Annotated in this window: 64 protein-coding genes, 2 tRNA genes and 6 pseudogenes (1 of these 72 cut by a window edge); 29 read left to right on the top strand and 43 right to left on the bottom strand. The window is 40.0% G+C overall.

The genetic code is table 11. The features are described 5' to 3' along the window. The first annotated feature begins 28 nt into the window (after positions 1-28). From V3224_RS18725 to V3224_RS18775, 11 genes are all read left to right on the top strand, one after another. Positions 29-358, top strand: a complete 330-nt coding sequence (locus V3224_RS18725; RefSeq protein ID WP_334472226.1) for a single-stranded DNA-binding protein — start codon at positions 29-31, stop codon at positions 356-358. 125 nt (positions 359-483) lie between these two features. Beyond that, the gene (locus tag V3224_RS18730) at positions 484-660 is read left to right on the top strand and encodes a hypothetical protein (RefSeq protein WP_334472227.1); all 177 of its coding nucleotides are present in this window, start codon (positions 484-486) and stop codon (positions 658-660) included. Positions 661-683: 23 nt separating this feature from the next. Beyond that, positions 684-929: a hypothetical protein gene (locus tag V3224_RS18735; RefSeq protein ID WP_334472228.1), complete on the top strand. Its 246-nt coding sequence runs from the start codon at positions 684-686 to the stop codon at positions 927-929. Positions 930-1,020: 91 nt separating this feature from the next. After that, positions 1,021-1,248, top strand: a complete 228-nt coding sequence (locus V3224_RS18740; RefSeq protein WP_334472229.1) for an antA/AntB antirepressor family protein — start codon at positions 1,021-1,023, stop codon at positions 1,246-1,248. Between the two features lie 40 nt (positions 1,249-1,288). Then, positions 1,289-1,456 (top strand): hypothetical protein, encoded by a 168-nt coding sequence (locus V3224_RS18745; protein WP_334472230.1) that lies wholly within the window; start codon positions 1,289-1,291, stop codon positions 1,454-1,456. Positions 1,457-1,602: 146 nt separating this feature from the next. Beyond that, positions 1,603-1,965, top strand: coding sequence for a phage antirepressor KilAC domain-containing protein (locus V3224_RS18750; RefSeq protein ID WP_334472231.1), 363 nt, complete (start codon positions 1,603-1,605; stop codon positions 1,963-1,965). Between the two features lie 156 nt (positions 1,966-2,121). Further along, positions 2,122-2,364, top strand: coding sequence for a hypothetical protein (locus V3224_RS18755; protein ID WP_334472232.1), 243 nt, complete (start codon positions 2,122-2,124; stop codon positions 2,362-2,364). A 479-nt stretch (positions 2,365-2,843) separates the two neighbouring features. Then, positions 2,844-3,023 (top strand): excisionase, encoded by a 180-nt coding sequence (locus V3224_RS18760; RefSeq protein ID WP_334472289.1) that lies wholly within the window; start codon positions 2,844-2,846, stop codon positions 3,021-3,023. Further along, the gene (locus V3224_RS18765) at positions 2,980-3,312 is read left to right on the top strand and encodes a phage integrase Arm DNA-binding domain-containing protein (RefSeq protein WP_334472233.1); all 333 of its coding nucleotides are present in this window, start codon (positions 2,980-2,982) and stop codon (positions 3,310-3,312) included. Before V3224_RS18760 ends, V3224_RS18765 begins: the two co-directional genes overlap by 44 nt. A gap of 146 nt (positions 3,313-3,458) precedes the next feature. Continuing rightward, positions 3,459-4,220 (top strand): tyrosine-type recombinase/integrase, encoded by a 762-nt coding sequence (locus V3224_RS18770; RefSeq protein WP_334472234.1) that lies wholly within the window; start codon positions 3,459-3,461, stop codon positions 4,218-4,220. Positions 4,221-4,471: 251 nt separating this feature from the next. Then, positions 4,472-5,680: an IS256 family transposase gene (locus tag V3224_RS18775; RefSeq protein WP_334472235.1), complete on the top strand. Its 1,209-nt coding sequence runs from the start codon at positions 4,472-4,474 to the stop codon at positions 5,678-5,680. 33 nt (positions 5,681-5,713) lie between these two features. Here the strand turns inward: V3224_RS18775 and V3224_RS18780 are convergent, their stop codons facing one another. The 7 genes and pseudogenes from V3224_RS18780 to aspS form a co-directional block, all read right to left on the bottom strand. Continuing rightward, positions 5,714-5,953 (bottom strand): lytic polysaccharide monooxygenase, encoded by a 240-nt coding sequence (locus V3224_RS18780; RefSeq protein ID WP_334472236.1) that lies wholly within the window; start codon positions 5,951-5,953, stop codon positions 5,714-5,716. A gap of 493 nt (positions 5,954-6,446) precedes the next feature. Then, entirely contained in the window at positions 6,447-7,463 is a 1,017-nt protein-coding gene (gene ruvB, locus V3224_RS18785; RefSeq protein WP_334472237.1) for a Holliday junction branch migration DNA helicase RuvB, read from the bottom strand. A gap of 22 nt (positions 7,464-7,485) precedes the next feature. Beyond that, positions 7,486-8,100 carry a Holliday junction branch migration protein RuvA gene (gene ruvA / locus V3224_RS18790; RefSeq protein WP_334472238.1) on the bottom strand — a complete coding sequence of 205 codons (615 nt, stop codon included), beginning with the start codon at positions 8,098-8,100 and terminating at the stop codon, positions 7,486-7,488. A gap of 80 nt (positions 8,101-8,180) precedes the next feature. Continuing rightward, the gene (gene ruvC, locus V3224_RS18795) at positions 8,181-8,684 is read right to left on the bottom strand and encodes a crossover junction endodeoxyribonuclease RuvC (RefSeq protein WP_334472239.1); all 504 of its coding nucleotides are present in this window, start codon (positions 8,682-8,684) and stop codon (positions 8,181-8,183) included. An 89-nt stretch (positions 8,685-8,773) separates the two neighbouring features. After that, entirely contained in the window at positions 8,774-9,517 is a 744-nt protein-coding gene (locus V3224_RS18800) for a YebC/PmpR family DNA-binding transcriptional regulator (protein ID WP_334472240.1), read from the bottom strand. 239 nt (positions 9,518-9,756) lie between these two features. Next, positions 9,757-10,140: pseudogene (gene nudB, locus V3224_RS18805) on the bottom strand (dihydroneopterin triphosphate diphosphatase). A gap of 47 nt (positions 10,141-10,187) precedes the next feature. Continuing rightward, positions 10,188-11,951: an aspartate--tRNA ligase gene (gene aspS, locus V3224_RS18810; protein WP_334472241.1), complete on the bottom strand. Its 1,764-nt coding sequence runs from the start codon at positions 11,949-11,951 to the stop codon at positions 10,188-10,190. A 263-nt stretch (positions 11,952-12,214) separates the two neighbouring features. Between aspS and V3224_RS18815 the strand changes: the two genes are divergently transcribed. The 3 genes from V3224_RS18815 (at position 12,215) to cmoB (ending at position 14,467) form a co-directional block, all read left to right on the top strand. Beyond that, on the top strand, positions 12,215-12,613 hold the full coding sequence (locus V3224_RS18815; RefSeq protein WP_334472242.1) for an MAPEG family protein: 399 nt from the start codon (positions 12,215-12,217) through the stop codon (positions 12,611-12,613). 127 nt (positions 12,614-12,740) lie between these two features. Beyond that, positions 12,741-13,499 (top strand): carboxy-S-adenosyl-L-methionine synthase CmoA, encoded by a 759-nt coding sequence (cmoA, locus tag V3224_RS18820; protein ID WP_334472243.1) that lies wholly within the window; start codon positions 12,741-12,743, stop codon positions 13,497-13,499. Beyond that, entirely contained in the window at positions 13,496-14,467 is a 972-nt protein-coding gene (cmoB, locus tag V3224_RS18825) for a tRNA 5-methoxyuridine(34)/uridine 5-oxyacetic acid(34) synthase CmoB (protein WP_334472244.1), read from the top strand. The genes cmoA and cmoB overlap by 4 nt, the downstream gene beginning before the upstream one ends. A 41-nt stretch (positions 14,468-14,508) precedes the next feature. On the opposite strand, the gene cutC is transcribed toward cmoB, so the two are convergent. Then, on the bottom strand, positions 14,509-15,267 hold the full coding sequence (gene cutC, locus V3224_RS18830; protein ID WP_334472245.1) for a copper homeostasis protein CutC: 759 nt from the start codon (positions 15,265-15,267) through the stop codon (positions 14,509-14,511). A gap of 521 nt (positions 15,268-15,788) precedes the next feature. On the opposite strand from cutC, the gene argS reads away from it, so the two are divergent. After that, the gene (gene argS / locus V3224_RS18835) at positions 15,789-17,519 is read left to right on the top strand and encodes an arginine--tRNA ligase (RefSeq protein ID WP_334472246.1); all 1,731 of its coding nucleotides are present in this window, start codon (positions 15,789-15,791) and stop codon (positions 17,517-17,519) included. Between the two features lie 450 nt (positions 17,520-17,969). Continuing rightward, a complete protein-coding gene (gene purR / locus V3224_RS18840) occupies positions 17,970-18,995 on the top strand; it encodes an HTH-type transcriptional repressor PurR (protein ID WP_334472247.1) in 1,026 nt (341 codons plus the stop codon). Positions 18,996-19,014: 19 nt separating this feature from the next. Here purR and punR read toward each other — a convergent pair. After that, positions 19,015-19,920, bottom strand: a pseudogene (gene punR, locus V3224_RS18845) (DNA-binding transcriptional activator PunR). A gap of 67 nt (positions 19,921-19,987) precedes the next feature. After that, a pseudogene (locus V3224_RS18850) lies at positions 19,988-20,944 on the bottom strand (IS701 family transposase). A 183-nt stretch (positions 20,945-21,127) separates the two neighbouring features. Between V3224_RS18850 and punC the strand changes: the two are divergent. Beyond that, positions 21,128-22,301: pseudogene (punC, locus tag V3224_RS18860) on the top strand (purine nucleoside transporter PunC). Between the two features lie 190 nt (positions 22,302-22,491). On the opposite strand, the gene V3224_RS18865 reads toward punC, so the two are convergent. The 6 genes from V3224_RS18865 to V3224_RS18890 all read right to left on the bottom strand — a co-directional run bounded on the left by V3224_RS18865 (position 22,492) and on the right by V3224_RS18890 (position 26,760). Further along, positions 22,492-23,166 (bottom strand): 3-oxoacyl-[acyl-carrier-protein] synthase III C-terminal domain-containing protein, encoded by a 675-nt coding sequence (locus V3224_RS18865; protein WP_334472250.1) that lies wholly within the window; start codon positions 23,164-23,166, stop codon positions 22,492-22,494. A gap of 146 nt (positions 23,167-23,312) precedes the next feature. Next, a complete protein-coding gene (locus tag V3224_RS18870) occupies positions 23,313-23,657 on the bottom strand; it encodes a hypothetical protein (RefSeq protein WP_334472251.1) in 345 nt (114 codons plus the stop codon). Beyond that, the gene (locus tag V3224_RS18875; RefSeq protein ID WP_334472290.1) at positions 23,650-24,192 is read right to left on the bottom strand and encodes a thiamine pyrophosphate-dependent enzyme; all 543 of its coding nucleotides are present in this window, start codon (positions 24,190-24,192) and stop codon (positions 23,650-23,652) included. Before V3224_RS18875 ends, V3224_RS18870 begins: the two co-directional genes overlap by 8 nt. A gap of 3 nt (positions 24,193-24,195) precedes the next feature. Next, entirely contained in the window at positions 24,196-25,188 is a 993-nt protein-coding gene (locus V3224_RS18880; protein ID WP_334472252.1) for a thiamine pyrophosphate-binding protein, read from the bottom strand. A gap of 32 nt (positions 25,189-25,220) precedes the next feature. Continuing rightward, the gene (locus tag V3224_RS18885; RefSeq protein ID WP_334472253.1) at positions 25,221-25,415 is read right to left on the bottom strand and encodes a hypothetical protein; all 195 of its coding nucleotides are present in this window, start codon (positions 25,413-25,415) and stop codon (positions 25,221-25,223) included. Between the two features lie 733 nt (positions 25,416-26,148). Continuing rightward, a complete protein-coding gene (locus V3224_RS18890) occupies positions 26,149-26,760 on the bottom strand; it encodes a riboflavin synthase subunit alpha (protein WP_334472254.1) in 612 nt (203 codons plus the stop codon). A 197-nt stretch (positions 26,761-26,957) separates the two neighbouring features. On the opposite strand from V3224_RS18890, the gene V3224_RS18895 reads away from it, so the two are divergent. Then, a complete protein-coding gene (locus tag V3224_RS18895) occupies positions 26,958-28,331 on the top strand; it encodes an MATE family efflux transporter (RefSeq protein ID WP_334472255.1) in 1,374 nt (457 codons plus the stop codon). 166 nt (positions 28,332-28,497) lie between these two features. Next, positions 28,498-28,574 (top strand) — tRNA-Val (locus V3224_RS18900). Positions 28,575-28,698: 124 nt separating this feature from the next. On the opposite strand, the gene murJ is transcribed toward V3224_RS18900, so the two are convergent. The 4 genes from murJ to V3224_RS18920 form a co-directional block, all read right to left on the bottom strand. Then, a complete protein-coding gene (murJ, locus tag V3224_RS18905; RefSeq protein WP_334472256.1) occupies positions 28,699-30,234 on the bottom strand; it encodes a murein biosynthesis integral membrane protein MurJ in 1,536 nt (511 codons plus the stop codon). Between the two features lie 141 nt (positions 30,235-30,375). After that, positions 30,376-30,903: a hypothetical protein gene (locus tag V3224_RS18910; protein WP_334472257.1), complete on the bottom strand. Its 528-nt coding sequence runs from the start codon at positions 30,901-30,903 to the stop codon at positions 30,376-30,378. 236 nt (positions 30,904-31,139) lie between these two features. Beyond that, positions 31,140-31,718, bottom strand: coding sequence for a ribosomal protein S5-alanine N-acetyltransferase (rimJ, locus tag V3224_RS18915; protein WP_334472258.1), 579 nt, complete (start codon positions 31,716-31,718; stop codon positions 31,140-31,142). A 105-nt stretch (positions 31,719-31,823) separates the two neighbouring features. Continuing rightward, a complete protein-coding gene (locus tag V3224_RS18920; protein WP_334467716.1) occupies positions 31,824-32,696 on the bottom strand; it encodes an IS982 family transposase in 873 nt (290 codons plus the stop codon). 173 nt (positions 32,697-32,869) lie between these two features. On the opposite strand from V3224_RS18920, the gene mdtH reads away from it, so the two are divergent. After that, positions 32,870-34,069, top strand: coding sequence for a multidrug efflux MFS transporter MdtH (mdtH, locus tag V3224_RS18925; protein ID WP_334472259.1), 1,200 nt, complete (start codon positions 32,870-32,872; stop codon positions 34,067-34,069). Positions 34,070-34,113: 44 nt separating this feature from the next. After that, entirely contained in the window at positions 34,114-34,674 is a 561-nt protein-coding gene (locus V3224_RS18930; protein WP_334472291.1) for a lipoprotein, read from the top strand. Between the two features lie 161 nt (positions 34,675-34,835). On the opposite strand, the gene V3224_RS18935 is transcribed toward V3224_RS18930, so the two are convergent. Then, a complete protein-coding gene (locus V3224_RS18935) occupies positions 34,836-35,810 on the bottom strand; it encodes an IS701 family transposase (RefSeq protein WP_334472260.1) in 975 nt (324 codons plus the stop codon). 234 nt (positions 35,811-36,044) lie between these two features. Then, positions 36,045-36,572 (bottom strand): molecular chaperone, encoded by a 528-nt coding sequence (locus V3224_RS18940; protein WP_334472261.1) that lies wholly within the window; start codon positions 36,570-36,572, stop codon positions 36,045-36,047. 210 nt (positions 36,573-36,782) lie between these two features. Between V3224_RS18940 and V3224_RS18945 the strand changes: the two genes are divergently transcribed. Next, positions 36,783-36,872 (top strand) — tRNA-Ser (locus V3224_RS18945). A gap of 44 nt (positions 36,873-36,916) precedes the next feature. Here V3224_RS18945 and V3224_RS18950 read toward each other — a convergent pair. The 6 genes and pseudogenes from V3224_RS18950 to hemA form a co-directional block, all read right to left on the bottom strand. Next, positions 36,917-37,803: pseudogene (locus V3224_RS18950) on the bottom strand (TIGR01212 family radical SAM protein). Between the two features lie 10 nt (positions 37,804-37,813). Next, positions 37,814-38,668, bottom strand: coding sequence for a 3-deoxy-8-phosphooctulonate synthase (gene kdsA / locus V3224_RS18955; RefSeq protein ID WP_334472262.1), 855 nt, complete (start codon positions 38,666-38,668; stop codon positions 37,814-37,816). 46 nt (positions 38,669-38,714) lie between these two features. Next, positions 38,715-39,523, bottom strand: a pseudogene (gene sirB1, locus V3224_RS18960) (invasion regulator SirB1). Continuing rightward, positions 39,507-40,358 (bottom strand): peptide chain release factor N(5)-glutamine methyltransferase, encoded by an 852-nt coding sequence (gene prmC, locus V3224_RS18965; RefSeq protein WP_334472263.1) that lies wholly within the window; start codon positions 40,356-40,358, stop codon positions 39,507-39,509. Before prmC ends, sirB1 begins: the two are co-directional and overlap by 17 nt. Beyond that, on the bottom strand, positions 40,358-41,440 hold the full coding sequence (gene prfA / locus V3224_RS18970) for a peptide chain release factor 1 (RefSeq protein ID WP_334472264.1): 1,083 nt from the start codon (positions 41,438-41,440) through the stop codon (positions 40,358-40,360). Before prfA ends, prmC begins: the two co-directional genes overlap by 1 nt. Positions 41,441-41,469: 29 nt before the next feature. Further along, on the bottom strand, positions 41,470-42,732 hold the full coding sequence (gene hemA / locus V3224_RS18975) for a glutamyl-tRNA reductase (RefSeq protein WP_334472265.1): 1,263 nt from the start codon (positions 42,730-42,732) through the stop codon (positions 41,470-41,472). A 244-nt stretch (positions 42,733-42,976) separates the two neighbouring features. Between hemA and lolB the strand changes: the two genes are divergently transcribed. The 3 genes from lolB (at position 42,977) to prs (ending at position 45,506) form a co-directional block, all read left to right on the top strand. Further along, positions 42,977-43,630, top strand: coding sequence for a lipoprotein insertase outer membrane protein LolB (gene lolB, locus V3224_RS18980; protein WP_052044920.1), 654 nt, complete (start codon positions 42,977-42,979; stop codon positions 43,628-43,630). Continuing rightward, complete coding sequence (gene ispE, locus V3224_RS18985; RefSeq protein WP_334472266.1) at positions 43,627-44,487, top strand: 4-(cytidine 5'-diphospho)-2-C-methyl-D-erythritol kinase; 861 nt, start codon at positions 43,627-43,629, stop codon at positions 44,485-44,487. The genes lolB and ispE overlap by 4 nt, the downstream gene beginning before the upstream one ends. 71 nt (positions 44,488-44,558) lie before the next feature. After that, positions 44,559-45,506: a ribose-phosphate diphosphokinase gene (gene prs, locus V3224_RS18990; RefSeq protein ID WP_334472267.1), complete on the top strand. Its 948-nt coding sequence runs from the start codon at positions 44,559-44,561 to the stop codon at positions 45,504-45,506. A gap of 107 nt (positions 45,507-45,613) precedes the next feature. Here the strand turns inward: prs and V3224_RS18995 are convergent, their stop codons facing one another. After that, positions 45,614-45,763 carry a DUF2583 family protein gene (locus V3224_RS18995; RefSeq protein ID WP_442890711.1) on the bottom strand — a complete coding sequence of 50 codons (150 nt, stop codon included), beginning with the start codon at positions 45,761-45,763 and terminating at the stop codon, positions 45,614-45,616. Positions 45,764-45,818: 55 nt separating this feature from the next. Here V3224_RS18995 and V3224_RS19000 point away from each other — a divergent pair, with 55 nt between their 5' ends. Continuing rightward, entirely contained in the window at positions 45,819-46,793 is a 975-nt protein-coding gene (locus V3224_RS19000) for an IS701 family transposase (RefSeq protein WP_334472268.1), read from the top strand. Here the strand turns inward: V3224_RS19000 and V3224_RS19005 are convergent. Further along, positions 46,753-46,938: a DUF2583 family protein gene (locus tag V3224_RS19005; protein ID WP_334472269.1), complete on the bottom strand. Its 186-nt coding sequence runs from the start codon at positions 46,936-46,938 to the stop codon at positions 46,753-46,755. The two genes, V3224_RS19000 and V3224_RS19005, sit on opposite strands and share 41 nt — an antisense overlap. A 295-nt stretch (positions 46,939-47,233) precedes the next feature. On the opposite strand from V3224_RS19005, the gene pth reads away from it, so the two are divergent. Next, a complete protein-coding gene (gene pth / locus V3224_RS19010; protein WP_334472270.1) occupies positions 47,234-47,824 on the top strand; it encodes an aminoacyl-tRNA hydrolase in 591 nt (196 codons plus the stop codon). A 119-nt stretch (positions 47,825-47,943) separates the two neighbouring features. After that, positions 47,944-49,035 carry a redox-regulated ATPase YchF gene (gene ychF, locus V3224_RS19015; RefSeq protein WP_334472271.1) on the top strand — a complete coding sequence of 364 codons (1,092 nt, stop codon included), beginning with the start codon at positions 47,944-47,946 and terminating at the stop codon, positions 49,033-49,035. Positions 49,036-49,159: 124 nt separating this feature from the next. Here the strand turns inward: ychF and V3224_RS19020 are convergent, their stop codons facing one another. Next, positions 49,160-50,134 (bottom strand): IS701 family transposase, encoded by a 975-nt coding sequence (locus tag V3224_RS19020; protein ID WP_334472272.1) that lies wholly within the window; start codon positions 50,132-50,134, stop codon positions 49,160-49,162. A 617-nt stretch (positions 50,135-50,751) separates the two neighbouring features. Between V3224_RS19020 and V3224_RS19025 the strand changes: the two genes are divergently transcribed. Continuing rightward, positions 50,752-50,907 (top strand): hypothetical protein, encoded by a 156-nt coding sequence (locus tag V3224_RS19025; protein ID WP_334467759.1) that lies wholly within the window; start codon positions 50,752-50,754, stop codon positions 50,905-50,907. 7 nt (positions 50,908-50,914) lie between these two features. Here V3224_RS19025 and V3224_RS19030 read toward each other — a convergent pair whose 3' ends face one another. The 12 genes from V3224_RS19030 to V3224_RS19085 all read right to left on the bottom strand — a co-directional run. Further along, the gene (locus tag V3224_RS19030; protein ID WP_334467757.1) at positions 50,915-51,556 is read right to left on the bottom strand and encodes a hypothetical protein; all 642 of its coding nucleotides are present in this window, start codon (positions 51,554-51,556) and stop codon (positions 50,915-50,917) included. Positions 51,557-51,662: 106 nt separating this feature from the next. Continuing rightward, on the bottom strand, positions 51,663-52,037 hold the full coding sequence (locus V3224_RS19035) for a Mor transcription activator family protein (RefSeq protein ID WP_334467755.1): 375 nt from the start codon (positions 52,035-52,037) through the stop codon (positions 51,663-51,665). Beyond that, positions 52,031-52,453 carry a gp16 family protein gene (locus V3224_RS19040; protein WP_334467753.1) on the bottom strand — a complete coding sequence of 141 codons (423 nt, stop codon included), beginning with the start codon at positions 52,451-52,453 and terminating at the stop codon, positions 52,031-52,033. The genes V3224_RS19035 and V3224_RS19040 overlap by 7 nt, the downstream gene beginning before the upstream one ends. A gap of 137 nt (positions 52,454-52,590) precedes the next feature. Further along, positions 52,591-52,770, bottom strand: coding sequence for a hypothetical protein (locus tag V3224_RS19045; RefSeq protein ID WP_334467751.1), 180 nt, complete (start codon positions 52,768-52,770; stop codon positions 52,591-52,593). Positions 52,771-52,786: 16 nt separating this feature from the next. Continuing rightward, positions 52,787-53,416 (bottom strand): LysE family translocator, encoded by a 630-nt coding sequence (locus V3224_RS19050; protein ID WP_334467749.1) that lies wholly within the window; start codon positions 53,414-53,416, stop codon positions 52,787-52,789. After that, positions 53,413-53,655 (bottom strand): hypothetical protein, encoded by a 243-nt coding sequence (locus tag V3224_RS19055; RefSeq protein ID WP_334467747.1) that lies wholly within the window; start codon positions 53,653-53,655, stop codon positions 53,413-53,415. The genes V3224_RS19050 and V3224_RS19055 overlap by 4 nt, the downstream gene beginning before the upstream one ends. Beyond that, positions 53,652-53,822, bottom strand: coding sequence for a hypothetical protein (locus V3224_RS19060; RefSeq protein ID WP_334467745.1), 171 nt, complete (start codon positions 53,820-53,822; stop codon positions 53,652-53,654). Before V3224_RS19060 ends, V3224_RS19055 begins: the two co-directional genes overlap by 4 nt. Further along, on the bottom strand, positions 53,819-54,349 hold the full coding sequence (locus V3224_RS19065) for a host-nuclease inhibitor Gam family protein (RefSeq protein WP_334467744.1): 531 nt from the start codon (positions 54,347-54,349) through the stop codon (positions 53,819-53,821). Before V3224_RS19065 ends, V3224_RS19060 begins: the two co-directional genes overlap by 4 nt. A 32-nt stretch (positions 54,350-54,381) precedes the next feature. Then, positions 54,382-54,612, bottom strand: a complete 231-nt coding sequence (locus V3224_RS19070; RefSeq protein WP_334467742.1) for a hypothetical protein — start codon at positions 54,610-54,612, stop codon at positions 54,382-54,384. Between the two features lie 2 nt (positions 54,613-54,614). Then, positions 54,615-54,917 carry a hypothetical protein gene (locus V3224_RS19075; RefSeq protein WP_334467740.1) on the bottom strand — a complete coding sequence of 101 codons (303 nt, stop codon included), beginning with the start codon at positions 54,915-54,917 and terminating at the stop codon, positions 54,615-54,617. Between the two features lie 11 nt (positions 54,918-54,928). Further along, positions 54,929-56,083, bottom strand: coding sequence for an AAA family ATPase (locus tag V3224_RS19080; protein WP_334467739.1), 1,155 nt, complete (start codon positions 56,081-56,083; stop codon positions 54,929-54,931). A gap of 12 nt (positions 56,084-56,095) precedes the next feature. Further along, positions 56,096-57,671 carry the 3' portion of an integrase catalytic domain-containing protein gene (locus V3224_RS19085; protein ID WP_334467737.1) on the bottom strand. Its footprint extends 212 nt past the window's final position, so only the last 1,576 of its 1,788 coding nucleotides appear in the window; its start codon lies off the right edge, out of view; the stop codon is at positions 56,096-56,098.

Raw genomic sequence — 57,671 nt, forward strand, 5'->3', positions numbered from 1 at the left:
ACAAAATTAATCAATACGTGGAGGCTCCATGGCAAACCAGAACCAGTGTCACTTTACCGGACGCATCGGTAAATTAGAAATCCGCTACACCCAGGATAAAAATCCCATATCCGTATTTTCTCTCGCTATCAGCAAATCAAGAAAAGACAACAGCGGTCAATGGATTGATGACACAACATGGATAAACTGCAAGGCATTTAAGCAAACAGCCGAATATATCCATAATCATGCACAAAGAGGCACTTTTGTTCGTGTTACCACTGTCTATCAAGAGAATAAATGGACGGATAAATCCGGTCAGCACAGGATATCACCCGAATTTTTAGTCAACGACGTTGAAATATTGGGCAACCGGTAAGAGAAGAAACCGCAGGAAAGCCAAGGTAAAACGGGTATACCAACCACTAACCAGCCAAACAGTAACACAATTATCGAGCCCGATTTTGATGATTCTATCCCCTTTTAGACGCAGGAGAAATCACCATGTGGATTTTAATCTTAACCATGTACGCCAGCCCTTACTCATCAAATGACTTTGCAAGTGTTCATACTCAGGAATTTGACACTGAAAATATGTGCCAATTCGCCGCTAAACAGTTTCAGCGGGAATTTGAAACTTTCAAGGATATTAACGCCAAAGCGATTTGCGTTAAGAAATAAGCTAATTTTACCGAGGTTCAACCATGAAACTTAACATCATCAAATTACTAATCACGACATTATTGTTTATCAGTGCAGCGTTCGCCTTCGAACTGATAGTGGGACATCTTACGCACGCCGATACCGTCATTGACCCGCAAATCAGGTTTAAACGTGGTGAATTAGGCAATATCCATTTAGGTGGGCAAGAGCTACTGGTTATTGGCGTTATGATAGCGCCTGCACTCTTAATCTATTTGGGGATATTCCTCGACACATTCAAGAAATAGTTACAGAACAAGAAGTCATTACCCACCCTAACCTATTTCACTGAATCAACATCACTATTCATTTCATCAATTAACTTTGAGGTATTCTTATATGCAAAATTTAATCAATCTCGAAACAAAAAACATTAGCGGTGAATTAATCCAGACGGTAAATGCTCGTGATCTACATGCGTTTTTGGATATTGGGAAAGATTTCACTACATTGATTAAAAACAGAATTAAGCAATATGGATTTGTAGAGGGGGATGATTTTATTATCGTTGAAAATTTGAGCTCCCCCCATTTTGGGGAGCGCAAAATCTCGCCAACAAATGATTAAGGAATACTCAATATCTATCAATATGGCCAAAGAGCTATCAATGGTTGAGCGTAACGAAAAAGGGAAACAGGCGAGGCAGTACTTCATTGAATGCGAAAAGAAAGCATTAGAAACTGTTAGTCCGATTGAGATATTAAATGACCCATCAGCAATGCGCGGAATATTGCTAACTTATACACGAGTTTCGCACAGGCATATAAAATTCTAGAAATGGCTTAAAAGCAATGATCAATCTGCAAGTTACTAAAACACATGAATTTTCTTAAATTACAATAAGTTGTATTTGATTTATAAGGTTTTATCTATTTATATATTATGCTGAATTAAACTTAAAAATAGAGCGTTTTTTTATTGGTGCGAAACTCGTGTTATACAGAGAAAGTCATTGAACTTGAACATAAAGTCGATGAGATGAAGCCACAAGTAGATGCTTTAAAACGAATCAGCTATTCAGAGGGCTCGCTTTGTATTACTGATGCGGCTAAATCACTCCAAATGAAACCGAAAGCCCTTTTTTCATGGTTACAAGGACATGACTGGATTTATCGGCGGGTTGGCGGGAAAAATTGGGTCGGTTATCAGGATAAAATTAAGCAAGATTTGATTGAGCATAAAGTCACTGTCGTTGCCAGAAATGATGGCTCAGAAAAATTAACTGAGCAGGTAAGAATTACGCCAAAAGGACTTAGCAAATTATCTGCTCTTATTAGTGAATAATACCAATAAAAAAGACCAGCACAAGGCTGGCCAACACCAGGGAAAATGTTGCTGTTAACCAACACACAACGGCAATGATATTACCACAAATAATTCATAAATGATCACTTTTTGATCAAAACTTACATTTATTTAATCAATAACCGGAGAAATCCTATGAATAACACCCATGAATACAGAACAACGTTACATCATGTCAAAGCAGGGATGCAGGTTATTTATCATGGTGAAATGATGAAAATAATTAGATTGAGGGAGAAAAAATTAACAAACAAAGGATTGATATATCAATTTGATACCGATGGAGAAAACGGAACATTAACCGGAAATGGCGGTAATAAAATCACTGTGTTAGAAAAAATAGACGACTTGCATAAAAATAAAAGCGGGTATGTTTAGGAGATGAAGTGAAGTATGACCTGATACTCGCAGACCCACCCTGGCAATATCAAAACAAAGCATCAAACGACGCAGCAAATAAATCCTAATACGCTTCCCCACAAATCATATGCCATAACCTAACAAAGCACGAAGATAATCATTCGTGCTTAGGCTATCTGTTTTTGTCGGGCAATGAAGCGCCTGAGAATAGTGTGAGTTTTTGACACGAGTTTCGCACCAATAAATAAACGCTCTATCTTTAAGTTTAATCCAGCATAATATATAAATAGACAGAATCTTATAAATCAAAAGCAACTTATTGTAATTTAATAAAATTTATGTGTTTTAGTAACTTGAAGATTAATCATCGATTTTAAGCCATTTCTAGTATTTTATACGCCTGTGCGAAACTCGTGGAATGAGGATAAATAAACATTATTACTTTAGCGGAATGGAACGCTCGAAGGGATAGGCCACGCCGGATCGATACCGTCAGAATTTGGGCAAGAAACGGACTTATACAGCCCCCACCCATCAAGGATGGTAGAGAGTACCTTGTCGAAGAATATGCCGTCAAGGTCAACAGTCTTAACGAAATTAGCCATCAGAGTTTGTTGCTAAGAAGGATAGGTCATGACCAGAACCAGAAAGATAAAAAATCGGGATTTACCCCCTAACCTGTATAAAAGAAATGGCTACTATTCGTATAGAGACCCACGTACCCGTAAAGAATACGGTTTAGGGAGAAACAAAGCCTATGCAATTAGCGAGGCTATCAGTGCTAATCAGTTATTACTCAATGCAGACAAGGTAAAAACACTAACAGAAAGGATCGATGGACAGGGATCTGTCTATTTCCATGAGTTTTTAGATAGATATGAAGAAATATTGAAAACAAGGGGATTAAGAGAAAAAACATTAAACGATTATAAATCACGAGTTTCGCACAGGCGTATAAAATACTAGAAATGGCTTAAAATCGATGATTAATCTTCAAGTTACTAAAACACATAAATTTTATTAAATTACAATAAGTTGCTTTTGATTTATAAGATTCTGTCTATTTATATATTATGCTGGATTAAACTTAAAGATAGAGCGTTTATTTATTGGTGCGAAACTCGTGTAAATATAGGATATTGGCAATTAAAAACGAATTTTTAAATACACTCATCCAAGATATAAGCACAAAACATATCGCTGATTTTCTTCAAATATTTATTAATGAAAAAAAAATCACAACTGCGAAACTAATGCGCAGTTTATTAAATGATTGTTTTAAAGAGGCAATATCATTGGGGTTAATACAAATAAATCCAGTTATATCAACAAAGACACCAAAAATAAAAATACAAAGAGCAAGATTATCTTTAGATGATTTTAATGCTATTTTGGGTTTAATAAATAATGACCACCATTGGTTAACTCTCGCCATGAAATTAGCTTTAGTGACAGGGCAAAGAGTATCTGATGTTTCTAAAATAAAATATAAAGATATTCATGATGGGAAATTATGGATAGTTCAACAAAAAACAGGAGCAAAAGTAGCAATACCTCTTGATATTAAACTTTACGGAATAAAGTTATCAGAGACTGTTGAAGATTGTAAAAATAATTCAGAGTTTGTTATTAATAATAATGGAAATAAAATTACAGTAGAAAGGATATCAAAAGAATTTAGAAGGTTTAGAGATATTTCTCAATTAAAATGGAAAGGTGAGCCACCCTCTTTTCATGAAATTAGAAGTTTATCTGCTAGACTCTACACTGAAAAAATGGGTAGTGATTTTGCGCAGAAGTTGCTTGGACATAAGTCGGCCGCAATGACAGCTAAATATCAAGATGATAGAAGCAATGGTTGGATTGAGCTTTGATTTATAGTGAATAAATGGTGAAATATAGTGATAATATTGTTTTATTATATTGATTTTAAATAATAAATTATTGTGGCAACTAAGGCGCATTTTTAGGATCCCAATTTTGTTTAGTGATGAAATACTCTCAACCGGTAGTTCGATGAGGTGCGTTCAACGTCCAATGGAAGGTATTTTTAGAGCCTGTACATAAATTTGTGTAATTGCCTGATTTTGATATGTTCAATCCAGCATCAAATGAAGGTTAATTTATGGACGAAAAACAATTGCAGGCTCTGGCTAATGAATTGGCCAAAAATCTCAAAACCCCTGACGATCTCAGCCAGTTCGATCGTCTGCTGAAGAAAATCAGCGTTGAGGCGGCTCTCAACGCCGAAATGTCCCACCATCTGGGCTACGATAAAAATCAGCCCAAACCGGGTGCCAACTCCCGCAACGGCTATTCCACAAAGACCGTTACCACCGGCGATGGTCCTCTGGAACTATGCACTCCGCGCGATCGTGACGGTTCTTTCGAACCGCAACTGGTGAAGAAAAACCAGACCCGGATCTCCGGGATGGATAACCAGATTTTATCGTTGTACGCCAAAGGGATGACCACCCGCGAGATAGCGGCTGCGTTCAAAGAACTGTATGACGCGGATGTCTCACCGGCGCTGGTCTCGAAGGTCACCGATTCCGTGATGGAGCAGGTTACCGAATGGCAAAATCGCCCACTGGATGCAGTCTATCCTATTGTTTATCTTGACTGTATCGTCCTGAAGGTCCGGCAGGACAGTCGCGTCATCAATAAATCCGTGTTTCTGGCCCTGGGTATCAACATCGAAGGTCAGAAAGAACTGTTGGGTATGTGGCTGGCCGAAAACGAGGGCGCGAAGTTCTGGCTCAGTGTGCTGACAGAACTAAAAAACCGTGGTCTGAACGATATCCTCATCGCCTGTGTCGACGGTCTGAAAGGCTTTCCGGACGCCATCAACACCCTGTATCCGGAAGCCCGCATTCAGCTGTGCATCGTGCATATGGTGCGTAACAGCCTGCGGTTCGTCTCCTGGAAGGACTACAAAGCCGTCACTCGCGACCTGAAAGCCATCTATCAGGCTTCCACGGAAGAAGCAGGCCAGCAGGCGCTGGAAGCGTTCGCCAGCGCATGGGACAGCCGCTACCCGCAGATAAGCCGGAGCTGGCAGACAAACTGGGCCAACCTGGCGACGTTCTTCGCTTACCCGGCAGACATCCGCAAGGTGATCTACACAACGAATGCCATAGAGTCGCTGAACAGCGTGATCCGGCATGCCATCAAAAAGCGTAAGGTGTTCCCGACGGATGACGCAGTGAAAAAGGTGGTGTGGCTGGCAATCCAGGCGGCGTCACAGAAATGGACAATGCCGCTGAGGGACTCGCGTATGGCGATGAGCCGCTTTATTATCGAGTTCGGTGACCGCCTGGACGGTCACTACTGAGAAAAGGCATTTACACAGAATCGTGTACAGGGTCTATTTTTTTTTACCGGGTGAAACATCAACTTTAGTCCAACGAGTAGCAGTCTGTTCATCTAACTCACCAAACCAACGATGTCCAGCACTGGCAATTTTACCATCAGCTGGCCCACGCCGAGGAAAACCTTTACGACCTTCAACCGATTGTGGTTCAACCATAACCGCACCACAATTACCATTTTTACCTAACGAACACAGATAAGCTCGACTAGTAGGAAAATCGATATAACCATGCATAGGATTGAGGAGAGTATTTGCTCTGGCAAAACTTATAATACTAATCAATACTAATATTGCTAATGATAACATTGATAATAATAATTTTATTTTCATTCAGTTTATTCCGTAATTAGCTAATTTTATTTATTAAAAAATAGTTAGTAGACATAATGAAAACTACCGTAAAATTATTATTTAACCACGGCAAAAACATCAATAAAAATAATATAATTAATCAATAAAAAATAATTATTAATTATATTAATATTAAACTATTACTTATTTTTGAGAGTTAAATATCATCAATTTATATTAATAATGCATTAATTAAATAAGAAGTTCATTGATAATAAAAATGTTTAATAAAAATAACAAACAATAATCATAAATAAATTATTATTTATTCATATATTATAAATAGCAACCTAACCCAGTATTAAGCTGCATTGAAAATAATTAGCATGATTATATTAGCAAATTACAAGCAATAAATTTAACCCCATTAATAAACTTAATTAGCATCATCATGATCTTTATTAACCCCAAAATGGCGGTAGGCATGATCAGTCGCAATTCGACCACGGGGAGTACGCTGAATAAAGCCTTGTTGAATCAGGAAAGGTTCAAGAACATCCTCTATGGTTTCCCTTTCTTCACCAATTGCAGCAGCCACATTGTCTAATCCTACCGGTCCCCCCATAAATTTATCAATAATAGCGATCAATAACTTACGATCAAGATAGTCAAAACCGGCTGAATCAACATTAAGCATATCTAATGCCTGTGAAGCGATGTTGCCATCAATAATACCATCGCCTTTAACTTGGGCAAAATCTCTTACTCGCCGTAATAAACGATTAGTTATCCGCGGCGTTCCCCGTGAGCGCATCGCAATTTGTCTCGCACCGGCATCAGAAATTTCTAACCCCATAAAGTGAGCACTACGTAATACAATCGTCTGTAAATCATCGACATTATAAAATTCAAGACGCTGAACAATACCAAAACGATCTCTAAGCGGGGATGTCAGTGAGCCGGCTCTGGTTGTTGCACCAACTAGAGTAAAAGGAGGTAGATCAATTTTAATTGAACGCGCAGCAGGCCCTTCTCCTATTATTATATCCAGTTGGTAATCTTCCATTGCCGGATAAAGGATCTCTTCTACAACTGGCGATAAACGATGTATTTCATCAATAAAGAGTACATCATGCGATTCTAAATTAGTTAGCATTGCCGCTAAATCCCCTGCCTTTTCTAACACTGGGCCGGAGGTGGTACGTAAATTTGCGCCCAATTCATTCGCCACAATACCCGCTAATGTCGTTTTACCAAGCCCAGGTGGACCAAAAATCAGCAAGTGATCAAGTGCTTCAGCTCGTAATTTAGCTGCCTGAATAAAGATTTCCATCTGTTGGCAAACCTGAGGTTGCCCGACATATTCAGTAAGGAGTTTTGGTCGAATAGCGCGATCAATCACGTCTTCATCAGGTAAATTATCAGCAGAAACTAAACGATCAGCCTCAATCATAGGTTTGGTCCTTACTTATTATTTATAATGCAGCTCGCAATGCTTCGCGGATCAATGCTTCACAGTTAGTAGCTCCATTAGCAACTCTGCCGATCATACGGCTCGCATCTTGTGGTTTATAGCCTAAAGAAATTAATGCCGAAACTGCCTCTGCTTCAATATCATGACTATTTTGTTTTGCCGCTGATGAGCCAGGTAAATCTATCACACTATTATTAAATAGATCGCCATTAAGTCCTTTAAAGCGGTCTTTCATTTCAACCACCAGCCGTTCTGCGGTTTTTTTGCCAACACCCGGTAATTTTACCAAGCTAGAAATCGCTTCTTGTTCTATCGCAGAAACAAATTGATAAGCTGACATACCGGATAAAATGGCCAGCGCTAATTTAGGACCTACCCCATTAACCTTAATTAACTCACGAAATAATGCCCTTTCTTGCTTATCATTGAAGCCATATAGTAGCTGCGCATCTTCACGCACGATAAATTGAGTCCATAAGATCACTTCCTGACCAATTTCTGGTAATTCATAAAAACAGGTCATTGGCATATGAACTTCATAACCTACACCATTTAGTTCGAGTAAAACAATAGGCGGCTGTTTTTCCAAAATAGTGCCTCGCAAGCGACCAATCACATCGATTTCCTCTTTTAGGTTATTCTGCTAATGCTTATATTATAAAAAAATACTGGATTTATATCCAGTTATTAACGCAATCATCTTTTAGCCAATGATAGTTCTGGCTCACCTATTCGAGCCAAATTTTGATTAAAATGACAATGCGTGATCGCAATAGCTAAAGCATCAGCTTGAGGATGCGATAACAATTTCAATATTGAGCAGACCATATGCTGAACTTGTTTTTTTTCCGCCGCTCCCGTGCCAACAACGGATTGTTTTACTTGTCGCGCCGCATATTCAAAAACTGGTAATTGATTATTAACTGCAGCTAAAATCGCCACACCTCTCGCTTGACCTAATTTTAGAGCAGAATCGGCATTTTTTGCCATAAACACCTGTTCGATAGCAAAACTGTCCGGTCGATATTGGGTAATGATTTCAGTGACACCTGCATAAATACGTTGTAAGCGTGTTGGCAGATCGTCTGCCTGAGTACGTATACAGCCACTACCTATATAGATCAACTGTCGACCTTGTTGACGAATAACACCATAACCGGTAATACGCGAACCAGGATCAATCCCAAGAATAATTGCCATATTCTTGACTCACTGAGTAGGTTAAACATGCAAAGAAAAAGCATACTGATAATCAGCATGCTATCTCTTAATATAAAAAGTTGATTTAATTATAGCTGAGCCGCAACTTCATCTGAAATTTCGCCATTATGATACACTTCTTGTACATCATCAGAATCTTCCAGCATGTCGATTAAACGTAAAAGTTTAGGTGCAGTGTCAGCATCTAAATTTGCTTTGGTTGACGGGATCATTGTCACCTCGGCGGCTTCAGCCTTAAAACCGGCCGCATCTAAAGCATCTTTTACATCACCAAAGCTTTCCAGCGTAGTATAAACATCGATGGCACCATCATCATAAGATTCGACATCATCTGCACCCGCTTCTAATGCCGCTTCCATTAAATTATCTTCATCAATGCCTGGTGCATATGAGATCACGCCACGTTTAGTAAATAAATAAGCAACCGAACCATCGGTACCTAAATTACCACCGCACTTAGTAAAGGCGTGGGGGACATCAGAAAGTGTACGATTACGATTATCACTTAAGCATTCAACCATAACAGCCGTACCGCCTGGGCCATAGCCTTCATAAATGATCGTTTCTAGATTATCATTGTCATCACTACCTACACCACGTGCGATTGCTCGATTTAACGTATCTCGCGTCATATTATTAGATAATGCCTTATCAATCGCCGCACGCAATCGTGGGTTTGATGCAGCGTCACCGCCACCTAAACGAGCCGCTGTTACCAGTTCACGAATAATTTTAGTAAAAATTTTACCACGTTTAGCATCTTGCGCCGCTTTTCGATGTTTAGTATTGGCCCATTTACTATGACCTGCCATGAAATATCTCCCAAAATACGTCAATAAAAATCATTTTAGAACAAATTGTTCAATCGCCTGACGGTTACTCCATGACTTGCACGAGTTTCGCACCAATAAAAAAACGCTCTATTTTTAAGTTTAATTCAGCATAATATATAAATAGATAAAACCTTATAAATCAAATACAACTTATTGTAATTTAAGAAAATTCATGTATTTTAGTAACTTGCAGATTGATCATTGCTTTTAAGCCATTTCTAGAATTTTATATGCCTGTGCGAAACTCGTGACTTGGTCAATGCTGCTGCCTGAACAGCAGGTAACCAACGAAAAGCCAAATGTTCTTTCAATAAAAAATCCTGCTCTTGCGGTAAGGCCAAAGAAAACCAATGCTCTTTGCATTGAGTTATACCCGGAGCATAGCGGTGGCGAAATTTTAAAAAAATATCAAAATAGAAACTGTGTTGCAGATCAACTAACGTCAAATGCTGTTCGATAATATCAATGCCTATCTCTTCTTTAACTTCACGCAATGCCGTCTCTCTTGGTGTTTCGTTATCCTCAAGACTACCGGTAACTGATTGCCAAAAATCAGGAGCATCACGCCGCTGTAGCATCAATACTTAGCGACTCGATTGCACATAAACTACAACTAATACTTATTCCGGCCGTTTATATTGCATAGTATCTATTTAGGTTTTGGAGGAACAGTTATCGCCAATTCCGCTAATGCGGCCGGATTGGCCACACTGGGTGCATCGGTCATCAAACAAGCTGCTGCGGTTGTTTTTGGAAACGCAATCACATCGCGAATATTTTCTGTTCCCGTTAATAACATAACAAGTCTATCTAAACCAAATGCTAAACCGGCATGTGGAGGTGTTCCATATTGTAATGCCTCAAGCAAGAAGCCAAATTTATCTTGCTGATCTGATTGGCTAATATTAAGAATTTCAAAAACAGCTTGTTGCATCTTATTATGGTGGATACGCACTGAACCGCCACCAACTTCATAACCATTAATGACCATATCATAGGCATTAGCGACGGCCGCTAGAGGATTGGCTTGTAGTTGCTCCGGGGTAAAATCTTTCGGTGCAGTAAAAGGATGATGCATAGCATGAAGCTCACCATTTTCATCCTCTTCAAACATTGGAAAATCAACAATCCATAACGGTTTCCAGCTATTATTTTGTGTGATTGCTAAATCACGCCCTACTTTCAACCGTAACGCTCCCATTGCATCATTGATAACATTTTGTTTACCAGCACCAAATAGCAAAATATCACCCGCTTTAGCTTGGGTACGTGCTAACAAATTATCAATCACCGATGGTGGTAAAAACTTAGCTATCGGGCTTTGAATATCTACCTGGCCTTCAGTCAGCGAATTAACCTTCATCCAAGCTAATCCTTTGGCGCCGTAAATAGCAACAAATTCAGTATAACCGTCAAGTTGTTTACGCGTTAATGTGGCCCCGCCTGGAACACAAAGTGCAGCCACACGGCCTTTTCGATCATTGGCAGCTTCAGCAAAAACTTTAAATTCAACGGCATTGACCAAATCAGCAATATCAACCAATTCTAATGGATTCCGTAAGTCTGGTTTATCTGAACCATAACGTTGCATGGCCTCAGCAAAAGTCATTACCGGAAAAGTGCCTAACTCAATACCTTTATTTTCCTGCCACAATTGACGGATCAAACGCTCCATCACTTCACGAACTTGCTCAGCAGTCATAAAAGAGGTTTCTACGTCGATCTGAGTAAATTCAGGCTGGCGATCAGCTCGTAAATCTTCATCACGAAAACATTTTACTATCTGATAATAGCGATCAAAGCCCGACATCATCAATAATTGTTTAAAAAGTTGTGGTGATTGCGGCAGAGCATAAAACTCACCTTTATGAACGCGGCTTGGAACAAGATAATCACGCGCACCTTCTGGTGTTGCTTTGGTCAAAATGGGCGTTTCAATATCAACAAAACCTTCTGCATCCATAAAACGACGCACAAAACTAGTAATGTTGGCTCGCTCTCTTAAGCGCGTTGCCATTTCCGGCCGCCTTAAATCAAGATAACGATATTTTAATCTTATTTCTTCGGAATTTTGTTGATTGCTATCTATCGGTAATGGTTCAGAACGATTAATAATCGTCAATGCTTGTGCAACAATTTCAATCTCACCGGTCGGTATCTCTTTATTGATTTGTTCACGTTCTCGTACCATACCTGTGATCTGGATACAAAATTCGTTGCGTAACTGTGACGCTTGGGTAAAAAGTTCGGCATGATTTTCCTGCACAAAAACAACTTGAACTAAACCTTCGCGATCTCTCATATCGACAAAAATTAATTTACCTAAGTTACGCTGGCGGTTAACCCAGCCACAGAGAGTCACTTTTTGTCCGCCGTGAGCAACACCTAATTGCCCACAATAATTTGTCCGCATACGATATCCTTTTACTCATCATACAGAGTCGCTTGCACTAGCCGTTTTAGTGCTATTAATTTAAACATAATCAAAAAATATCGCTATTATACAGAAATTTCTACTGGGAAATAAGTACGCCTTATCATATTGGCCAGATAACTTTTAACGTATTCGCAATCTGAAAGCTTTTTATTGATTTAAATACTATATTTATGGTAACTGTTGAAGTTTTGAGATGTATCATTATTTCACTGTTTTGCCTAATAAAATTGGGGAAAAAAATGGTTAGTTCTCTGTACATTGTATTTAGTGCTTTAATATTGTTTAAGTTATCTTTGGAAGTCATTAAACTCAGAACTCAGTATCAAGTTACTTACGGTGATGCTGGTTTTTGTGAATTACAAACAGCATTACGCGTTCAGAGTAATGCGATTGAGTATATTCCTATCTCTATGCTGTTATTATTGATGATGGAGATGAATGGTGCACCCGTTTGGGCTATTCATCTTTGTGGGTTAATTTTTATCATCGCCAGAATTTTTCATTACTTTGGCCTAAAACATAGAGAACGAACTTGGCGCCATTTTGGCCAAATAACGACCTATAGTTCTATGATTTTGATGATCCTGGTTAACATTTATTATTTGCCTTGGATACAAATTTTTTCGTTTGATCTTTAATACAAGGTTTATTTCATTAACATGGTCATCATTATACGCTTTGCCATGTTAATGAGTTTTAATTTATGTCCTAACATAAAATCTGTTAGAATTAATCACCGTTTGCTATTTAATTAATTCACAGGTTATGTCCAGCCACATTTTAGATAAACAGAAAGACACCTTATTTGCCACTCCTATTGCCAATTTAGGTGATTGGCAATTTGATGAAAAAGTTGCCGAAGTCTTTCCTGATATGATCAAACGTTCTGTTCCTGGCTATTCAAATATTATTACTATGATTGGTATGCTCGCGACACGTTTCGTCACACACAATAGCACTATTTATGATCTGGGCTGTTCTTTAGGCGCAGCGACATTATCAATTCGTCGTAATATTGAGGCTAAAAATTGTAAAATAATTGCTATTGATAATTCAGCGGCCATGATTGAGCGTTGCCAACGAAATGTTGATGCTTACAAAGCGAATACGCCGGCTGAAATCATTAAAGGCGATATTCTCGATATCAACATACAAAATGCCTCAATGGTGGTATTAAATTTTACCTTACAATTTATTGCGCCAAACGTTCGACAACAATTAATTAACCGGATCTACCAAGGACTAAATCCTGGGGGTGTCTTAGTGTTATCAGAAAAATTTAATTTTAGCGACGAGAAAATTGGCAATTTACTGTTTAAAATGCATTATGATTTCAAGCGTGCCAATGGCTATAGTGAATTAGAGATAAGTCAAAAACGCAATATGCTAGAAAATAGCATGTTAACGGACTCGATTAGCAAACATAAATCACGTTTGCTCGCAGCTGGGTTTAATCATTGTGACTTATGGTTTCAATGTTTCAATTTCGGTTCACTACTCGCTATCAAGGAACAAGTTTTATGATAGATTTTGGCCATTTTTATCAACAAATCGCCGTAGGATCACTTAGCCATTGGTTAGAAACGCTGCCATGCCAAATTGAACAATGGAAAAAAACCACTCAACATGGGCAATTTAATTGTTGGCAAAAAATAGTGCAAAATCTGCCCGCTATGACACCCGCTCACTTAGATCTAAAAACCGCAGTAATAGCCAAAAATAAGTTACCACTTTGTTTAAAAGATAAGCAACGGATCACTTTACTGCTAAAAATCCTAATGCCCTGGCGTAAAGGCCCATTTTCCCTTTACGATATTAATATTGATTGCGAATGGCGTTCGGACTGGAAATGGCAACGTATACTGCCTCATCTTTCACCATTAACAGATAAACAGGTACTTGATGTCGGCTGCGGTAATGGCTATCACATGTGGAGAATGGTTGGTGAAGGCGCAAAAACTATCATCGGTATTGATCCTACCAAACTATTTTTATGTCAGTTTGAAGCCATACGTAAATTAATTGGCAATAATCAACAAGCACATCTATTGCCTCTAGGTATCGAACAACTACCGACGCTAGCTGCCTTTGATACTGTATTTTCAATGGGTGTACTTTATCATCGGCGTTCACCGTTAGATCATCTCTATCAGCTAAAAAATCAATTAGTTTCCGGTGGTGAGCTAGTACTGGAAAGTTTAGTTATTGAAGGTAATGAAAACCAATGCTTAATACCTGAAGAACGTTATGCTCAAATGCGTAATGTTTATTTTATTCCCTCAGCCAAAATGCTTAAAATCTGGCTAGAAAAGTGTGGCTTTTGCGATGTGCATATTGTTGATCAAACAGTAACAACCGTACAAGAACAGCGAAAAACAGCCTGGATGGAAACCGAATCATTAGCAAATTCTCTTGACCCAAATAACATACATTTGACAGTTGAAGGTTATCCGACTCCTCTACGCGCAACTTTAGTTGCCAAAAAAAGGTAAACTTGACGGTATTGAATACCGTCATTGCACTAAACTTATAATCAGTCATTATTAGCAATCGCTAATAAATTTTTCATTGCTTCCACCACATCACTATCTACACAATAATGAGTAAATTCATCCATATCCATATTGGAACTCATCGTTACCCCTGCTTTGCGGTAGTTCATAGTCGATGGCATTACTCTCCCAGCAGATGTATGTACTTCCGGTAAACCTGCATCAATAAATTTCTGCAAATTTGACAATTTCACCCCAGCACCCGCCATGATTATCGGCCCATTTGGAGTTTTACTAGATAATGCATTTAATTCTTTCAATAACGGTAAACCACATTCCGCATTCTGCTGCTGGCCTGAGGTTAATATACGGGCAATACCTAGTTCTGTCAGCTGTACATAGGCCTGTTTGGGGCTAATGCACATATCAAACGTACGATGAAAAGTAATCGCCATATCTCCAGATAATGCTTTTAAAATACGCATACGCGGTATATCAATATGCCCTTCTCGATTCAATATGCCATATACCACACCAGGAAAACCTAACTGCCTGATAAATTTAACATCATGTTTAATAGTTTCAAACTCACTATCGCTGTAACAAAAATCCCCTCCTCTAGGACGTACAATTGGATGAACGGGGATCTTTATCGTATCTTTAGTATGTTTTAAACAACCATAACTAGGCGTTAATCCACCTTCAGCTGAACTGGAACAAAGTTCAATACGATCTGCGCCACATTTTTCCGCAATTAGCGCACATTCAGCTCCATAGCAGCAAATTTCCAGGGTTATCATAATACTGCCACCTCTGATTAATTATTGTTATTTCTATTTTTAATTATCAATTAATAAGCATACTATTCTGCAAATAAAATACCCGTTTTTCAAACAGTAATTGATACAAGTAATTAATTTTAATGGAAAAGGATAATATTTTATTATAAAAGACCATTAACTTTTGATAACAAATTTTCAATATATTTTTAACTTTTCATGAAGATAAATTTTAATCTGGAAAATAAAGAGACTTAACATAGCCCTTTTTTAAATTAATATTTCTAATCAAAATTGCAATTTTAGCAGCCGTGTAATTTTTTAAAGTTAGATAAATCAAAAATCCTCTATTGTCATTTAGCAAGATGATAAAAAGCGATCCTATCTGATATTATTTTTACAATAGAGTTATCGATCAAATAGTTGATAGTAGCATGTGAATAGCTAATTATGGTATAAAGCCAGCTATTTTTATCACGATCCTCATAGCTGTATCTAACTAAGTTGAATACGACAGCTATCTTCATCATTAAGGTAATCAAGTGAATATTCAGGCTCTTCTTTCAGAAAAAATTAGTAATGCATTAATTGCCGCAGGGGCTCCTAAAGGTAGTGAGGCTCATATCCGCCCTTCAACAAAAGCCCAATTCGGTGATTACCAAGCTAATGGTGTCATGTCTGCAGCTAAAAAAATCAGCATTCCTCCACGTCAATTAGCTGAAAAAATGCTGCCGCTACTAAATCTGGAAAATATTGCCAGTAAAGTTGAAATAGCAGGACCCGGTTTTATTAATATTTTTCTTGATAAGCAATGGATAGCCGAACAAATTGAACTTACCTTGCAACATGAAAAATTGGCAATTAGCACCGTTACGCCACAAACCGTCATTATTGACTATTCCGCTCCCAATGTAGCAAAGCAGATGCATGTTGGTCATTTACGTTCTACTATCATTGGCGATGCTGTTGCTCGTACATTAGAGTTTTTAGGTCATAAAGTAATACGTGCTAACCATATCGGCGATTGGGGTACCCAGTTCGGTATGCTAATTGCGTACTTGGAAAAAGTTCAACAAGAAAATGCTACCGATATGGCTTTAGCTGATCTTGAGACTTTCTATCGTGAAGCTAAAAAACATTATGATGAAGATGAAAATTTTGCTGAACTTGCACGTAATTATGTGGTTAAACTACAATCTGGTGATGAATATTGTCGGAAAATGTGGCGCAAATTGGTCGATATTACCATGGCGCAAAATCAACACACCTATCATCGTTTAAATGTCACACTTACGGAAAACGATGTGATGGGTGAAAGCTTATATAATAATATGCTGCCTGATATTGTCGCTGATTTAACAGCTAAAAAGTTAGCCGTTAAAAGTGATGGAGCTATGGTTGTCTATCTGGATGAATTTAAGAATAAAGACGGTGATGCCATGGGGGTTATCATCCAGAAAAAAGATGGTGGTTATCTTTATACGACAACAGATATTGCCTGCTCTAAATATCGTCATGAAATGTTACACGCTGATCGGGTGTTATATTATATAGATTCACGACAACATCAACATCTGATGCAAGCTTGGGCTATTGTGCGTAAAGCCGGCTATATTCCCGATACAATGTCATTAGAGCATCATATGTTCGGTATGATGCTAGGTAAAGATGGTAAACCGTTTAAAACTCGAGCCGGCGGAACGATCCGGCTCGCCGATTTACTTGATGAGGCAATTGAGCGTGCCAGTGATCTTATCCGGCAAAAAAATCCAGCTATGCCAGAAAACGAGTTACAATTAATTAGTCAGGCGGTGGGTATTGGTGCAGTAAAATATGCCGATCTATCGAAAAATCGTACCACTGATTATATTTTTGACTGGGACAATATGTTAGCGTTTGAAGGTAATACCGCGCCTTATATGCAATATGCTTATACCCGTGTGGCCTCCATTTTTAAACGGGCTAATATTAATCCAACAGCACTAAGCGAGCCGGTGATTTTAGCAAATCAGTATGAACAAGCCTTAGCGACTCGTTTATTACAATTTGAAGAAACAATACTAACCGTTGCTCGCGACGGTTTACCCCATATTATGTGTGCTTACTTATATGATCTGGCAGGTTTATTTTCTAGTTTTTATGAACATTGCCCAATTTTAGGTGCAGAAAATAACGCATCAAAAGAAAGTCGATTAAAACTAGCATTACTGACGCAAAAAACCTTAAAAATTGGTTTAGACACATTAGGGATTGAAACGGTAGAAAAAATGTAATCCCTTATTAGACTATAGGCTGCCAGTAGTGCAGCCTGCTGTCCATGATGCAGCTTAAGACAAAATATTGTAGCGATAAAATGCAGACAGTTAATCTAATATGATGCTCATAAAATAAAAGAAACAAACGATACGATCATTAATAATGCAACTATCGCAGTACATAAACCATATTTAAAATCGGTATCCATAACCTCACCTCACTATTCTCACTGTCTTAGTCATAAATTAATTAATGAAAAATCATTAAATGTCATAATATCATACAACAATAAAAGCTATTTTCTATTATATCATCTAGTAAAGATTGATTAATACTTTTGTCTTTACTGCAAATCAGACAAAATGATCAGTTTACTGATAACTTAATTATCTATTTTTATAGATCAATAACAGTAATTTTTAAACAATAGTAAAGGAATTGGGAATGACTCAGGAGTCTTTATAATCATGGCAACAATTAAGGATGTGGCAAAGCTTGCGGGTGTCTCAACTACCACCGTATCACATGTAATTAACAATACCCGTTTTGTCGCCGAAGAGACAAAAACGATCGTCAGGGCAGCCATTAAAACACTTAATTACTCTCCCAGTGCAGTTGCTCGTAGTTTGAAAGTTAATCATACTAAATCCATTGGCTTATTAGCCACATCTAATGAAGCCCCTTACTTTGCAGAAGTCATTGAATCAGTCGAAAACAACTGTTTTAGCCAAGGATATACATTGATCCTATGCAATTCGCACAACAACCTAAATAAGCAACAAGCCTATTTACAAATGTTAGCGCAAAAACGGGTTGATGGTTTACTTGTCATGTGCTCAGAATACCCCAACCAACTACTCCAGATGTTAGAGAAATACCGCAATATTCCAATGGTGGTGATGGATTGGGGGCAAGCCCATAGTGATTTTACCGATGTCATCATTGATAATGCAGTTTATGGTGGCTATCTTGCCGGGCTTTATCTTATAGAACGAGGTCATCGTGATTTAGGTATTATCTCTGGACCATTAAAACGCAATACCGGCAATGGCCGGCGGCAAGGTTTTCTCAATGCCATGCAGGAAGCTAACATCCAACCACATAACGAATGGATTGTCGAGGGTGATTTCGAACCAGCTTCCGGCTACGAGGCGATGAAACAAATATTAAGTCACCAACAAAAACCGACTGCCATTCTCTGTGGCGGTGATATTATGGCGATGGGGGCTATCAGCGCTGCAAATGAATTAGGAATTCGAGTGCCACAAGATATATCTATTATTGGCTACGACAATGTGCGTAATGCGCGTTTTTTTACCCCAGCATTAACTACCATTCATCAGCCCAAAGAACGTCTAGGTCAAATGGCCTTTACCATGCTGCTTGATCGCATTATTAATAAACGCCAAGATGCGCAAACGATTGAAATACACCCAGAGCTTATTGAACGTCGTTCAGTTGTCGATGGTCCATTTATTGACTACCGAAGATGATCCCCAGATTTAAACGCTATCAATCAGTTAACCATTCAGCATTGAGTGTTTCGCTATTACCTAAATAATCCAGTAGCCAACTCAATGTCGGGGAACGTTTTTCTTCATTCCATATGATACAGCACGGACTATCAGGTAAGGGTTGCTTAATCTGCAATGTCTTTAATTCATTTTTGCGGCAAAGTTGCTCTACCCGATGTTTAGGCGCAAATCCTAAACATAATCCATTTTTTAAGCATGCTAAACGACTTTCCCAATCTGGCACAATAAGCCTTTTTTGGTTATCTAATGCCCAAGTATCTCGTTTTGGTAAGTAGCGAGAAGTATCTTCTAAACATAAACTGGGATAGAGACGTAATTGTTGATCGCTAATTAGCCCGCTTATGTGTGCTAAAGGATGATTGATACTGACAACACATGACCAGGGCATAAATCCCATATCGCGGAAACTATATCTATCGCCAATCGGTGACGCACGGGTTGCACCAATTGCTATATCCACTCAGCCATCGACTAATGCCTCCCATACACCATTATAAACTTCCTGCTGAATAAAAAGTTCGATATCAGAAAAATGGCGATAAAAATCTAATATTAATTGCAATATCCTATCTGGTTTAACTACCCGATCAATGGCAATACTAAATTGTCCATGCCAACCATTTGCAATTTGTTGACACTGATGACGAGTTTCACGCATTGTTTTAATAATATTACGCGCATTTTTAACGAAGAATTTACCAGCATCAGTAAGTACAACATCACGATAACGCCGTTCAAATAAAGGAACCGCCAACCACTCCTCCAGTTGCTTTACGGTATAACTGACCGCAGAGGGAACTCTATGTAACTCAGTGGCAGCTGCACTAAAACTGCCCGTTCTCTCAACGGCATCAATCACTTCCAGGGAATACTCTGACCACATAGCCCTTCACCTATCAAAATATTTGATAACAATATGCAAATAATAACGCCACGAGTTTCGCACAAAACTAATTTGGGTACGCTAATAAAACACGGATTTGCTCAGTAATAGCACTTTTGATTACGTCCCAATTTTGTTGATAAAGGGTTATTTTTTTCAGATATACGACGTTTATGTTGTTCAAACCACGCAGAAATAGCGAGAAAAATATGATTTCTTTGCGCTCGGCTCGTGCGAGCCTGACAGCGTTCAATACCACAGTTTTGTTTAACTTCTCGATGATAAACTTCAACAGACCAACGGGCATCCATGATAGATTGGACGTATTGACGGGTGGGATTCTCTTTGTTTGTTACTATGTAATCAATACGGCCGTTTTTGGCTGTAAATTTGAAAACGGTTACCCAACCATATCCTCGCAAGTGTATTGACGTTCCTTCTTCTGAGATGTCTAACTTGTTCAGTTGTTTGTTATGGTTAACAATCCTATTTTTCCTCAGCGTGGTTACCCAGATCCAACCATGAGAGCGAATTGATTTCAGATTATCCAGGCTAGAATACCAAGCATCCATCACTACCGCTTCTGGCATGATCCCTCTTTTTTTAGCAAGAGTGAGCATTTCGGAAAAGTGCGTGTTTTTTGTTTTTCCATCAGAATCTTTATCATAAATACGATAATTGATAGGAATTGATTCAACCTTCGTCAGATCATGCCAAAGCAAATTAACTAAACCTATGCCAGCAATAACATCATGTTCATTACCTAAATATTGATAATGGACCATCACTATTTTTTTACTACGTGTTTTGGCAATCAATGTATCATCGGCAATTAGTACGTAGAAGGTTCAACTAATCGCCATAGGTCTTTAGGTCTAAAACATCTACTTTTTAGCCATCGGCTAACAGTGTCATGAGATAAAGGCGATGGGCTTACTTCTGATAACGCTAAACCAGAGTATCTTAAACTGCTTACTTGTAAGAATGTTTTATAGATATCTTTAATACATGGATAACCCGACAAAATATGAACACCCTGATTTTTTCTTGTTTTTAAATTTATACTTCTTTTTTGGAGATTGCGAAACTCGTGAACGCTTCACAACAAAAATTCATCTCTTATACAATAAATAGCGATGTTAAATATTATTTAATTTATTGATACCATATCAATAAAAATAACCCCAATCAAGCCAATTTTGGCTTTATGCTTTATCTTGCTGGTTTAAGTATGCTCGGCTTTTTGGCCATTGATATGTACTTACCAGCTTTTAGTATAATGCAACAGCAACTCAACACCTCAGCAAATACCATTAGTGCAAGTCTTAGCCTATTTTTATGTGGCTTTGCCTTTGCGCAACTTAGTTGGGGGCCGCTTTCCGACCGTATTGGTAGAAAACCGGTTTTATTAATTGGCTTGTCTCTATTTATTATTAGTTGTTTGGCAACACTGTGGATCACTAACGGCACACAATTACTTATTGTGCGATTTATTCAAGGTGTTGGAGTTTGCTCAACCGCAGTAATTTGGCAAGCTTTGGTCATCGATCGTTTTAGCGGTCAATATGCTAAACGGGTCTTTGCTACCATCATGCCTTTAGTTGCACTGTCGCCGGCATTAGCTCCCCTGGTAGGTGTGCCTGGCTTCTAACTGGTAACAACTGACAAATGATATTTTTTGCCTTAGCTATCATTGGGATATTGCTTTTTCTGGCCACAATTTTGTTACAGGAAAAAAATATTCTGAGAAAACTGACAAAATAAAATCCACCACCACATTTATCACCTTTCTACATTCTGCTATTTTTAGCGGTAATGTATTAATTTATGCCGCCTGTAGCGCCGGTTTTTTTGCCTGGCTAACGGGATCCCCCTTTATTTTAACTCAAATGGGATATGATCCGCAGGATATAGGCATCAGTTATGTACCACAAACTATCGCTTTTATGTTCGGTGGCTATGGTGGGCGTTATTTAATAGCCAAAATAAAAAACCAAATCTTGCTACCAATTATTCTTATCGGTTATGGAATAAGTGTATTTGTCATTTTTATCCTTGCTATCTATTCACAACCTAATTTATTTGCTCTATTACTGCCTTTCTGTTGTATGGCGGCGATGAACGGAGCTTGCTATCCTATTGTGGTATCAAATGCATTAAGTGTCTTTCCTAAAGACAGTGGTAAAGCTGCCGCTTTACAAAATACTCTCCAGCTTGGTTTATGTTTTGCCGCAAGTCTGGCAGTATCTAGCCTCATTGCCAATCCTTTATTAGCAACAAGCGGTGTTATGGTTGCCACTATTATTCCTCTGTTAATTGGTTACTGGCTGCAAAAGAGAAAAGCTTCAATTAATACCAAGTCGGGAGCCTTCGAACAGTAAGAAAAATTTTTAAACAAACCCATGTGAGAATCTCTGACGTCAACTGACAGCGTATATTCTAGTCATGAGTAAAATTTTATTCATTGATCAAATGGGAAAGTCCAACTTTCCCATTTCAACGAAGATTGGTCGGCTTAAAATTACAATATCATCCATCTTAAGATACAAAACAAAATATTAAGCTGTTATTTTAAACCGAGATAAAATCAATAACGGTAGGAATTTCCCTCCAACTCAATGGGAAAGAAGTTGATGTGGATGAGGGCCCAAATCCGAACAGAATAATCAAATCCTCAGGAAAAAGATCTGAACTCGTATTCAATTCTATCAGTGCGAAAAAATTTTGCGCAGGCCCCAAACCACCATATTTATCAAATAGGGTTAAAATTTTATCTTCACTTACATGAAGGACTTTTGCTGCTACCTCAGCGACCCAAGACGTTGGATCATAAATGTGAAAATATCGAATATCACTAATATCTTTACCAACATCGCGACACAATTGATAGCAGCTATTAAAAATTGTTTTAGGCAGTTTAGAAAATATAGATCTGCCAGATCCCTTGATAGATTCGACATGATTATCAATAAATATTAATGGATCATAATCATAGGTTTGAATTGTCTTACTATGGACAAGGGAAATACCTGAGTCGTAACCAAGGATAGAGCAGGCAGCACCATCGCTTAATAAAGAACTTACTGGGTCTTCAGCAGAAAACCAATGAGCATAATTACAGGCAGCGAGTACTGCTACTTGCCTATACTTTGCATTAGAAAACTGGCTCCAACCTAACTCAAGTGCAGTCATTCCACCAGACGTGCCCAAATTGACAGGAATAACCGGACAAACAATATTTAACACGAGTTTCGCACCAATAAATAAACGCTCTATCTTTAAGTTTAATCCAGCATAATATATAAATAGACAGAATCTTATAAATCAAAAGCAACTTATTGTAATTTAATAAAATTTATGTGTTTTAGTAACTTGAAGATTAATCATCGATTTTAAGCCATTTCTAGTATTTTATACGCCTGTGCGAAACTCGTGTTTAACTGCTGAACAATAGCAATAACTTCTTCATACAGGATGTTCCCAGGCCAAACCAGATTAATAATAATACAATCGAGCTGATTGATATTCATATTCACCTGGTCTAGAGCTTTAGATAAGCAATTTACCATGAATTTAGTTACCGCGCCCTTCTCATCCAGTCGCCATAAACTACGTTTACCTGGTAAATAATTGTCATTTGTTGAAAGTATTGTCTTTTTATTATTTTCTCTCAATATGCTTAGCTGCTGATTTGGTAATGCGCCAGCACAGGAAATTAACGAAATATTATTAATCATTTATAAATCCTTTAATCGTTTCATTCCTATCTGTAAGCGGGGGAACCGCATTTTTATCAATTCTGACATCAATTACTGCTGGGTTTCTATTTTTGATCGCCTCAACAATAGCATCCTCTAATTGTCGAGAATTATTGGCCTGATAGCCATCTGCCCCTAACGCACGACCAAACAAGGCAAAATCAGTCACTGGTATATCACAATCGAGTGGGTCGCTATTTAACATTTCCAGCCCTTGACGGCACATATTATAGCTGCTGTCATTCATCACCAACCAAATGGCAGGAAGATGGTAGTGCACTGCTGTGCTGACTTCATTTGCCATTAACATAGCACCATCACCAATAATCCCAATCGCACACTCTTTAAAACCAGCTGCAATACCAACTAATCCACAGGCATAATGCCCCATAGCCGCAAATGCAGTTCCTAGCCGATAACGCCCAGATTGGGAAAATTTCAGGTAGTGACTTACCCAACAAAATGAGTTTCCAGCGTCAGCAGCTATGTAACAGTTATTCTTATTAATTGCGATACGCTAAATAATCTTCATAACCGCTAATGGATGGATAACTTTATCAGAATCATTATTATCTTTAATAATATAATCAACAAATTCAACCATCAGCGCTGGGTATTGAACAGCTGGTTTATGAATCACCTTATTCTGAAGTGCACTAAGCAAAGTTTCAGTAAAGCATTGAATGTCACTTTTAAAAACAATCGCATTAGAAGGAAGGTTATTTCTTACTTTATCTGCCTCCAGACCAATATAAAATAAATCTATATTGCTAAAATTTTTTTGTAAATAAAATGAGCTGAATTCTCCGAGACGCGTCCCCATAATTACGACCACATAGCGAGAGCTATCACCAGTTATCTGCTTAGCTATTTCTTTACTAATAGAACCTATCCCAGTTGTTCCTATGGAGGCCAGGCTATATTCGGAAATGATACCTTTGCCTCTCGGCGTTGTTATAACAGCAGAGTTAGTTAGTTGGATAATTTTTTGGATATTGCTCCCTGCATACCTGGCTCCAAAGCCTAGCCAGAATAAAGATTTTTTTGCTAATAAAAGTTCTATAAGCATAGAAAAATCCGCAGAAGAAACTAAGTTGGTAAGATTAGCCGGAGCTAGAAAATTAGCTAATATACGTTTTTCTATGGTTAATGTTTGTACCACTGGTATTAAAAAAACACCGATAACAAAATGTTTATTTGATGAAATTAGTTTCTGAATATCATTTCTAGCTTGTAAATATTCATCTTCATTCTTGATAGCAAATACTTTATCTAAATATCCTTGCCCATCATCTTGTACGAGGGTACTCACGTTTATCGCCGTTGTTTCCTGCAAACTCCATAATGCATCATGATATTCTGTGGTAATCACTGAGATAAAGATTAGTCTGGCTCCATCAAGCTTTGCCGTTTTTAACCCTGTCAATGCATTACTTATTCCCGGGCCTGCTGTCGCAAAAGATATAGATATTTTATTATGACAAAGACTATATTCTGAAGCGCAAAACACGCTACCCGCCTCGGTGCGGCAATGTATAACATTTATTTTTTTGATCTAGTAAGTTCTTGCCATATCGGCATTACAAAACCGCCAGATACCCCAAATGCTAAATCAACGCCTAAAAACTCGATAAATTCTACCAAATCACGGACAATTGTTATCTTCATTGTAACCTCAAATAATTTGTATAGATTAAAATGTTCACGCTTTAACTCAAAATTATGATAAAACCACACCACTTTAGTATCCGTTGCTGAATGCGTTCACGTTACCTTTTTGAATTCTTGTTTTTCTTTTTGTCACACTATTGTCATTAGCGTTGCTTATGGTTCTCTATCTCAATGATAAATTCTATTGTTTTTTTGCATTAGCTTGCTGAATGAGGGAATTTACAATCACTATCAATTGGTTATGGACAAAATGAAATAGCAGTTATTTGACAATTTCATTCAATAGCTCAGTCATACTTCTTCTATAAAGACGCTTTTGAATGAGCAATAGCCTGAGCCAGGAAAGGAAAGATAAAACAATTACACGAGTTTCGCACAGGCATATAAAATTCTAGAAATGGCTTAAAAGCAATGATCAATCTGCAAGTTACTAAAACACATGAATTTTCTTAAATTACAATAAGTTGTATTTGATTTATAAGGTTTTATCTATTTATATATTATGCTGAATTAAACTTAAAAATAGAGCGTTTTTTTATTGGTGCGAAACTCGTGAATTAGCCAATTTGTCTTGGCGAGCCATTTTGAGTGAAGTGATTTGATGTTTATCGAAGAGCTTATTTGCAGATATCACTTAGTTACAGATAAGTAAATTAGACATAGGAAACTACTTTTGACATTAACACTTTTCTAATAAGAAGAAACCTTGGTCAATTGTTTATAAAATCCTGTTTCTTCTTTTAGCTATTACTTAACCTAATTAAAATAGCGTGACGACTATTTAAAATACGCTCTATGATTATATTTTTTGGGCCATCACTCGCTCAACAGTATCAACTATCGCTTGGGTATGGGCATCAATTTCAATATTAACCTTTTCTCCAAGACGCTTTTCTGCAATTGTGGTGCGCGCAATGGTTTCCGGGATCAGATGGACACAAAAACGATTATTGACAACATCTCCTACAGTTAAGCTAATTCCATCAACGCCGATAAAGCCCTTATGCAAAATATATTTCATTAATTGTTTATCATGCACATAAAACCAAATTTGGAGATTATTTTCAGCTTTAAAAATTTTGGCTACTTCGGCAGTAGTAATGATGTGACCCGACATAACATGGCCACCAATTTCATCACCATATTTTGCTGATCTTTCTAAATTAATCATATCGCCTAATTTTAAACTGCCTAAGTTTGTCAGTCGCAAAGTCTCCTTCATTAAATCAAAACTCACCTTATCGCCATCAATATGGGTAACAGTTAAACAGCATCCATTATTAGCAACAGAAGCACCTGTTTCTAAATCTGCGAGTAATTCAGTGGGAAATTGGACAGTATAAGTACGAAAATTAACGCTATCTTCCACCGCAACTAGTGTTCCTTTTCCTTTCACAATGCCTGTATACATATATTGAGTTCCCTATTTTAATAAAAGATTAAAACTCGTTCTACGCTAGTTATGCTAGATAAGCACTCTAGAAACAATAAATATGACAGCTTTCTATCTATTTATAGCTATAACTTCACCAAATCGATACAATAAGCAAATTTTTAAGGGTTCAATTCTTTTCGTTTTCTATTCATTTTCAATAAGGTATATGGTGGGTGAATAAATATTTTAAAGAGGCACACAGCCTATTAGCATTAGGTATTCCAATTATTCTTGCTCAATTCTCACAAACCGCAATGGGTTTTGTCGATACAGTAATGGCTGACAAAGTCAGTGAAATAGATATGTCAGCCGTTGCGGTAGGAACGTCTATCTGGTTACCTGCTATTTTGTTTGGCCACGGCTTATTAATGGCTTTAACACCAGTGGTAGCGCAATTAAATGGTTCAGGCCGACGCCAAGTTATCGGCAATCATATACAACAAGGCTTATGGCTAGCTTTCTTTTTATCACTTTTGGTCATGGCTGTTATTTATAATGCTCACCATATTATAAATAATATGCCTAATATTGATCCTGAACTGGCAAATAAAGCGGTGCGGTTTCTGCGTGCTATTATGTGGGGAGCACCAGGTTATCTTTTTTATCAAGTTTTACGTAGTCAGTGCGATGGGTTATCTAAAACAAAACCCGGCATGTTTATTGGTTTCCTTGGTTTATTTATTAACATACCTATCAACTATATTTTTATCTATGGCCATTTTGGGGCACCAGCTCTTGGTGGCGTCGGCTGTGGGGTAGCGACTACCTCGGTATATTGGGCTATGTTTCTTTTGATGCGCGGGTATATACGCCATACTCCTTCACAACGTGATATCCGTGCTAATAAACAGTTTGCATTACCTGACTTCTCTTTATTAAAGCGCCTGTTCGCGTTAGGTTTACCTATTGGTCTAGCCTATTTCTTCGAAGTCACTCTGTTTGCTATTGTCGCCTTACTGGTCGCGCCATTAGGTATTATCGCTGTCGCAGGACACCAGGTAGCTTTAAATTTTAGTTCGTTAATGTTTATGTTTCCTATTTCTCTTGGTATCGCAGCAACGATCCGGGTCGGTTATAATTTAGGTAGCGCTTCAACGGAAAAGGCAAAAATATCCGCCTATGCCAGCATTATGGTAGGTTTAACGATAGCTTGCTGCACCGCAATTGTGACAGTGTCACTTAGAGAGCAGATCGCATTAATGTATAATCGCAATCCGGAAGTCGTCCTATTGGCTTCACAATTGATGTTATTCGCTGCTATCTATCAGATTTCCGATGCTATTCAAATCATTGGCGCCGGTATATTACGCGGTTATAAAGATACCCGTTCAATTTTCTTTATCACTTTCATTGCTTACTGGCTGCTCGGCCTACCAACAGGTTATCTACTTGGTTTAACTGACTTTATTGTGCCGCATCTGGGACCAAAAGGTTTTTGGAGCGGTTTTATTATTGGCTTAACGGCATCAGCTATCATGATACTTTCTCGCATATTATGGCTTCAACGTCAGCCAAACGAATTTGTATTACGACATTCCTCTAGATAGCTATGTTGTCAAACGGGTATAAGGTATAAAAAATTAAAAATTGCGCTTTTATGCTAAATAGCATTAAATACGAGCAGTTAGACGTAAAATTGCATTTTTTCCCTTGCCAGAATGGCAACTACCCGTTAATATTCGTTTCCACATTATCGCCATAGCAATTTTTATTGCGTCCGTAGCTCAGTTGGTTAGAGCACCACCTTGACATGGTGGGGGTCGGTGGTTCGAGTCCACTCGGACGCACCAATTCTGTTTATTCCCAATACCGTTTTCAAATTGTAAAGTCAGCCAGCCTGCTTCGATTGGTAATGAAAAAGCGCGGTTACGCTTTTTCATCCAACAAATGATCACTTAACCAGATTTATTTGTATTAAATAGCCCGCTGTGAAAAATCTCGCAAACGAAAACCAAAAATAAACAACGCAGCAAAGTAACTCATTGCACCGGCAAAAACCACCAGTAACAACCGCGTGATCCTCATCAGCATATTTCCCTGCTCCCATGGCGGCATAAAATTTAATAGCAACAACAATACCGCTACCATAACAATTAAAGCTGCGATTAACTTGAGCAAAAATTTTCCCCAACCAGCTAAGGGAGAAAAAATTGCCTGGCGACGTAACTGCCAATACAGCATCAAAGCATTAAAGCATGCCGCTAAGCCAATTGATAAGGCCAATCCTGCATGTTTGAGCGAACCAATAAAGACAAAGTTCATTAATTGTGTCAAAATTAAGGTAATAATCGCGATTTTAACCGGTGTTTTAATATCCTGTCTCGAATAGAACCCTGGCGCTAATACCTTAACGACAATTAACCCCATTAAGCCGACACAGTAAGCAATTAATGCCCGTTGAGTCATTACCGCATCGTAGGCGGTAAAATTGCCATACTGAAAAAGCGACACTGTCAACGGTTCGGCTAGAATAGCCAGCGCAATCGCACATGGTAGCGCTAATAAAAAGCAAAGCCGTAACCCCCAGTCCATTAGGCGCTGATATTCTTTATGATCACCGGTTGAAAAACTCTTCGCCAGCGAAGGTAATAAAATAGTACCAAGTGCTACTCCTAAAACACCGGTAGGGAGCTCCATCAATCGGTCAGCATAATACATCCACGAGACAGAGCCTGATTGTAAAAATGAGGCAAAAATAGTATTAATAATTAATGAAATCTGGCTTACAGAAACACCAATAATCGCCGGCCCCATTAACTTCAATACTCGCCACACACCGCTATTGCGAAAAGAGATACGCGGTAAAACTAACATGCCAATTTTTTGTAAATAAGGTAATTGATACAGCAACTGTAAAATACCACCGGCAAAAACTCCCCACCCTAACGCTATAATAGGTGGTTCACAATATGGCGCCAAAAACAGTACTGATATAATCATACTGATATTAAGTAAAGTAGGCGCAAAAGCAGGAACAGAAAAACGGTTCCAAGTATTTAAAATAGCACCAGCCAACGATACTAAAGAGATCAATAAAATATAAGGAAAAGTGATTCTAAATAAACGAACGGTTAAATCAAATTTATCCGGTGTATCAGTAAAACCGGGGGCCGTAATATAAATAATCCATGGTGCCGCTAATATTCCTGCCAATGTAACGATGGCCAAAATTAATGTTAATAAACCGGAAACATACGCAATAAAAGTGCGAGTAGCCTCATCACCCTGCTGGTTTTTATATTCTGCTAAGATAGGGACAAATGCTTGGGAAAATGCGCCTTCGGCAAAAATTCGGCGCAAAAGATTTGGTAATCGAAAAGCAACAAAAAAAGCGTCTGTCGCCGCTCCAGCACCAAAAAAACGCGCGATAATCGCATCACGAATAAATCCTAAGATGCGGGAAAACATAGTCATAGAGCTTATCGCTGCTAACGATTTTAGTAAATTCATGCAATATCTTTATTAATGATGGCCATAATAGATTGATAAAGTGTATCAGCGACCTGTGAGCATGACCATGAATTAGAATAACTATTTTTACCAAAGCAAAGCGATGTAGCTCAGATTTTCCAACGATGTTTTAATTACCCGTTAAACAAAGTGAGTCTGGTAAATTATGCTTTCGGGCTTTGAGATTGATTCTCGTCGAAACATGTATTTATCATCCGATTGGCGCGTTGTATCTGATATATTCCAGTATTGAAGGGTCTGTGGTTTACTAATGTTTAAAATATCACAAATTAGCATTATCATATTATTAAAATCATTTTTATTACCAACAAAGACATCAGGAAATATTTTTAGAATGTCATTGATTTTATCAAACTCCATTTCTAATGCATTTGCGTTAAAAAACATTTGCTTATAAGATAGTTCAATAATTTCAGCTTGATCCTTACTTAAAACAAAAAAGTGTTCTTTTGTTGGGTTAACTTTTTCATAATAATAATTATTAATATGTTTTAATACTTCATCGCAACATTCACCACAATAACCTTTTCTACTTTCCAGCAATATTTTTTCTTCATATGGATTTTGCTGGTAATAATTAAAACCAAACATTTCGTTGTTTTTTACAATAATATCATTTAATGGAGCTTTTACCTTATTGTTTAACATTTGCCAGAACATTGTTCGTATGTATATCTAAATGGCAGTAAAACAAATCTTCGATACGACCAATTTTAGTAACAAACGGTTGATGATTCGTGACTTGTCCTATCATATTAATGCCTTCTTTAAAGATAAAAAATAGTAAGCAAATTATGATTAACAAGTAAAATTTAATATATTAAAAGTAAGTCTAAATCTGTTGATTTTTGTCCACTTAGTATTCTGTTTTTATATAAAATAATTCAACTCTGATTATTTTTTGTAATGAGTGACATTAAAATATGATCCTGCCATTCACCATTAATTTGTAAATAAGCTTTTGCATATCCCTCTGGCTTAAAACCTATTTTTTTCAGTAAATTACCACTGCGATGATTATGCGGCATATAATTTGCCATAATTCTATGCATCTGCTGCTGTTCTTGCATAAAATGAATCGTTGGCATTAATGCTTCATACATCAAGCCCTTTCCTTGCCACATTTCACTGATTGAATAACCCAGATAACAAGCTTTAAAAGCCCCTCTAATAATATTACTGAAATTAATTACACCAATAACTTCAGTTTGCCGTTTATCTAATAATATAAAATGAAAAGCACTTTTACGACGATGCATTTCTGCCATAATATGCAAACGTTTACTCCAGGCAGCAGGCTGATAATAACTGCTATCACGAATAGGCTCCCATGGCTTTAAAAAATTTTCATTTCGGTAATAATAATCAGCCAGACGATAAGCATCGGTTTCACAAGCTAACCGTAGGAGCAAACGTTCAGTAACAGAATAACATTCAGGCTTTCTGGTTCGATATCCAAACATCGCGGCCAACTCCAGAATATTGGGTGCTGAATATAAATATATTTTGTTTTTACAATAGTAAGTATATCTAATTTACTAACCTGAGTTCGGGATAAGCATTATCAATTATACTTGAAGATACGTACCTGCAACAGGTATCTTTGGTTTAGATGGCATTAAACAATATGCAACCAGTCCGCCTAATAAATTCACTACAAAGTTAGCCGGAGAGCGATGTCGCGTATGCTCTATTTGACAAAGATTTTTTAACTCATCAAATACCGTTTCAATGACAGAACGATGACGCAAGATGGCTTTGTCGAAACAAGTCTGTTTAATAGGCTTCATTTTCTTCTTGATATTCGTTATAAGGCTAATTCCCATCGTTTTGAGTTGCTGTTTCAGTGAAGCCGATAAATACCCTTTATCTGCGTACAAACAACCAGAAAGATCCTTTGTCAGCTCAGGCAATGGTTTCCGATCATCGGTGTTTCCTGGTGTGAGTCGAAAACTGAGTATTTCCCCCAAATGATTGATAATTACATGAAGCTTGAAACCAAAGAACCAACCTGTTGAATTTTTTCCCCGTTCAGCTATCCCATTGAAGACTTTATGTCTGCGGATCCGTAAGTTATCACACACCGCTATCGGAGTAGAATCGGCAACCGATAGCCCCGTGCATTTTCCCTTAATTGACTCAAACAGTGCCGTTAACGCTAAGGCACTACGCGGAAGTAACTCTACACAGCGTGAATAGGATGGCAAGTTAGGAAATTCCTTCCGGAGATATAAGCGGACATAATAGAGATAAAATACCTTGAATTGCCTGAATCGGAGTTGATGAAACAACACAACCAGTGTCATCATTTCCGCCAACGAAAGCTGAGTAGACCGTCTACGACGCTTAGTACCGTTAGTCAGCAAATATTCATGCATTTTTGGCTCGAAGTCTTTGCAAAAATCATCCATCAGGCAATAAAGTTCAGTAAGATTTTCCATAATTGTTTAACAATGCTCTACTCTTTAACCAGACTGTTAGAGTATTTTAACAAAACAGGCTCATTCAACTATTTGAATATCAAGACTTTCTCTTTATTTCTTATCCCGAACTCAGGTTAATTTACTAGTATTATATTTACAAAATATCACTGTATGATGCCAAATGGTGTTCAATGTCTCCGGTAACGCAAGCGCGAACCCTCGGTAAATATTTTCTTTTACTCGATAATATGTTAGTCGTGTTGGGTTTTTTTGTCGTCTTTCCACTGATATCGATCCACTTTGTTGAGCAATTAGGTTGGCCTGGCTTGGTGGTTGGTTTTGCCCTTGCCCTTAGACAATTATTTCAACAAGGTTTAAGCATTTTTGGCGGTGCTATAGCCGATCGTTTCGGCGCTAAGCCAATGATAGTGCTAGGCATGTTATTACGTGCTATCGGTTTCGCTTTAATGGCCATGGCTACCGTTCCATGGATTTTGTGGCTATCTTGCGTTCTGTCAGCCCTAGGCGGGACTTTATTTGATCCTCCTCGTACCGCCTTAGTCATTAAACTGACCAAACCACATGAACGAGGGCGTTTTTATTCATTATTAATGCAAGATAGTGCCGGCGCTGTTCTCGGAGCCCTGCTCGGTGGCTGGCTTTTACTGTATGATTTTCAGTTTGTTTGTTGGGCAGGTACGATAATTTTCATTATCGCAGCCATTTCAAACGCCTGGCTGTTGCCTGCTTACCGTATCTCGGCTAGCCGGATATCGATTCGTACCGGGATGGGTAAAGTTTTTCGCGATCAACGTTTTTTAAAATATGTGCTTACTCTGACTGGCTATTTTATTTTATACGTACAAGTTATGTTAATGTTTCCGATTGTCGTTAATGAGATAGCCGGCTCACCGACGGCTATTAAATGGATGTATGCCATTGAAGCCATTATCTCTTTAACTTTACTTTATCCCATCGCCCGTTGGAGTGAAAAGCATTTTCGCCTCGAACAACGGTTAATGACCGGTTTACTTCTGATGAACCTGGCCATGCTTCCTATTGGTTTTACCCATTCACTGACGCTACTTTTTACCCTGATTAGTCTGTTTTATTTAGGTACCATCACTGCTGAGCCAGCACGTGAAACATTGAGCGCATCACTGGCAGATCCTCATGCTCGTGGCAGTTATATGGGTTTTAGCCGATTAGGCCATGCCTTAGGTGGTGCAATAGGCTTTATCGGTGGTGGCTGGCTATATGATATCGGACATCGGTGGGGTTTACCGGCACTACCTTGGCATCTGTTAACCATAATAGGATTATTAACCTTATGGGCTTTGCACCAACAATTTAATCAGCAGAAAAAAACTATCATTTATAACGATAAATAGTTGTGTACAATCTTGCTACCAAAATTACAGGAGAAAAACAAAACATGAAGCACTTTTTTGTCGGAGCACTATTGTTACTATCTGGAGTGATAGCCGGATGCGATCAATTAACCGAATTCAGTATTAGTGAAGATACCATTAATAACTATCTCAGCAAACATACCCACTATAGTAAAAAAATAGGTATTGCCGGACTTGCTGATGCTAGTATCGATCTAGCCAATCTTGCTACTCAAATTGGTCGGACTGAACCGAATAAAATTACCTTAACGGGAGTAGCTAAAATTAAGCTTGAAACACTATTAGGTTCAACACATGCAGAAGTCTCTTTAGCTATCACTTCACTGCCCTATTTTGACGTAGCTACCGGTGCTATCTATTTAAAAGAATTGACAATCTCTGATCAAAAAATTACACCGGAAAAAATGGCCAGTACAATTACCACAATACTGCCGATTGTTAATAACTCCTTAAAAGCCTATTTTGAAAAAAATCCTGTCTATTTATTGCAACCAGAAAAAAGTAAAGCAGAAGCATTGGCCAAGAAAATCGCTAAAGGACTTGAAGTCAAACCGGGTAAGTTAGTTATTCCATTAGTAGAATAAATAACTTAGTAGTCAATAGGAAATAACAGGCGCTATGTACTCGCCTGTTAGATTTAAAGAATAAGTTACAGCGTCACTAATTGTCAGCCAGCTCCTCTCGCAATGCAACTAAAGCTTCACCCGTTATCATAACGAGAGTAGGACACGAGTTTCGCACAAAACTAATTTGGGTACGCTAATAAAACACGGATTTGCTCAGTAATAGCACTTTTGATTACGTCCCAATTTTGTTGATAAAGGGTTATTTTTTCAGATATACGACGTTTATGTTGTTCAAACCACGCAGAAATAGCGAGAAAAATATGATTTCTTTGCGCTCGGCTCGTGCGAGCCTGACAGCGTTCAATACCACAGTTTTGTTTAACTTCTCGATGATAAACTTCAACAGACCAACGGGCATCCATGATAAATTTGAGATATTGACGGGTGGGATTCTCTTTGTTTGTTACTATGTAATCAATACGGCCGTTTTTGGCTGTAAATTTGAAAACGGTTACCCAACCATATCCTCGCAAGTGTATTGACGTTCCTTCTTCTGAGATGTCTAACTTGTTCAGTTGTTTGTTATGGTTAACAATCCTATTTTTCCTCAGCGTGTTTACCCAGATCCAACCATGAAAACGAATTGATTTCAGGTTATCCAGGCTAGAATACCAAGCATCCATCACTACGGCTTCTGGCATGATCCCTCTTTTTTTAGCAAGAGTGAGCATTTCGGAAAAGTGCGTGTTTTTTGTTTTTCCATCAGAATCTTTATCATAAATACGATAATTGATAGGAATTGATTCAACCTTCGTCAGATCATGCCAAAGCAAATTAACTAAACCTATGCCAGCAATAACATCATGTTCATTACCTGAATATCGATAATGGACCATCTCTATTTTTTTACTACGTGTTTTGGCAATCAATGTATCATCGGCAATTAGTACGCAAGGGCTTTTTTTGTCTATAGAAGGTTCAACTAATCGCCATAGGTCTTTAGGTCTAAAACATCTACTTTTTAGCCATCGGCTAACAGTGTCATGAGATAAAGGCGATGGGCTTACTTCTGATAACGCTAAACCAGAGTATCTTAAACTGCTTACTTGTAAGAATGTTTTATAGATATCTTTAATACATGGATAACCCGACAAAATATGAACACCCTGATTTTTTCTTGTTTTTAAATTTATACTTCTTTTTTGGAGATTGCGAAACTCGTGTAGGACACGAGTTTCGCACCAATAAAAAAACGCTCTATTTTTAAGTTTAATTCAGCATAATATGTAAATAGATAAAACCTTATAAATTAAATATAACTTATTGTAAATTAAGTAAATTTATGCATTTCAGTAACTTGCAGATTAATCATTACTTTTAAGCCATTTCTAGAATTTTATAGGCCTGTGCGAAACTCGTGTAGGATAAAAATCACTTACTGCATGGGTTTCCACTTGGCTAAAAAATGATTCACTCGCAGATAAAATAAACTGATCAAATAATTGAATTTGTGTTAATAGCGGATCCTGCGCTGCATTATCCTCCAACCAAGATGCTGCCAATAATAAAGCTGCAAAACGATCAGCTTTTTCCGCTGATAATGGTATTCCATTTGCCACTAAAAATTCATTAACCGCCGTTGCTGATATTTCACTATATTGACTAATGCCGTTAGCAATAGCTGAGGTAGGATCAAGAAACAATTGCTTAAAATCTTTAATTACTAACGCTAAATCCTGGCTACTAGCGGCTAGTTGCGTTAATAATTCATCTTGTTCTAAAGGCCAAGATAATTTCAATTGATTTTGACTAATCAATTCAAATAAAGGTTTAGTAATAGGATCCTCTGGGGAACGATTAAACAATGTTCCTAGTATTCGGCAAATCACGGAAAATTCATTCATTATTTTTTCCAACTTATGCTATGCATTTAATAATTTTACTTGTTAGTAAGAACAATAAAACCTTGGCGGTAATATCGAATATATTTTCAACAAATTGTTCTTTATTTATCTTATTAACTGCAAAAAAAGACAAAAGTTGCAATATATTATTGACGGTTAGTCTGCTTTTTCCTATAGTAGCGCCCCATCATTCTAGTATCCTACTATATTAAAATAATAACCGGTGAGGTGTCCGAGTGGCCGAAGGAGCACGCCTGGAAAGTGTGTATACGTGAAAACGTATCGAGGGTTCGAATCCCTCCCTCACCGCCATATAAAATATCTGCCAACAACCTATTTTAGTTCCCTCCACAAACTTAAATTGCAGAGCCCTGGCCGCCATACTGACAGAGATATTGATATAACGCATTCATGCCTAACCAACGATTTGCACACCAATCTGGCGCGAGTAAAGTCGGCCGACGCGCATTGGCACAAATACGATGATAAATAATATTTTTTGGTGTGTGACGGATCATTTCTCCGGCCATTTCCACGTACTCAGTTAACTCAAGTTATAACAAACGCCCAGCACGCCAAGCCTTCGCCATTATACTACCATCAACAATATGTAATGGATGCAATTTAATACCATCAACACCAGTATCGATAACACGAGATATTGTTTGCAGATTTTCGCTAGCTGTTTCACCTGGTAGGCCAACAATTAGGTGAACACAAACATTTAATCCCTTTTTGCCGGCAATCTGAGCAATTTTTTGATAACTGGCAAAATTATGGCCTCGATTGATCTTTTTTAGGGTTTTATCATGGGATGTTTGTAAACCTAGTTCCAACCAGATTTCATATCCTTGCTGATGATATTCTACTAATAAATCCAATACTGGTTGCGAAACACAATCTGGTCGCGTAATATATTGGCCTGATTTAATGCCTGTTGATATAACTCCTTTAAAATTGAAACTTCAGCATAAGTATTGGTATAAGCTTGAAAATAAGCCAGATAACGTTGAGCACGATGGATTTTTTTTACTTTTTGCGCTATCTGTTGCTGGATGGAAAATTGCTGTTGCTGCTCATCGGAAAAAGAAGCAACATTGCAAAAGGTACAGCCGCCACGTCCTAAGGAGCCATCACGATTAGGGCAATTAAAACCACCGTGCAAACTGATCTTATGAATTTTTTCACCATAGCGGCGCTGAAGATCAGCCCCAAACATAGTAACAACATCATTTAACTGCATAAAATAACAATTAATTAGCGGTATCTAATTGGGCAAAGCTTTTCACCAAATCATCGATAGCTTTAACCTGTTCAAGAAATGGCGCTAATTTTGCTAATGGCAGTGCTGATTGCCCATCACATTTTGCGTTAGCCGGATCAGGATGTGCTTCCAGAAATAATCCCGCTAAACCGACTGCCATACCCGCTCTCGCCAACTCAGCAACCTGTGCACGGCGACCGCCGGAAGCAGAACCAAAAGGATCACGACATTGCAATGCATGAGTAACGTCAAAAATAACCGGAGAACCCTTTGATACATTCATCATGACATTGAAGCCTAACATATCGACAACCAAATTATCATAACCAAAGTTTACCCCACGATCACAGAGAATAACTTTTTCATTACCTGCTTCTTTAAATTTCTCAACAATATTTCCCATTTGTCCAGGGCTTACAAATTGGGGTTTTTTAACATTAATGACTGCACCGGTTTTGGCCATCGCTTCAACCAGGTCAGTTTGCCGGGCTAAAAAAGCCGGTAGTTGAATAACGTCAACCACCTCAGCAACCGGTGCCGCTTGCGCTGGCTCATGAACATCCGTAATTACTTTAACGCCAAATGTTTGTTTGATTTCTTGAAAAATTTTCATTCCTTCTTCAAGCCCAGGGCCGCGATAAGAATGAATCGAAGAACGGTTCGCTTTGTCGAAGGAAGCCTTAAAAACATAAGGAATGTTAAGCTTGTCCGTTACGGTGACATAATGTTCGCAAATCTTCATTGCCAAATCGCGCGATTCAAGCACATTCATACCACCGAATAATACAAATGGTAGATTATTTGCCACTTTGATATCATCAACGGCGACTACTTTATATTGCATGCTTTTACCTTTTCTATGACAGCAAATTAGTGACGATTTTTAATGATCAATGCAATATAATCTGCTGCCCTTCTATTGAATAGATTTGCATTTTTATCATTTCGGAAACAGGATCTTCTGGACATTGCTCAACAAAATAATTTAAATCAGAAATGGCAACATGATTACATTCAAGATGAGCAAAAATAAGTCCTCTATCACGTATTTCATAAGGATCTTTCGGATCAAAAATTAATAATGTTTCACAAACTCTTAGCGCTTGTTCCATTTTTTTTCTTCCATCAACGCTGCTTTTATTGTATCAAACATTTTTCGTATGATAATTCTATGCGCAGTTTCTTCTATGTCTTTTCGCGTCAAATGAGCAAAAGGGCTAATTGTTCCCTTGACCCATAAATCAAGCATCTGCTCGGTGAGCGTTTCACCATTTATCGGGTTAATATACCAATAAGTACCATCTTCTCGGCGAACACATAGAATAAGCTGAGTCAGAAAAATAATCGGTATCACCGGCAACTGCAATTCAGTGGCAACATGCAAAAAAATTGTTCCCAATGAAACAGGTGCCCCCTGTCTTGCTATTAGCACTTTATCCAGCCAAAGGGCCTCAGAAAGCGAATAAACCCCCATTACACCGCTAAAAAGCCAGTCTCGATAAAACAACTTTAGTAATATAGATACTTGCGTTTCTATACCATCACCAGCTTGTATTGTTTGTCTTGCTTCGGCAACCAGAAGCCTAAGTTGTGCATTGACTTGTTCAACAGGAAAATCTGGCCGAATAATCCGTGAAACAAGTATAATACCTTCGCTCAGTGGTGCTTTATTAAATTCAAAATCAGCTATGGTTTTCATCACATTTCCATTGACCTACTGTAATACGATCATTACCACCATAATCCTGAAAAGTTACTACCTGTTGATAATGATGACAGGAAAATAACTGCCTTACTTGCCTTCCCTGCAACCACCCGTGTTCGAGTAAAAGCCATCCCTTATTAGCTAAATAGTTACGCGATTGTTCAATTATCAATTGAATATCAGCCAACCCATGATTGGCCGATATTAATGCTGTTTTAGGTTCAAAACGCACATCACCTTGTTGTAAATGTGGATCACATTCATCAATATAAGGTGGATTACTGACAATCATATCAAATTGCTGAATAGGTAGTGAACTAAACCAATTACTTTTGCAAAATTGGACATTATTAATTACCAAATTATTTGCATTAAGCTGGGCTAGCGTAATTGCCGCATCACTAATATCGATACCAACTATCTGCGCTTGTGGACATTCTGATGCTAAAGCTAACGCCACAGCACCGGTACCCGTCCCCAAATCTAATATTTTTACTGCTTGCTTTTCTGGTAATAATTGTAATGCTCGCTCAACTAAGCACTCTGTATCCGCACGAGGTATTAACGTAACAGGTGAAACTTTCATTGGTAACGACCAAAACTCTTTTTCTTCTGCTAAATGGGCGATAGGCTCACCTTTAGCCCGACGAGCTAATAGATGTTCAAGCTGTTGTTGTTGCTTAACGGTTAATTCTGTTTCGCCAAATGCAATAAGGAAAGTCCGTGTTTTGCCGGTTATATATTGCAACAAAATTTCAGCATCACGTTTAGCGCTATCACTATGACAAAGTTTATTAGCCGCATAGGATAACCAATGCTGATAATTCATTAATCCTGCTCTGATAAAGCAGAGAGTTGATCTGCTTGATATTCGTTAATAATCGGTTGAATTAACATATCTAATTTTCCCTCTATCACTTCATCTAAACGATAGAGAGTTAAATTGATACGATGATCAGTAATGCGGCCTTGGGGAAAATTATAAGTTCTGATCCTATCGGAACGATCACCTGAGCCGAGTAAATTACGGCGCTCAGACGCTTCTGCTTCACGGCGTTTTTGCACTTCCGATGCACGAATACGGGCAGCTAAAACTGACAGCGCTTTGGCTTTATTTTTATGCTGAGAACGTTCATCCTGACACTCGACCACAATTCCAGTTGGAATATGGGTAATACGGATCGCGGAGTCAGTGGTATTAACATGCTGTCCGCCAGCGCCTGATGAACGAAAAGTATCAATTCTTAAGTCACTAGGGTTGATATCCGGTAGCTCTGTTGCTGGAATTTCAGCCAGAATGGCTACTGTACAAGCAGATGTATGAATACGCCCTTGAGATTCAGTCTCCGGTACGCGCTGGACACGATGTCCCCCTGACTCAAACTTTAGACGGCCATACACACTATCACCAGAAACTTTGGCGATAATTTCTTTGTAACCACCGTGTTCTCCTTCACTGGCATTCATAACTTCAATTCGCCAGCGACGGGATTCAGCATAGCGGCTATACATTCTAAAAAGATCACCGGCAAATATTGCCGCCTCACCACCACCGGTACCGGCCCGAATTTCTAAAAAGCAATTTTTTTCATCATCGGGATCTTTTGGTAACAACAAAATCTGTAATTGTTGTTCAAATTCCTCATTACGCTTTTTCGCTTCTTTTAATTCGTCCTGAGCCATCTCGCGCATTTCAGGATCATGCAATAATATTTCAGCCGTCTCAATATCTTGCTGAACAGTGCGCCATAACTGAAAGCATTTGGTTACATCTGTTAACTGTGCATACTCCTTAGACAACGCCCGGAAACGCTCTTGATCTGCGATCACTTCAGCATCAACCAGGTGTGCTTGAATTTCTTCGTAGCGTTCCTGCAATGCTTCTAACTTAGCAATTATTGAAGACTTCATTCGTTATGTTAGACCTTACTAAAGATAGTTTAATTTTGCTCCAGTCCTAAGCTATCTTTTAAAATATTAAGACGGTGAATATCACCATCTGTCGCTGCTTGCTGGAGTGATTTGGTTGGTGTGTGGATCAGGCGATTCATTAACTGATAGGTCAATTGATTTATCACTTGCTCGCTATCTGCACCATTTCGCAGCGAAGCAAGTGCTTTTTCTGCCATTTCAGCCCTAATTTGCTCTGCCTGACCACGATAATCACGAATTGTATTGACTGATGACTGAGAACGCAACCAATCCATAAAATAAGCACTTTCTTGCTCAACAATAAGCTCAGCCTGAACTGCCGCCATTTTGCGTTGTTCGACATTGCGTTGCACAATCGCATGCAAATCATCAACGCTATAGAGATAAATATTATTTAATCTGTCAACATCAGGTTCAATATCTCGCGGAACAGCAATATCAATCAGCAACATCGGCTTATTACGGCGGACTTTCATTGCCCTTTCAACCATCCCTTTACCAATGATCGGTAAAGGGCTAACAGTAGAACTAATCACAATATCCGCGTCGGCTAAACGGGTATCAATTTCAGCTAAAGTGATAACTTCCGCACCAACTTGATTAGCAAAACGTGCAGCGCGTTCTCGAGTTCGGTTAGCGATAATCAAATGCTTAGCATGATGTTCACGCAGATGGCGCGCAGCCAGTTCGATAGTCTCGCCAGCACCTACCAGTAAAATATGCAATTCAGACAGTGATTCAAAAATCTGACGAGCTAGCGTACAAGCGACAAAAGCAACCGAAACCGCATTAGCGCCAATTTCGGTTTCCGTACGAATACGTTTAGCAACTGAAAATGAGCGTTGAAATAAACGCTCTAACTCACTAGATAACTTTGTATAGTGCTGAGATTTAGAAAATGCTTGTTTAACTTGACCTAAAATTTGCGGCTCACCTAAGACTAATGAATCTAATCCACTGGCAACACGCATTAAGTGGCTAACAGCAGCATTATCTTGGTGCCAATAAATACTTGTTTTAACATCATTTAAATTTAAACGATGATAGTTACATAACCAATCAATTAATTGATTTTGTAGGGATTCTTGTGAATCAACGCATAGATAAAGCTCAGTACGGTTACATGTAGAGAGCACAACGCCACTATGAACAAGTGGCTGCTGAAGTAAATTATCCAGTGCGTGTTCAATTCTTTCCGGCCCAAAAATTAACCGTTCACGTAACGTTATAGGCGCGGTTTTATGGTTTATACCGAGTGCAAGTAATGTCATATTCACTAAATCAAGTAACTAAATGGTTTCTAAACATCTGTTAAGCACACAAAAATAAAACCAATAACTTTAATAAGGAAATTTTGAGGTAGTATTCTACTTTATGCAACTAGGCAATTAAAGATGTTAAACTAAGCAAATGAATAATTCGGGCATTTTTTCCCAATTGTAGTTACATTCACCTTAATAATTTTCTGATCGATATCAACAAATTAATACCACTTGTGTGAATAGGAAATATTTAATGATACTCATTGCCAAGCAGTTTGCCAGTTTACGTCACTATTGTTACAAATTTATCCCACTAATTGCTGTTTTTTTGACCGCCTGTACATTCAATCAACAATTAACAACTGAAAAAAACGGCTCAATAACCAATCCATTATGGATAAACCACCAGCAGCAACTGGTCAAGTTGACAAAATTTCAAACCCGTGGTGCTTTTGCCTATATTGGCCCAGATAATAAAACCTATGCCAAATTCTTTTGGCAACAATATACGCTGTCTAATTACCGCCTGTTACTGACCAATCCATTAGGAACAACAGAATTAGAGCTCAATGTAACCCCTGGCGTTACCCAGCTAATGGATAGAGAAGGTAAAAAATATGTCAACCATCATCCAGCACAGATGATTTATCAATTAACAGGTATGGAAATTCCGATTGAAAACCTGCCCTATTGGTTAATCGGTTTACCCACTAATGCCACATCATTCACACTAGACGAAAATGGGCTGTTAAAAACCATCGAATATAGGCAAAATGGCGAAACCTGGCATTTGAACTACCTTGCTTATCATCAGGATAGTCAGCCTAAACTACCTAGCCGGATTGAATTAACACAAGGTAAACAACGTATTAAGTTAAAAATGGACAGTTGGACGCTAAACGAATGACATTAACCTGGCCCTCTCCAGCAAAGCTTAACTTATTTCTCTATATTACCGGCCGTCGAGCTGATGGTTACCATCAACTTCAGACTCTGTTCCAATTTCTTAACTATGGTGATGAAATTACCATCAAACCACGTGAAGATAATCAAATTCGGCTGCTTACACCCTTTACTAATCTGTCAGCAGAAAATAACCTTATTGTTAAAGCAGCGCGCTTATTACAACGCTATTGCATTGAAGTAGATCGCGCTGATAGTCATCAAGGTGCCGATATTTATGTTAAGAAAAGATTACCCACCGGTGGTGGTTTAGGCGGTGGCTCTTCTAATGCAGCAACCACATTGATTGCCTTAAATCACCATTGGCAAACTCGTATTGATGATAATACCCTAGCCGAGCTTGGCCGTCAGCTCGGCGCCGATGTTGCGGTATTCGTAATAGGTCATGCCGCTTTCGCGCAAGGCATCGGTGATCAACTTTTGCCAGCCAGTCCTGCAGAAAAATGGTATTTAGTGGCCCACCCTGGAATAAATATTGCTACCCAACAAATTTTTGCTGATCCGGAATTAAAACGTAATTCAGCAAAACGCTCATTAAGCGCATTGTTACAAGGGCCATACGCAAATGATTGTGAACCAATCGCAAGAAAACGTTTCCCTGAGGTTGAAGAGCTTATTTCATGGCTGCTAGAATATACATCATCACGCCTTACCGGCACAGGTGCTTGCGTTTTTGCTGAATTCGAAACTGAAGCTGCTGCCCGTAAGGTGTTAAATAAAGCCCCAGAGTGGGTGCAGGGTTTCGTTGCGCAAGGCGTTAACCAGTCTCCTTTGCATACATTCCGCGCTGGGATTTCCTGATATCGAGATCATCAATAATAATATTTTTTGGTCGATAATATCTTTATAGACGCAAGCCTGAGGTTTTTTACGTGCCTGATATGAAGCTTTTTGCTGGTAATGCTACACCGGAACTTGCTCAACGTGTTGCCAACCGACTGTATACGAGCCTTGGCGACGCTGCGGTTGGTCGTTTTAGTGATGGTGAGGTTAGTGTACAAATTAATGAAAATGTCCGTGGTGGTGATATTTTCATCATACAATCAACGTGTGCCCCAACAAACGACAATTTAATAGAGCTTGTTGTCATGGTTGATGCACTACGCCGTGCATCTGCTGGTCGGATCACCGCTGTCATTCCCTATTTTGGTTATGCACGTCAAGATCGCCGTGTACGTTCAGCACGTGTGCCTATTACCGCTAAAGTAGTGGCCGATTTTCTTTCCAGTGTCGGTGTTGACCGGGTCTTAACTGTCGATCTGCATGCCGAGCAAATCCAGGGGTTTTTTGATGTGCCGGTAGATAACGTTTTTGGTAGTCCGATTTTGTTAGAAGATATGCTACAACAAAATCTAGACAATCCGATCGTCGTTTCACCAGATATAGGCGGAGTAGTACGCGCCCGCGCCATTGCCAAATTATTAAATGATACCGATATGGCCATTATTGATAAACGTCGGCCACGCGCAAACGTTTCCCAAGTTATGCATATCATTGGTGATGTTGCCAATCGAGACTGTGTACTAGTTGATGATATGATAGATACCGGTGGTACCTTGTGTAAAGCCGCTGAAGCACTTAAGGAACGAGGCGCTAAACGGGTCTTTGCATATGCTACCCATCCCATATTTTCTGGTAATGCCGTCGCTAATATTAAAGATTCAGTCATTGATGAGGTGGTTGTTTGTGACACTATTCCCTTATCAGCTGAAATCAAACAGCTCAATAAGGTTCGCTCATTAACGCTATCAGGCATGTTGGCTGAAGCCATTCGCAGGATCAGCAACGAAGAGTCAATCTCAGCGATGTTTGAACACTAAATAATAAATTACGCTCAGTTAAATGTTTAGCTGCCGCATTTATTAACTTAGTACTACCGAAAACCCTTTGATATTTATCACGGGGTTTTTCTTTACTTTAAGATAGATTATCGACGATGGCGCTCGTCAAAATTTCGCAGCCACCAATAACGATCAGCAATGCCCTCATGACCACTCACTCTGGCACCAGCTAACCAAATCAAAGCACCAATAAAAAGACTAATCAGTGATATTTCTGCTAAACACGAGTTTCGCAATCTCCAAAAAAGAAGTATAAATTTAAAAACAAGAAAAAATCAGGGTGTTCATATTTTGTCGGGTTATCCATGTATTAAAGATATCTATAAAACATTCTTACAAGTAAGCAGTTTAAGATACTCTGGTTTAGCGTTATCAGAAGTAAGCCCATCGCCTTTATCTCATGACACTGTTAGCCGATGGCTAAAAAGTAGATGTTTTAGACCTAAAGACCTATGGCGATTAGTTGAACCTTCTATAGACAAAAAAAGCCCTTGCGTACTAATTGCCGATGATACATTGATTGCCAAAACACGTAGTAAAAAAATAGAGATGGTCCATTATCAATATTCAGGTAATGAACATGAGGTTATTGCTGGCATAGGTTTAGTTAATTTGCTTTGGCATGATCTGACGAAGGTTGAATCAATTCCTATCAATTATCGTATTTATGATAAAGATTCTGATGGAAAAACAAAAAACACGCACTTTTCCGAAATGCTCACTCTTGCTAAAAAAAGAGGGATCATGCCAGAAGCGGTAGTGATGGATGCTTGGTATTCTAGCCTGGATAACCTGAAATCAATTCGCTCTCATGGTTGGATCTGGGTAACCACGCTGAGGAAAAATAGGATTGTTAACCATAACAAACAACTGAACAAGTTAGACATCTCAGAAGAAGGAACGTCAATACACTTGCGAGGATATGGTTGGGTAACCGTTTTCAAATTTACAGCCAAAAACGGCCGTATTGATTACATAGTAACAAACAAAGAGAATCCCACCCGTCAATACCTCAAATCTATCATGGATGCCCGTTGGTCTGTTGAAGTTTATCATCGAGAAGTTAAACAAAACTGTGGTATTGAACGCTGTCAGGCTCGCACGAGCCGAGCGCAAAGAAATCATATTTTTCTCGCTATTTCTGCGTGGTTTGAACAACATAAACGTCGTATATCTGAAAAAATAACCCTTTATCAACAAAATTGGGACGTAATCAAAAGTGCTATTACTGAGCAAATCCCTGTTTTATTAGCGTACCCAAATTAGTTTTGTGCGAAACTCGTGCTAAATATTCGGGTAGATTTAATTGAAAAACATGATTGCAAATATTATATGCAATACTGATCACCATAATTGCCATGCCAGTTACCATCAAGCAATTACCTAATAAAAAAGACTGTTTTCTTTTCATATCATACCCTCCAAAATACTTATCACTATGTACAATATTGAATAATAAAAATACCTACTCCTTTGCTATATTATAGTAATAGTTTTCCGACTCAGATTGAGGAAATGATCACATTAGATAATATTTTATTCACAAATCTATACATAAAACTATTTTTATTGAAAAAATAGTAGCCATTATGCAGCTAACCTGATCAACCTATTCTACTGTCATCAAATTTAACTTTTTGTAGTCGGTTGTCAGAAAAGGTAAGCTATGTTCTTTAATTAAAACCACTCAATAGTGAAAGAATATGGTGAGTAACATAAAACTGATCGTCGGTCTGGCTAACCCAGGTTCTGAATACACGTTAACTCGGCATAATGCAGGCGCCTGGTATGTCGAATTATTAGCCAAACAACATAATCAATTACTAAAAGAAGAAAGTAAATTTTTTGGTCATACCGCCAGGATCAACTTGGCAAATAATGATGTTCGCTTACTGATACCGACAACATATATGAATCTTAGTGGAAAATCAGTGTTAGCATTAGCCAGTTTTTATCGTATTAAGCCAGCTGAAATTCTTGTCGCCCATGACGAATTAGGTTTAATGCCAGGCACTGCCAAAATAAAATTAGGTGGCAGCAATGGCGGACATAATGGTCTTAAAGATATTCAAAATAAACTAGGCAACAACCCTAATTTTTATCGTTTACGCATTGGTATTGGTCATCCCGGTGATAAAAATAAAGTTGTCGGCTTTGTGTTGAATAAACCCACCCTCCGGGAACAAAAATTAATCGATGATACCATTGATGAAGCAATACGTTGTACACCAATCCTGCTTAATGAAGGCGTTAATAAAGCAGTAAATCAGTTGCACGCTTTTAAGGCATCGAGTTAATACTATTACATCATATCTTCGGCAAGCTAACTTTTACGTGTATAATCATCGATAAATTCATTCATATTTATCAATTAGCGATACGCGATTGAACAGATAAAAACTAAGGTAACATCTTTATGGGATTTAAATGCGGTATCGTTGGTCTGCCCAATGTAGGAAAATCAACGCTTTTTAATGCTCTGACCAAAGCCGGCATCGAGGCAGCAAACTTCCCTTTTTGTACTATTGAGCCTAATACCGGTGTAGTACCGATGCCCGATCCTCGTCTTGATCAATTGGCGCAAATTGTCAAACCACAGCGAGTACTACCGACAACAATGGAGTTTGTCGACATTGCCGGACTGGTAAAAGGCGCATCTAAAGGCGAAGGTTTAGGCAATCAATTTTTAACTAACATCCGTGAAACTGAAGCGATCGGCCATGTTGTTCGCTGTTTTGACAATGATAACATCATCCATGTTGCCGGCCAGGTTGATCCACTAGCAGATATTGATACCATTAATACTGAATTGGCATTAGCTGACTTAGATACCTGTGAGCGCGCTATTCATCGCATTCAGAAAAAAGCTAAAGGTGGCGACAAAGAAGCAAAAATTGAATTAGACATTTTGACAAAATGTTTACCGCATCTTGAAAACGCAGAGATGCTACGAACTCTAGCGTTAAGTAAAGAAGAAAAAGCCGCCATCCGCTATCTCAGCTTTTTAACCCTCAAACCAACTATGTATATTGCTAATGTGAGTGAAGATGGTTTTAACAACAATCGCCACCTAGATGCAGTGCGGGCCATTGCTGAAAAAGAGGGCTCGGTGGTGGTGCCATTATGTGCGGCCGTTGAAGCCGATATCGCCGAACTGGATGAAGATGAACGCGACGAATTTATGGCTGAGTTAGGTATTGAAGAACCGGGACTAAATCGTGTGATCCGCGCCGGTTATAAGTTACTTAATTTACAAACTTACTTCACTGCCGGGGTCAAAGAAGTTCGCGCCTGGACCATTCCTGTTGGTACCACCGCACCACAAGCGGCCGGTAAAATTCATACCGATTTTGAAAAAGGTTTTATCCGCGCCCAGACAATCTCATTTGCCGATTTTATTCACTATAACGGCGAGCAAGGCGCCAAAGAAGCCGGCAAAATGCGCGCCGAGGGGAAAGATTATATTGTGCAAGATGGCGATGTAATGAACTTTTTGTTTAATGTTTGATACATTCTGGCCGGCTTTATGACATCTCAACACAATCTATAAAGACCGCAAAAACACTAAAATCCCACGCAATTTGCGTGGGATTTTCTATTGATTATGGCTTAATCACGAGTTTCGCACAAAACTAATTTGGGTACGCTAATAAAACACGGATTTGCTCAGTAATAGCACTTTTGATTACGTCCCAATTTTGTTGATAAAGGGTTATTTTTTCAGATATACGACGTTTATGTTGTTCAAACCACGCAGAAATAGCGAGAAAAATATGATTTCTTTGCGCTCGGCTCGTGCGAGCCTGACAGCGTTCAATACCACAGTTTTGTTTAACTTCTCGATGATAAACTTCAACAGACCAACGGGCATCCATGATAGATTTGACGTATTGACGGGTGGGATTCTCTTTGTTTGTTACTATGTAATCAATACGGCCGTTTTTGGCTGTAAATTTGAAAACGGTTACCCAACCATATCCTCGCAAGTGTATTGACGTTCCTTCTTCTGAGATGTCTAACTTGTTCAGTTGTTTGTTATGGTTAACAATCCTATTTTTCCTCAGCGTGGTTACCCAGATCCAACCATGAGAGCGAATTGATTTCAGGTTATCCAGGCTAGAATACCAAGCATCCATCACTACCGCTTCTGGCATGATCCCTCTTTTTTTAGCAAGAGTGAGCATTTCGGAAAAGTGCGTGTTTTTTGTTTTTCCATCAGAATCTTTATCATAAATACGATAATTGATAGGAATTGATTCAACCTTCGTCAGATCATGCCAAAGCAAATTAACTAAACCTATGCCAGCAATAACCTCATGTTCATTACCTGAATATTGATAATGGACCATCTCTATTTTTTTACTACGTGTTTTGGCAATCAATGTATCATCGGCAATTAGTACGCAAGGGCTTTTTTTGTCTATAGAAGGTTCAACTAATCGCCATAGGTCTTTAGGTCTAAAACATCTACTTTTTAGCCATCGGCTAACAGTGTCATGAGATAAAGGCGATGGGCTTACTTCTGATAACGCTAAACCAGAGTATCTTAAACTGCTTACTTGTAAGAATGTTTTATAGATATCTTTAATACATGGATAACCCGACAAAATATGAACACCCTGATTTTTTCTTGTTTTTAAATTTATACTTCTTTTTTGGAGATTGCGAAACTCGTGTTAATTTTTTATGCTAGCTCAATCAAAGACGAGTGCAAAATTGAGTATCACTATGATTACAACCCTTAGTTACCGGAAGCGTGCCAAAAGTGTAACCTCTTTCCCACAGTGCCTCACAAATTTTTTGCCATACCACGCGATAGACACGATCTGTCGGATGAGCTTTATCTGAAGTAGACACTTTACTGTTATGACCCATAATAATATCGTAATTACAGCTATCGATAAATTGATTGCTGGTGATAGGACGTGAGATATTTAAACGGGAAACGTGCGATAAATGTGGATCTACCTGGGACAAACTGGATCTATCTGGGACAAGTCAGAGGGATTAAGTTGCACATAGTGAAACAGAAATCATGTTTTAAAACCCATTAATTGAAACCATCCTCTTTACTGAACTATACTCAATAAACTTCAAGATGCAGGGAAAGGAAGCTTAACGGCCTTACTACCCGTGCTTTTTGCTGAATAGTCGCCTGCATCTTGAAGTATGTTGAGTATAGAATCGAATCTACTACGATTGATTTCATTTAGAGGAAGTTTCCATGACGACCAAGAACAACAATCATGATAGTTCCGACTTTACAGAGAATCCCAAAAATGACCGAGTAGTCACGTTTGAAAAAGATGCCAGCAAGGAGAATAAACCCACCCCATCGCAACAGTCAAATAACCCGCCTGGTATCCGTCCTAAAAAATGAGTGATAGCTAAACCTTAGGAGGCGTGGATGCAGTTTTAATCTTGTTCCTCCTAATTTCCACCCTAGCTATTTGCTCTGCAGGAATGTAGGTCGCCAGCGCCCCCCAGGAGTCATCGATCACACCAGCAAACTCGCGCCATTCATCACTATCTGGTGCGCTATGGTGTGTTACATAAAGAATGACGTCTCCCGTATTGCCCAGCGCAAACGGCCCATTAGGGAGCCCTTCAAAACGAGCCAGAGGCCGCGATAATAACCCGCTGCCATCCTTGAGAATAACAAACACTTCAGTGGCTCGGTACTCAATCTGTCCGAACAGCTGCTGCCACGCGGAATGGGTGCCATCAGACCATGAGATGTTTAAGGCGCGCATGAGCTTGTACATCCATCTACGCCCGTATTTACGCCATACGGCTCCTGTTATTATTGCGGTAACCAGCGCTACAAGGGTTGACCAGTAAACCGCATATACGGCGACGGATTCATAAGCGGTTGCAGATATAAGACCAAAAACTAATGTCGAAAACGTTATGTCAACGGTTTTGTGGTGCTCTTTCAGACCAACATTGGCAATAAAGTATCCAACATAGCCAGAAGCCAGCGTCACCAATGTTGCCCAGGGCAGATTTAGCAGTGATGAATCGAGCATATGAAATATCCTTCTATTGTTTGGTTAGCATTAAACCAATGCTCACTATCTGGTGTATAGGTTATATTTTTCTCTCCGACGTTTCACTATGTGAAACGAGAAACAGTCATCGAGACGGCTTATCTTCATCTTCAAACAGATTGCCCTGGATGCGAGCAATTTCTTCTTTTTTAACCCGTTTTATCACGGAATAAATCCACTGTAGCGAGACTTCGTACTTGCGTGCCAGGGCGCGGTGGTTATGGCCATTGAAGTCGGCAAATATCTCCCGGTCGCGCTGGTTTATTTTCCACATCAGCCCCATCGGGAAATAGACATTTTGCCCGCCCCATACCGCCATCATTTGACTGGCGACGGCATCGCCTATCTGGCTGGCAACAGCGGGGTCAACATCGATAATCTGTCTGACGATCTGCGCCGTGTGGTCGGCCAGCTCAACCAGTAACTCCGGCCCTTTACTGCGAAAGGTATGCTCTAGCATGAGGTTGTCCTTGCCACGCGTTTTTGCCACTGCTTGAGTTTCTCGATAACCTGGCTGGCCTGTTGGCTATCTAGCCAGTAAGGCGAATCACCGCCGGTTTCCCGTTTAACAAAGTGGGCCAGGGCTGTTGCTGACGCATCCCGGACAATGCCCTCATCGGCCATTGCCTGCCACAGGGCCTGCATTTTCTGGATTTGCGGACGGTCGGTCTGCTTTTTCGTCGTGGGTTGAGTCGGCTGGATACGAAAACCTTTGGCTTTTAGGGCGTTTAACACTTGCGCCAGTTGACCGATATTCAGGGCTTTTGCTGATGTTTTCCTCGTTAGCCTGTGCAGCATCTGGCGGTAAGTCGTGTCATCCAGTTTGAGGTGGTGGGCGGCAATATGGATTAACTGCAGGTATTTTTGTCGGGTCATCGGAGGCGTCCTTTATCGTTGTGGTCGGGGTCAGGATTCCTTATGCCATGAATAAAAAAATAATCCTTCGGGTTTTGAAGGATTATAAAATGAATATCGTTATTATACAATTGAATGCAGTAAACGCCGCTTTTCCGCTATGACTTCTTCACGCAAATCGCCTTGGCATCCATATCCTTGAAGGTTTCAAATTTTTCTGCGAACTGTTTGGCGGCCTGTTGACAGGCGGTTGCCGTGTCAAACGCCTGTGTATGCAGCGTGGAAAAAGCATTACCGGCATAGGGACTGGCGTATAGGGCTAAAATTAATATCCACATGATAATTTATCCTCTTTCACTGAATTAAGGTCGGATGTTCAATAAAACAAAGGCTGACCGCAATGAACACCAAGAAACCGGCAAACAGGCGGTTTTGTTGTTTGCGGGTTTCGGGCGATTGAAAATAAGGCCGCAAGCGGGCGGCAATGAGCGCGTAAAGCGTCATCATCAGCGCATCGACCATTACCATCGTCAGAGTCATAAGGGTAATTTGTGGCCCTAACGATTGGGACGGATTAAGAAAGACCGGTAGTGTGGCAAGTAGGAAGGCGAGCGCTTTGGCGTTGGTGATATCGGTCAGAAAACCCCAGCAGAACCGTTGCGCACAGCGGGTCAATGTCACGACATCGTAAGCATCCATGATGACTGGTGCGCGCCAGGTTCGGTAGGCGGCAAACAGTAGCCAGAGTACGCTAATGCCTTTCAGTAACAGCCAGGCTGTCGCTGAAGCGCGCAACGCTTCCGTGCCTAGTGCCACAATGGGTACCATCAAGCCTAATGCGGTCGCCTGACCGGCAATAAGCGGTAGCGTCTTGCACCATCCCCGCTGGAAGGCATGGTTAAGCGTGAGGATAGCGCCAGCGCCGGGTAATACGGCACTGAGCAAGGCACCGCCTAAAAAAACTAACCAAAGGTCAAGGTTCATGGTTTATTTACCTCGTGCGTTTGATGATGGGGTGGTGTTGATGGCGACTTTGCCGTGATACCTTTTAGCGGCACGACATCCCAATTAAGTACCCAGGCGCTATACCGCTGTCCGCAGTGTGGACAGGTCAGTAACAGGTCAATCCCCCACTCGCCGCTTTCCGGTTGTTGGATGATCTCGGCCTGGGTAGGATTCAGGCGTCGCGTTGCCTGATGGCAGCTGATGCAGGTAATGGTCATAACGTGTTTTCCTTATCTAAGGCGACGATGAGTTCGGCCAATATCTCGAAGGCATTTTGAAATTCACAATACGCGGCGGCAGAATGGTCTGCCTGCAGGTGATGCATGGCGCGGTTTATGTGCCTTTCAATTTGGCGGCGCAGAGGTTTTATTTCCTGATAGCTCATGAGGTCACCTCCTGCTCGAAGGGCGTAATAATGAAATCCTCAAGCTGATTGCGAAACGTAATGCCGGGAATATTCAGTCGCTGGATAGTGTCCTGATTTTTGAGCAGGGCATTTTTATCAAGCTGTGCTTTGCGAATAATGCAGTCGGTCTGTCCGTTTTCTTCCAGCGCCTGAATGATATCATCCACCCCTTTTACCGAAACGGACGGTGGGCGGTTACGCCATGACACCTCGCCGGTTATCAGGTTGGCGGTTTTGGTTTTGCCGTTTTGGGTAAGCGCCTCACGGTTGGCCTCGCACCAGGTCTGGATACCTCTTTGCAACAGGGTGATGCGGGCTTTCCTGGCTTCAATATCAGCCGCATGTTGATGGGTTAACCGCGCAATTTCATCATTAATCTCTGTCTCCAGTCGGGTCATTTCCCGCTGGATATCGCCCAGATTTTTAATATCGTTTATTACCTGCTCACGGGTTTGCGGCGTGCAGGCACCCGCCGCGGCTTTAAGCCGCGTTATTTTCTTTGCCATCTTTTTTACCTTTTCATTAACAACGTCGGGAATTAAACGCGCTCGAAAATAATGTCTTCCAGGGCGTCACTGTGTTGAATATGCTCAAATAAATTCATGTTGTATCGGGTCGCGATTTCACCAAGACGCTGGTCTTGTTCATCAAAATCACGGCAGTTCTCGCAAATCGACAAATAGGTTTCATCGTCCTGTTCCGGCATATCGACGGTCTTTGCCAAATAAACCGATTGGCGAGCGGTAATACGGACAGGGCGTGTTGTCATGATTAACGTACCTCCCAGGTGATTCGGCAGTTATCTTGCAGGAACTGGTATTTTTCCCAGCGGCCCTGACGGTCAGTACCCAGGGCATAGCGAACGGCATGGCCGTTTTTATATAACGCATCACACCGTCGGTCATGCAGCAGGGTAAGGGTCGGACGGCTATAGCCATCAACGGTAAACTGACTGACGATAAAACCTTCCTGGCTGAGTTTATCCATCACCGACAGGCATTGCCTGAACTGCTGCTGGATGGCCTGGTAGGTCATCGCTGACGGGTTTTTAATGGTCACGGCGGGGTTCAGCATAAAAGCCTCCTTTAATGCACACTGTGAATAATATTGGCGTCGATAACCGGGATGGCGTTTTGCGCGGCCAGGTTCATGGCGGCGGTCAGCAGGTTGCCGATAGCCAAGGGGTAAAGCAGGCTGACCGGCGTGTCTTTTTTCGGGCGCAGCCAGCTTAGGCGTTGACGCAGTGCCGGTATCGCATCCGGGCCAAGGACTTTGCTAAGGTCGCCGCCGACGCGTTTAAACTTGAAATCAAGAAAGTCGTTCAAGTGTTCATCTAGCGGCGGCAGGTCAATTACCTCGCAGCGCTGTACCACTTCCCTGACCGCTAACAGGCGCTCGGATAACTTGTCGCCCAGTTCGGGTTGTCCCAGCAGGACGATGGACAGCAGTTTTTTAAAGCCGTCTTCCAGCTCAAAGAAGCGTTTAAGGTGCTTTAAGGTCGGGATGGGCAGGCAATGGGCTTCTTCAATCACCAGTACATGGCTGTACCCGGCGCGGCTGCTCTCTTTTAATAGTCGGTGTAGCTGACGAAAGCGGGCCTCCGGCGAGCGTTTGAGTTTTTCCAGTGGGGCCAGGGTATGGACAATAGCCTCGGCGAGACTGGCGGCTTTCAGGGTTTTGCCCTGATGGTCGTTGTCTTCCATCGCCAGCACGTAGGGTTCAATCACCACCACCGGGGCGTTTTCCCGATAGATGCGGTCAGTCAGGTCACGTCGCAGCGTGCTTTTACCCGAGCCGGATTCACCGATAACCGCGATAAAGCCGCCATAGCTGGCGGTCTGGTACAACGCCTCGCGCACATAACGACTTTCAGGGGTTAAAAACACATCTTCATGACCTTGTACCGCGTTGTCGTCAAATGGGGCACGAAACAGCCCAAAATGCTTTTTGGTGGCAGTCAGTAATACCTGTTTTTTCAGTAACATGGTGTCTTCCTCGTTGCTAGGTGGTGTGTGCTTTTCCTTGCTGCTGGATGTGACCCCGTCAAAGCAGTCGTCCGCCGCGATGCCCTGGTCACTTAGCCAGCCACGGATGCGGTGTTTTAGTGCGTCGGTATCCTGTTTCGGCCACTGATGGTGATTGACTATTTGCGCCAGCGTCGCCTCGGAAAGGTCAAGCGCACGGGCCAGTGCTGCCTGGGTCAGGTTGTGGTGTTGTAACAGGGTTTTGAGTTTCAGCATGATGGCCTCCCGTTAACCGTGACTGGCCAGACTGACCACCACCTCGGTGGACTGGGCCATCAGCTCATCACCCAGCGCGTCGACCTGGTCAGCGGGTATGCCGTCCGGGAAGCGTTGGGTTAGCGTGGTGTAAAATTCACTGCGCCAGGTCTTGCCCGCCGCCTGGAAACGCGCGCGCAACTGTTGAACCACCACGACCGGGTTTAAACGTTCTTCAAAACGTGGCGCGCAAACCGTGGAAGCCTGGCCCTGTTTGGGCAGGTAAATGGGTGGGGTATCGCGTTCATTGTCCAGATAAGGGTTAAAGCGACCGCCCAGTGGCAGCGCTTTGGCTTTTTGCGCGGCAGCGGTTTCGGTGGGACAGGTGGTGCCATACATCGCCTGCTCGACTTCCGCCAGATGGTGTTGCGCCGGGGTGTGGGGTAATGCCTTGAAGGATTCGCCTAATGTTGGGGCATTGAGGGGAAAACCGTACTCGTCTTTCACCACTTCCGGTACCCGGTAAAAGACTTCCATGCCGTCCTCATTGATTATCACCACCTGTGCTTCACTGTCGCGCCAAGGGTTACGGACTATCTGTAGCCAATCGTTGTTACAAACACCCGGCACACCCCTAACGTCATATTCTTTGCTCCCAAATGACACGCGAAGATAGTCATTGACCTTACGGTTTTCCGGCAGACTCACCGCCAGTTCGCGGCACACTTCAACGGGTGGTGCCTTGATTAACTGCTGCGGAGTGATCCGTAGCCAGCTGTCGGTACGGGTCATGCCGGTACGGCGATGCAGCGCGGTACGGTTATACTTTTTACGCCATAACCCGACCCGGTGGTTCAGTTCATCAATATTATCGACTTGCACAAACCGCAGGCCGGATTCAAAACTACACTCCAGAATATCGCGCGCCTTTTCCACTGAGCCGGTGGCGCGGGCATTACGGGCTTTATGGGCGATAAGTTGAATACCGAGGGTTTTGCACAGGTTGCGCATCGTGGCTGAGACCAGCGCGCAGCCGGGGTCGGTATAAAGGATACGCGGTACACCATGTAATACGTCGGCCCCACTGCGCTCCTGCATGGCATTAATCAGCACATCGGTAAAGTTTTGTGCCGTTTCGCCGCCGAAGCGGTACTCGGCGTAAATCCAGCCGCTGGTGTGGTCGGTCAGTTCAAATGACCAGACGCGGTCATTGACAATACGGGCCAGATTTTTGGGCTTGTTCTTGTTAAACTCGGCCTCACTCATCATGCGCAGGCCGCTATCGCGCGTGGTGCGCCCTTTGGCGGGATTTTTCAGGTAATAGAGCACACACAGCGACGCATCCAGCTGCCAGACATGATTGGGATGCCCGGTTTTTAATTGAACGCACGGGGCAGGTACCCGTAACTGGTTGGGATGCAGGCGATAATGGTACAGTGCCCGGCTGATGGCATCGACCGACAGCGGAAACCACTCGCCAGTTTCATTATCAATATACCCGGCATCAATCAGGTTGTTCGCCCGCAGGTCATTAACCGTTTGCTGTAGACTGTAGAGGCGTTTACCATTATTGCGTTCAGATTCCATGATGACGCCGGATATCAGCAGG

It is taken from the genome of Arsenophonus sp. PmNCSU2021_1 (assembly GCF_036919435.1).
Classification (GTDB): Bacteria; Pseudomonadota; Gammaproteobacteria; order Enterobacterales; family Enterobacteriaceae; genus Arsenophonus; species Arsenophonus nilaparvatae.

What these genes read in the sequence shown, in the direction of transcription:
- aspS (WP_334472241.1), bottom strand. Translation starts at nt 11,951, where the DNA reads ATGCGGACAAATTATTGTGGGCAATTAGGTGTTGCTCACGGCGGACAA.
- prmC (WP_334472263.1), bottom strand. Translation starts at nt 40,358, where the DNA reads ATGAATTATCAGCATTGGTTATCCTATGCGGCTAATAAACTTTGTCAT.
- V3224_RS18735 (WP_334472228.1), top strand. Translation starts at nt 684, where the DNA reads ATGAAACTTAACATCATCAAATTACTAATCACGACATTATTGTTTATC.
- V3224_RS19040 (WP_334467753.1), bottom strand. Translation starts at nt 52,453, where the DNA reads ATGACCCGACAAAAATACCTGCAGTTAATCCATATTGCCGCCCACCAC.
- kdsA (WP_334472262.1), bottom strand. Translation starts at nt 38,668, where the DNA reads ATGCAATATAAAGTAGTCGCCGTTGATGATATCAAAGTGGCAAATAAT.
- V3224_RS18920 (WP_334467716.1), bottom strand. Translation starts at nt 32,696, where the DNA reads ATGGAAAATCTTACTGAACTTTATTGCCTGATGGATGATTTTTGCAAA.
- V3224_RS19075 (WP_334467740.1), bottom strand. Translation starts at nt 54,917, where the DNA reads ATGCTGAACCCCGCCGTGACCATTAAAAACCCGTCAGCGATGACCTAC.
- V3224_RS18930 (WP_334472291.1), top strand. Translation starts at nt 34,114, where the DNA reads ATGAAGCACTTTTTTGTCGGAGCACTATTGTTACTATCTGGAGTGATA.
- cutC (WP_334472245.1), bottom strand. Translation starts at nt 15,267, where the DNA reads ATGATAACCCTGGAAATTTGCTGCTATGGAGCTGAATGTGCGCTAATT.
- V3224_RS18755 (WP_334472232.1), top strand. Translation starts at nt 2,122, where the DNA reads ATGAATAACACCCATGAATACAGAACAACGTTACATCATGTCAAAGCA.
- V3224_RS19045 (WP_334467751.1), bottom strand. Translation starts at nt 52,770, where the DNA reads ATGTGGATATTAATTTTAGCCCTATACGCCAGTCCCTATGCCGGTAAT.
- cmoA (WP_334472243.1), top strand. Translation starts at nt 12,741, where the DNA reads ATGTCCAGCCACATTTTAGATAAACAGAAAGACACCTTATTTGCCACT.
- V3224_RS18870 (WP_334472251.1), bottom strand. Translation starts at nt 23,657, where the DNA reads ATGATTAATAATATTTCGTTAATTTCCTGTGCTGGCGCATTACCAAAT.
- V3224_RS19065 (WP_334467744.1), bottom strand. Translation starts at nt 54,349, where the DNA reads ATGGCAAAGAAAATAACGCGGCTTAAAGCCGCGGCGGGTGCCTGCACG.
- V3224_RS18765 (WP_334472233.1), top strand. Translation starts at nt 2,980, where the DNA reads ATGACCAGAACCAGAAAGATAAAAAATCGGGATTTACCCCCTAACCTG.
- V3224_RS18740 (WP_334472229.1), top strand. Translation starts at nt 1,021, where the DNA reads ATGCAAAATTTAATCAATCTCGAAACAAAAAACATTAGCGGTGAATTA.
- V3224_RS19035 (WP_334467755.1), bottom strand. Translation starts at nt 52,037, where the DNA reads ATGCTAGAGCATACCTTTCGCAGTAAAGGGCCGGAGTTACTGGTTGAG.
- ychF (WP_334472271.1), top strand. Translation starts at nt 47,944, where the DNA reads ATGGGATTTAAATGCGGTATCGTTGGTCTGCCCAATGTAGGAAAATCA.
- murJ (WP_334472256.1), bottom strand. Translation starts at nt 30,234, where the DNA reads ATGAATTTACTAAAATCGTTAGCAGCGATAAGCTCTATGACTATGTTT.
- V3224_RS18890 (WP_334472254.1), bottom strand. Translation starts at nt 26,760, where the DNA reads ATGTATACAGGCATTGTGAAAGGAAAAGGAACACTAGTTGCGGTGGAA.
- mdtH (WP_334472259.1), top strand. Translation starts at nt 32,870, where the DNA reads ATGTCTCCGGTAACGCAAGCGCGAACCCTCGGTAAATATTTTCTTTTA.
- ruvB (WP_334472237.1), bottom strand. Translation starts at nt 7,463, where the DNA reads ATGATTGAGGCTGATCGTTTAGTTTCTGCTGATAATTTACCTGATGAA.
- V3224_RS18730 (WP_334472227.1), top strand. Translation starts at nt 484, where the DNA reads ATGTGGATTTTAATCTTAACCATGTACGCCAGCCCTTACTCATCAAAT.
- V3224_RS18775 (WP_334472235.1), top strand. Translation starts at nt 4,472, where the DNA reads ATGGACGAAAAACAATTGCAGGCTCTGGCTAATGAATTGGCCAAAAAT.
- rimJ (WP_334472258.1), bottom strand. Translation starts at nt 31,718, where the DNA reads ATGTTTGGATATCGAACCAGAAAGCCTGAATGTTATTCTGTTACTGAA.
- V3224_RS19005 (WP_334472269.1), bottom strand. Translation starts at nt 46,938, where the DNA reads ATGAAAAGAAAACAGTCTTTTTTATTAGGTAATTGCTTGATGGTAACT.
- V3224_RS19060 (WP_334467745.1), bottom strand. Translation starts at nt 53,822, where the DNA reads ATGAGCTATCAGGAAATAAAACCTCTGCGCCGCCAAATTGAAAGGCAC.
- V3224_RS19055 (WP_334467747.1), bottom strand. Translation starts at nt 53,655, where the DNA reads ATGACCATTACCTGCATCAGCTGCCATCAGGCAACGCGACGCCTGAAT.
- V3224_RS19030 (WP_334467757.1), bottom strand. Translation starts at nt 51,556, where the DNA reads ATGCTCGATTCATCACTGCTAAATCTGCCCTGGGCAACATTGGTGACG.
- lolB (WP_052044920.1), top strand. Translation starts at nt 42,977, where the DNA reads ATGATACTCATTGCCAAGCAGTTTGCCAGTTTACGTCACTATTGTTAC.
- hemA (WP_334472265.1), bottom strand. Translation starts at nt 42,732, where the DNA reads ATGACATTACTTGCACTCGGTATAAACCATAAAACCGCGCCTATAACG.
- purR (WP_334472247.1), top strand. Translation starts at nt 17,970, where the DNA reads ATGGCAACAATTAAGGATGTGGCAAAGCTTGCGGGTGTCTCAACTACC.
- V3224_RS19025 (WP_334467759.1), top strand. Translation starts at nt 50,752, where the DNA reads ATGACGACCAAGAACAACAATCATGATAGTTCCGACTTTACAGAGAAT.
- V3224_RS19080 (WP_334467739.1), bottom strand. Translation starts at nt 56,083, where the DNA reads ATGCTGAAACTCAAAACCCTGTTACAACACCACAACCTGACCCAGGCA.
- cmoB (WP_334472244.1), top strand. Translation starts at nt 13,496, where the DNA reads ATGATAGATTTTGGCCATTTTTATCAACAAATCGCCGTAGGATCACTT.
- V3224_RS18815 (WP_334472242.1), top strand. Translation starts at nt 12,215, where the DNA reads ATGGTTAGTTCTCTGTACATTGTATTTAGTGCTTTAATATTGTTTAAG.
- ispE (WP_334472266.1), top strand. Translation starts at nt 43,627, where the DNA reads ATGACATTAACCTGGCCCTCTCCAGCAAAGCTTAACTTATTTCTCTAT.
- ruvC (WP_334472239.1), bottom strand. Translation starts at nt 8,684, where the DNA reads ATGGCAATTATTCTTGGGATTGATCCTGGTTCGCGTATTACCGGTTAT.
- V3224_RS18800 (WP_334472240.1), bottom strand. Translation starts at nt 9,517, where the DNA reads ATGGCAGGTCATAGTAAATGGGCCAATACTAAACATCGAAAAGCGGCG.
- V3224_RS18745 (WP_334472230.1), top strand. Translation starts at nt 1,289, where the DNA reads ATGGTTGAGCGTAACGAAAAAGGGAAACAGGCGAGGCAGTACTTCATT.
- V3224_RS19050 (WP_334467749.1), bottom strand. Translation starts at nt 53,416, where the DNA reads ATGAACCTTGACCTTTGGTTAGTTTTTTTAGGCGGTGCCTTGCTCAGT.
- V3224_RS18780 (WP_334472236.1), bottom strand. Translation starts at nt 5,953, where the DNA reads ATGCATGGTTATATCGATTTTCCTACTAGTCGAGCTTATCTGTGTTCG.
- V3224_RS18910 (WP_334472257.1), bottom strand. Translation starts at nt 30,903, where the DNA reads ATGTTAAACAATAAGGTAAAAGCTCCATTAAATGATATTATTGTAAAA.
- prfA (WP_334472264.1), bottom strand. Translation starts at nt 41,440, where the DNA reads ATGAAGTCTTCAATAATTGCTAAGTTAGAAGCATTGCAGGAACGCTAC.
- V3224_RS18725 (WP_334472226.1), top strand. Translation starts at nt 29, where the DNA reads ATGGCAAACCAGAACCAGTGTCACTTTACCGGACGCATCGGTAAATTA.
- V3224_RS19070 (WP_334467742.1), bottom strand. Translation starts at nt 54,612, where the DNA reads ATGACAACACGCCCTGTCCGTATTACCGCTCGCCAATCGGTTTATTTG.